Source organism: Rathayibacter sp. AY1H3, assembly GCF_002932015.1.
The window spans coordinates 1-49418 of record NZ_PSUU01000031.1; the positions used below are offsets into that span (position 1 = coordinate 1).

The window sequence follows — 49418 nt, forward strand, 5'->3', positions numbered from 1 at the left end:
CGCGCGGTTCCAGCGGATGCGCGGCAAGAGCGTCTTCTACCCGATGGGCTGGGACGACAACGGCCTGCCCACCGAGCGCCGCGTGCAGAACTACTACGGGCACCTCCTCACCGGCTACGCCAAGGACGTCTTCCCCCGCTTCGAGACCATGCGCGGACGGCAGGTGCACCGCCGCTTCGGCTGGGACACCCACGGCCTGCCCGCCGAGCTCGAGGCGGAGCGGCAGCTCGGCATCACCGACAAGTCCCAGATCGAGGAGATGGGCGTCGCGGCCTTCAACGCCGCCGCGAAGGAGTCGGTGCTGCGCTACACCGGGGAGTGGCAGGACTACGTCACCCGCCAGGCGCGCTGGGTCGACTTCGACGACGACTACAAGACGCTCGACCCCACCTTCATGGAGTCGGTGATCTGGGCGTTCAAGCAGCTCTACGACAAGGGCCTCGCCTACGAGGGCCACCGCGTGCTGCCGTACTGCTGGCGCGACCAGACGCCGCTCTCAAACCACGAGCTGCGGATGGACGACGACGTCTACAAGATGCGCCAGGACCAGACGGTCACCGTCACCTTCCCGCTGGTCGGCGAGACGGCGGAGGCGCTCCAGCTGACGGCGGTCCGCGCTCTCGCGTGGACGACGACGCCGTGGACGCTGCCGACGAACCTCGCGCTCGCCGTCGGGCCCGACATCGAGTACGCGGTCGTCCCCGCCGGCCCGAACGGCGCGGCCGACGGCAGGGGCGAGCCCGAGGAGCGCGAGCTCTCGGCCGAGTACCTGCTCGCCATCGACCAGGTCGGCGCCTACGCGAAGGACCTCGGCTATCCGGACGCGGAGTCGGCCCTGGCCGCCGTCTCGCGCACCCACCGGGGCTCCGAGCTCGAGGGGATCAGCTACGACCGCCTCTGGGACCACTACGCGGACACCGAGGCCTGGGGCACGCAGAACGCGTGGCGCATCCTCGTCGCCGACTACGTGACCACCAGCGAGGGCACCGGCATCGTGCACCAGGCGCCCGCCTACGGCGAGGACGACCAGAAGGTCTGCGAGGCGGCGGGCATCCCCGTCATCATCTCGGTCGACGACGGCGGCCGCTTCCTGCCGCAGATCAGCGAGGTCGCCGGCCTCCAGGTCTTCGACGCGAACAAGCCCCTCACGCAGCTCCTGCGCGCGGGCCACCGGCTTCTCCGCCAGGCGAGCTACGAGCACTCGTACCCGCACTGCTGGCGCTGCCGCAATCCGCTGATCTACAAGGCGGTCTCGAGCTGGTTCGTCCGCGTCACCGCGATCCGCGACCGCATGGAGGAGCTCAACCAGGAGATCACCTGGGTCCCCGAGAACGTCAAGGACGGCCAGTTCGGCAAGTGGCTCTCGGGCGCGCGCGACTGGTCCATCAGCCGCAACCGCTACTTCGGCTCGCCGATCCCGGTGTGGAAGAGCGACGACCCGGAGTACCCGCGGATCGACGTCTACGGCTCGCTGGACGAGCTGGAGCGCGACTTCGGCGTGCGCCCGGACGACCTGCACCGGCCGTTCATCGACGAGCTGACCCGCCCGAACCCCGACGACCCGACCGGGCGCTCGACGATGCGCCGGATCAGCGACGTCCTCGACGTCTGGTTCGACTCCGGATCGATGCCCTTCGCCCAGGTGCACTACCCGTTCGAGAACGCGGACTGGTTCGACACCCACAACCCGGCGGACTTCATCGTCGAGTACATCGGGCAGACACGCGGCTGGTTCTACACGCTGCACGTGCTCTCCACCGCGCTCTTCGACCGCCCGGCGTTCCGCAACGTGGTCAGCCACGGCATCGTGCTGGGCAACGACGGGCAGAAGATGTCCAAGTCGCTGCGCAACTACCCGGACGTGGCCGAGGTCTTCGACCGCGACGGCTCCGACGCCATGCGGTGGTTCCTGATGTCGAGCCCGGTCCTCCGGGGCGGCAACCTCGTCGTGACGGAGGAGGGCATCCGCGAGGGCGTCCGCCAGGTGCTGCTGCCGCTGTGGAGCACCTGGTACTTCTTCTCCCTCTACGCCAACGCCTCGGCGGGCGGCGGCTACGAGGCGACCAGGCGCACCGGCTCCGAGGACGTCCTCGACCGCTACCTGCTGGCCAAGACCCGCGATCTGGTCGAGACCGTGACCGGCCGGCTCGAGGCGCTGGACTCCACACTCGCGGCCGCCGCGCTCCGCGACTTCAGCGACGTGCTGACGAACTGGTACGTGCGCCGCTCCCGCGACCGCTTCTGGCAGGGCGTCGACGAGGACGGCCGCGGATCGGAGGCGTTCGACACGCTCTACACGGTCCTCGAGACCGTGTGCCGCGTCGCCGCCCCGCTCCTGCCTCTCGTCACGGAGCAGATCTGGCAGGGCCTGACCGGCGGCCGCAGCGTCCACCTCACCGACTGGCCGGAGGCGGACGAGTTCCCCGCCGACCCGGCGCTCGTGCACGCGATGGACGCGGACCGCGGCATCTCGTCCACCGCGCTCTCCCTCCGCAAGCAGGCCGGGCTCCGCGTCCGCCTGCCGCTCGCGCGCCTGACCGTGGTGGTCGCCGACGCCGCCGAGCTCGCGCCGTTCGAGGCGATCCTCCGCGACGAGCTGAACGTGAAGGAGGTGTCGCTGGTGCCGCTGGTCGACTCCAGCGCCACCGACTACGGCGTCACCTCCCGTCTCGCGGTCAACGCGCGCGCCGCCGGGCCCCGGCTCGGCAAGGGCGTGCAGACCGTGATCAGGGCCGCCAAGGCCGGCGACTGGAGCGAGACGGACGGCGTCGTCTCCGCCGGCGGCGTCGAGCTGGTCGAGGGCGAGTACGAGCTCACGCTCGAGGTCGGCGGCTCGGCCGGCGACGACCGCGCCATCGCCCTGCTCCCGCGCGGGGGCTTCGTGCTCCTCGACACGGCGACCACCCCCGAGCTCGAAGCGGAGGGGCTCGCCCGCGACCTCATCCGCGCGGTGCAGGACGCCCGCAAGGCGGCCGGGTTCGAGGTCAGCGACCGGATCGTCCTGGAGGTCGTGCTCGATGAGCCGAGCCTGCAGGCGCTCGAGCCGCACGCGCTCTGGATCGCGGAGGAGACCCTCGCGACCGGATGCGCGTTCACTCCGCTCACCACGGCTCTCGAGGGCGGCGAGGGCGCGATCGCCGTCGGCCCCGCGGGCACCGCCATCATCCGCGTCGAGAAGGTCGAGGCCGCCGATGTCTGATCCGTTCGAGCCGGACGACGCCGACCGCGCGGCCGCCGACGCCGTCTACGCCGCGCTGCTGGAGCGCCTGGGCGAGGCGAGCGTCCGCCCGCGCCTCGCTCCGACCCGGCGCGCCGTCGAGATCCTCGGCGACCCGCAGCGCGCCTACCCGGTGATCCAGATCGCCGGAACCAACGGCAAGACCTCGACCAGCCGGATGATCGAGAGCCTGCTGCGCGCCCACGGGCTGCGGGTGGGCCTGTTCACCAGTCCGCACCTCGAGCGCTTCAACGAGCGCATCGTCATCGACGGAGAGCCGATCTCGGACCGGAGCCTCGCCGACAACTGGCAGGACGTCGAGCCGTACCTGCGGATGACCGACGCCGAGCTGGCCGAGCAGGGCGAGGCGCCGCTGTCCTTCTTCGAGGCGATCACCGTCCTGGCCTACTCGGCCTTCGCCGACGCGCCGGTCGATGTGGCCGTCGTCGAGGTGGGGATGGGCGGCGAGTGGGACTCGACGAACGTCGCCGACGCGCAGGTCGCCGTCTTCACGCCGATCGCCCTCGACCACACCGACCGCCTCGGCTCGACGATCGAGGAGATCGCGCGCACCAAGTCGGGCATCGTCAAGCCGCTCGCCTCGGTGGTCTCCGCGAGGCAGGTCCCGGAGGCGGAGGCGGTGCTGCGGCACGCGGCCGAGGCCACCGAGTCGACGATCGTCGTCGAGGGGGCGGAGTTCGACGTCGAGTCGACGACCGTCGCCGTCGGCGGCCAGGTCGTCACCGTCCGGGGACTCGTCACCACGTACGAGCAGCTGCTGCTGCCGTTCTTCGGCGACCACCAGGCCGAGAACGCCGCCGTGGCCGTCGCCGCGGTCGAGACGTTCCTGGGAGGCGGGACGCAGGAGCTCACCGGCGACGTCCTCGACGAGGGCTTCGCCGCCGCGACCTCCCCGGGCCGCCTGCAGCTCGTCGGACTCGCTCCGCGCACCGTCGTCGACGCGGCGCACAACCCGCACGGTGCCGCGTCCCTCGCCGCCGCTCTCGGCCGCTACTTCGACTTCGACCGCGTGACGGCCGTCCTCGGCGTGCTGGCCGAGAAGGACGCCGAGGGGATCCTCCGGGAGCTCCGCCCCGTGGTGGACGAGCTGATCGTGACCACGGCGCCGAGCGATCGGGCGATGCCCGCCGAGGAGCTCGCCGCACTCGCCCGCACCGTGTTCCCGGAGGAGGCGGTCCGCGTCGCCGACGACCCGCTCGGTGCTCTCACGGCCGGTCGCGTCCTCGCGGCGCGCACCGACAAGGGCGCCCTGCTGGTCACGGGCTCGATCACCCTCGTCGGCCGCACGATCACCGCGGCCCGCGACGAGAACTGGCTGGGCGCGTGAGGGCCGGACGCCCGCGGCGCTCGCGGACCGTCCGGGAGAGCCTCGGCTCGATCGTGCTCGGCTTCGAGGCGGTCATCGTCTTCCTCGCCACCCTGGTGGCCTTCGGGCTGAAGGCGGCCGACCCCGTGGTCGTGCTGGTCGGGGGAGCGGTGGTCTGCCTCGCGCTCGTCGCCACTCTGGGCCTGCTGAACCGGCCGGTCGGCTTCCGCATCGGCTGGGTGCTCCAGTTCGTTATCGTGGCCTCGGGCCTGCTGGTCCCGATCATGTACGTGATCGGCGCCGCCTTCGTGGCGCTGTGGACGTACTGCATGGTGACCGGCACCCGCCTCGACGCTCAGACGCGCCGGGCGGCGGAGCCCACCGACCCCACCGAAGGAGACCGCTGAACCATGGCCACCCAGGAGACCCTCGTCCTCGTCAAGCCCGACGGCGTCGCCCGCAACCTCACCGGCGAGATCCTCCGCCGCATCGAGGCGAAGGGCTACTCCCTCGTCGACGTGAAGCTCGTCGAGGCCGACCGCGAGCTGCTCGCCGCCCACTACGCCGAGCACGAGGGCAAGCCCTTCTACGAGCCGCTCGTCGAGTTCATGGAGAGCGGCCCGATCGTCGCCCTGCGCATCGCGGGCGACCGCGTGATCGAGGGCTTCCGCGCCCTCGCCGGCACCACCGACCCGACCACGGCCGCTCCCGGCACCATCCGCGGCGACCTCGGCCGCGACTGGGGCCTCAAGGTCCAGCAGAACCTCGTGCACGGGTCCGACTCCGAGGAGCCGGCCGCGCGCGAGCTCGGCCTCTGGTTCGCCTGAGCCGCTCGGCCGCCTGCCTCTGACGACGTCCGTCAGAGGTAGGCGAGCACGTTCAGCCTCACCTGCGCGACCACCGCGATCAGCAGGTAGCAGAGCAGCGTGATGAACGGGACCCAGCCGTAGGCGGCACCGGCGAAGCGGCGCACCCCGGCGGGGACGGGGAACACGCCCTCACGGAGGTTGCGGAGCGTGACCAGCCAGAAGCCCGGGATGACGACGGCCCAGGTGAGCATGCACCAGGGGCAGAGGGTTCCGAGCGCGAAGACGCTCGTCGCGATGAGCCAGCCCACGAACACCAGGGCCAGCAGGAAGCCGACGTTGAAGGCCGCCCAGAACCACCGGTCGAACCGGGCGCCCGCGAGCAGGCCCAGCCCCACCACGATCGGCGCGATCCAGGCCGCCAGGCCGATGAGGGGGTTCGGGAAGCCGAAGACCGCGCCCTGCGCCGAGTTCAGGTTCGCACTGCACTGCACGAGCAGGCTGAAGTCGCAGCCGAGGCCCGCATCGGGGTTCTCGAGAGCGGCGAACTTGTCGTTCGTGAGGGCGAAGGCGGCGGTCCAGCCGATCACGCCGAGGACGATCAGCAGGACGGCGAAGAGGACGGGGCGCTGCTGCATGGGGGCGTCGCGCACCCCGGGATCGCTGGACACCGGGGGATTATGGCACGCGCCGGATCGGCGCCTCTGGGAATGCGTGCGATAATCGGAGCCGTCGGTCCGGGGGACCCCGCATCGACGCGAAGAAGGTTTACCGGGCGAGCACCGGGCCACAGGAGATCGACAGCGTTCCGCGAATGGACGCGCCGGATCTCCGCTCCGCCGGGAGTCGACCGCAGGTCGCACCGCGGAGGAGCGCGTGTCGGATAGTCAGTTCCGAGAGTGCAGCTGCAACCGGAGTCCCGCGCCACGAGCGCGACGGGACCGGGGGAGCGGAAGGATTCGCGGCGGGCCGAGGCCCCTCGCACGAGAGAAGCATCCGGGAAGACGACGCGGCGGACGACCCGGCCGAGGAGTGCACCAGGAATGGTGGAAGACAACAGTACGAGCGGATCCGATCCGGACCGCGACGGGCCCCGCAGCGGGGCCAGGAAGATCAGCCGCCTCTTCGGTGGCCGCCGGGCGAGCCGGCGGACCGAGTCGAGCGCGCCAGCGACAGGGGAGACGATCATCGACAGCAACGAGACCGACCAGACCGGAGCCGAGGGCACCGAGCTGCCCGAGACCGGGAGCGCCGCGGAGGCGGCCGAGCCGTCGACGTCGACGGGCGCGGTGTTCTTCAACGCCCTCCCGCAGACCCCGGGCGCCGACCAGGAGGAGCCGCGACGGCCCGCACTGCCGAGCCCGTCGCTGCTGTTCCAGGCGCCGGTCCTGCCCGACTACGTCGAGCTGGCTCCGCTGCCTCCCCGCGGTGCGCCGCTGGGCGTCCAGGAGGAGCGCGAGAGCCCGGCCGAGGAGCAGGGCTCCGTCCGCCGCCGCTCGCGCCGCCGCAGCGGCGAGAGCGAGAGGTCCGGCTCCGACGACCCCGAGAACACCGTCGTCCGGGTCCGCCAGCCGCGCGAGCAGCGCGAGGCCCGCGAGCCCGAGCTCATCACCGAGCCGCAGCGCATCAAGGGCTCGACCCGCCTCGAGGCCAAGAAGCAGCGCCGCCGCGACGGCCGCGACGCCGGCCGGCGCCGCACGGTCGTCACCGAGTCCGAGTTCCTCGCCCGCCGGGAGGCCGTCGACCGCGTCATGGTCGTCCGCTCGAAGGAGGACAGCATCCGCATCGGCGTGCTCGAGGACGGCGTCCTCGCCGAGCACTACGTCGCCCGCTCGCAGGAGGCGTCGCTCATCGGCAACGTCTACCTCGGCCGCGTGCAGAACGTCCTCCCGAGCATGGAGGCCGCCTTCGTCGACATCGGACGCGGGCGCAACGCCGTGCTCTACTCCGGCGAGGTCGACTGGGACGCCGCGAACAACGCCGGCGGCCCCCGCCGGATCGAGCTCGCGCTCAAGCCCGGCGACCGGGTCCTCGTCCAGGTCACGAAGGACCCCGTCGGCCACAAGGGCGCCCGTCTCACGAGCCAGATCTCGCTCCCCGGCCGCTACCTCGTCTACGTGCCCAACGGCTCGATGAACGGCATCTCGCGGAAGCTCCCGGACACCGAGCGCGCCCGCCTGAAGAAGATCCTCAAGGAGGTGCTGCCCGAGAACGTGGGCGTCATCGTCCGGACCGCGGCCGAGGGCGCCACGGAGGAGCAGCTGACCGTCGACGTCGAGCGCCTGACCGCGCAGTGGACGGCTCTCAGCGCGAAGGCCGCGACCGGGCAGGCTCCCGCTCTCCTGCACAGCGAGCCGGACCTGCTGATCAAGATCGTCCGCGACGTCTTCAACGAGGACTTCGAGAAGATGGTCATCGCCGGCGACGACGCCCGCGAGACCATCGAGCTCTACCTCAGCCAGGTCGCACCCGATCTGCTCGAGCGCGTCGAGGTCTACACGGGTGAGAAGGACGCGTTCGACGAGTTCCGCATCACGGAGCAGATCGAGAAGGCGCTGGAGCGCAAGGTGTGGCTGCCCAGCGGCGGCTCGCTCGTGATCGACCGCACCGAGGCGATGACGGTGGTCGACGTCAACACCGGCAAGTTCGTCGGCTCGGGCGGGAACCTCGAGGAGACGGTCACGAAGAACAACCTGGAGGCGGCCGAGGAGATCGTCCGCCAGCTGCGCCTGCGCGACATCGGCGGCATCATCGTCGTCGACTTCATCGACATGGTGCTCGAGTCCAACCGCGACCTCGTGCTCCGCCGCCTGGTCGAGTGCCTGAGCCGCGACCGGACGAAGCACCAGGTCGCCGAGGTCACCTCGCTCGGCCTCGTGCAGATGACCCGCAAGAAGTTGGGCCTGGGCCTGCTCGAGACCTTCAGTGAGAACTGCGAGATCTGCGCCGGACGCGGCGTCATCGTCCACCACGACCCCGTGCTCAAGCACCGGTCGACCGCCGCTCCGCAGCAGGAGCAGCGCCGCCGGGGCAAGGGCGGCGAGCAGCAGCCCGCCGCCTCCGGGCGCTCGAACGGCGGGCAGAACGGGCAGGGCGCGCCGGCGACCAAGCCGATCAGCACCCACGCCATCACGGACGACGCGAAGAACGCGCTCGCGCAGATCGCCGCCAGCACCATCCACCCCCAGGCCGTGCGCCAGGCGGCGGAGGAGGCGGCCGCGCTGGTCGAGGACGCCGCCGAGACCGTCGAGGCCATGGCGCCGGAGGAGTCCGCCACGGCACCCGAGGAGCAGCCGTCCGAGCCGAGCCGTCGCGGCGAGCGTCCCGCCCGGGGCGAGCGCCGTCGTCGCAGCCGCGACCGCGAGCCGCGCCAGGAGGCCGCCGAGACGGCGACCGTCGAGTCGGCTCCCGTCGAGACCCCGGTCGAGAAGGAGATCGAGCCGGCCGTTGCCGCGCCGATCCTCGACATCCCGATCGCGCCGGTCACGCCTCCGCGCCGCGTCCGCAGCGAGGTCGCCGAGCACCTGCTCGACTCCGTGCTCGACGCTCTGCCGGCCCCGAAGCAGCCCGGCCAGGGCCGTGCGAAGAGCCGTCGCGTCACGACGGCCGCGCTCACCGGAGTCGCGGTCATCCCCGAGCAGACCCCGCGCCGCGCCGACCAGTAGCGCGACCCGGTGTCAGGAGGGCCCGGTGCCCGGCGAGAGCCGGCGCCGGGCCCTCTCGGCGTCCCGGTCGCGCCCGCGGACGCGGAGCCCGCTCCGCCTCAGCCGCTCGACCAGCTCCCGCGCGCCGACGGGGACCGCGCCCGCCGCGACGAGCTCGTCGATCCGCCCCTCGGGCACGTCGTCGTGGTCCAGATCGACGCCGCGCTCGGGCACGCCGAGACGGCGCGCGAAGTCGTGGAGCTCCTCGAGCGAGACGTCGCTCACGAGGTGCGCCCACAGCCGGCCGTGCGCCGGCCAGCGCGCGGCGTCGACGAGGATGGCCATTCCCCGATCGTAGGCGGCGCGCCGTCCGTCCACGCGCCTCCTCCTCGACTATCGTGACGGGGTCGCCGGTCGGGTGGACACGGCTTCGCAGTCGTGTGCGTTTGACCGTGGAGCGCGGATCCCGTACTCTTGACCGTTGGTGTGGCGCGATCCATGTGCTCACGCAGATTTCCGTTGTCGCTCCGCCCCTCACGGGGCGCGGGCCGCGGTGCCGGTTCCCTCGTGTCGTGAGGAGACGGGTACGAACCGGAAGACCGGGGCTCAGCCCCGTCCCTACAAGCCCCGGACGAGGCCTCCGCTCCGTCCAGACGAGAAACAGGTACGAGAAGTGGTTTACGCAGTTGTGCGCGCCGGCGGTCGGCAGGAGAAGGTCGAGGTCGGCACCATCGTGACGATGGACCGCGTCAAGGCCGACGAGAACGGCACCGTGCAGCTTCCTGCCGTGCTGCTCGTCGACGGTGAGTCGATCACCTCGGACGCGGCGACCCTCGCGGGCGTCACCGTCACCGCCGAGGTGCTCGAGGACCTCCGTGGTCCGAAGATCATCATTCAGAAGTTCAAGAACAAGACCGGTTACAAGAAGCGCCAGGGGCACCGTCAGGACCTCACGCGCGTCAAGGTCACTGGCATCAAGTAGTCCTGCAAAGGAATTGAGCTGACCTGCGGAGCGAGCCATCGCCCTGCAGGGCAACAGCACGGGGCTGCGGCCCCCCGGTCTCGAGGAGATGAGAAATGGCACACAAGAAGGGCGCGAGCTCCACTCGCAACGGTCGCGACTCGAACGCGCAGCGTCTCGGCGTCAAGCGCTTCGGCGGCCAGGTCGTGAACGCGGGCGAGATCATCGTCCGCCAGCGCGGCACCCACTTCCACCCCGGCGCGAACGTCGGACGCGGTGGCGACGACACCCTGTTCGCCCTCTCGGCGGGCGCTGTCGAGTTCGGCAGCAAGGGCGGCCGCAAGGTCGTCAACATCGTGGCGGCCGCCCAGTAGGGTCGACCTCCTCGGCCGCACAGGCACAGGACGCAAGGGGCGGGCTTCGGCTCGCCCCTTGCGCGTTTACCGGGGCACAGCCCCCCGGCGCCGGCATCCCGGCGCCGCACGCACTCACGGACGGATTCACACCATGGTCACCTTCGTCGACAACGTCACGCTGCATATGCGTGCCGGCCACGGCGGCAACGGCTGCGTCTCCGTCCGTCGCGAGAAGTTCAAGCCGCTCGCCGGCCCCGACGGCGGCAACGGCGGGCACGGGGGCGACATCGTCCTCGTCGCCGACCCGCAGACGACGACGCTGCTCGCCTACCACCGCCACCCGCACCGCAGCTCCGAGAACGGCGGTCCCGGCATGGGCGACCACCGCGCGGGCGGGAACGGCGAGCTCATGGAGCTCCCCGTCCCGGTCGGCACGGTCGTCAAGTCGCCGGACGGCGACCAGCTGATCGACATGGACGAGCCCGGCCTCCGGTTCGTCATCGCTCCGGGCGGGCAGGGCGGGCTCGGCAACGCCTCGCTCGCCACCACGAAGCGCAAGGCGCCCGGCTTCGCGCTGCTCGGCACGCCGGGCTGGGAGGGCGACGTCGTCCTCGAGCTGAAGACCGTCGCGGACGTCGCGCTCGTCGGATTCCCCTCGGCGGGCAAGTCGAGCCTCGTCGCGGCGATCTCGGCGGCCAAGCCGAAGATCGCGGACTACCCGTTCACGACCCTCGCGCCCAACCTCGGCGTCGTGCAGGCGGGGGAGTCGCGCTTCACCGTCGCCGACGTGCCCGGTCTCATCGAGGGCGCGAGCGAGGGCAAGGGCCTGGGTCTGGAGTTCCTCCGCCACGTCGAGCGCTGCACCGCGCTCGTCCACGTGCTCGACTGCGCCACGCTCGAGCCCGGCCGCGACCCGCTGACCGACCTCGACATCATCCTCGGGGAGCTGGCGGCGTACCCCGTCGGCGACGGACAGGTGCCGCTGATCGAGAGGCCGCAGCTGATCGCGCTCAACAAGGTCGACGTGCCCGAGGCCCAGGAACTGGCCGACTTCGTCCGGGCCGACCTCGAGGGCCGCGGCTACCGCGTGTTCGAGATCTCGACGGTCAGCCACTCGGGACTCCGCCAGCTGACGTTCGCCCTCGCCGAGATCGTCGAGAAGCACCGCCTCGAGCTCGCCGCCGTGCCGCGGGTGGAGCGCATCACCATCCGCCCCCGCGCCGTGGACGAGAAGGACTTCGAGATCCGGGTCGAGGGTGGCTCGTACGGCAACGTGTACCGGGTCCTGGGCACCAAGCCCGTGCGCTGGGTCGCGCAGACCGACTTCACGAACGACGAGGCCGTCGGCTTCCTCGCCGACCGCCTGGCCAAGCTCGGAGTCGAGAACGGCCTGTTCTCGGCTGGAGCGGTCGCCGGCTCCACCGTCGTCATCGGCCCCGGCGACGGCGTCGTCTTCGACTGGGAGCCGACCCTCACCTCGACGGCCGAGCTCATCACCGCGCCCCGCGGAACGGACCTCCGCCTCGAGGACAACCGGCGCAAGACCCGCAACGAGCGTCGCGAGGACTACTTCGAGCGGATGGACGCCAAGGCCGAGGCCCGCGCGGAACTCGAGCGCGAGCGCCAGGGCGGCGTCTGGCGCGTCGCCGACGAGGGCGACGGCACGGAGGCCGGCGAGGAGAGCTGACTCCCGCCGCCGGGGTCGTCTGCCTCTACACTGGCCGGATGCCGCAGACAACCCCCGACAGCAGTGCGCTGACCGAGCGGTTCGCCGCTTCCCGCGTCGCGTCGCGCTCCCTCCGCAGTGCGACCACCGACCTCAAGAACCGGGCTCTGCTCGCCATCGCCGACGCGGTGCGCTCGAGCGCCGAGCGCGTCGTCCCGGCGAACGAGCTCGACCTCCAGCGGGGTCGCGAGAGCGGCATGAGCCCGGGCCTGCAGGACCGCCTCCGCCTCGATGCGGTGCGCCTGGGGTCCCTCGCCGACGCCGTCGTCGCGGTCGTCGGGCTCACCGATCCGGTCGGGCAGACGGTGCGGGGATCGAACCTGCCCAACGGCGCCTCCCTCACCCAGGTGCGGGTCCCGTTCGGCGTGGTTGGAGCGATCTACGAGGCGCGCCCGAACGTCACCATCGACATCGCGGCGCTCGCCCTCAAGAGCGGGAACGCCGTGATCCTGCGCGGAGGCACGGCCGCGGAGAACACGAACCGCGTCCTGGTGGAGCTGCTGCAGGAGGCCGTCGCCTCCGTGGGCCTGCCCGCCGAGCTGGTGCAGACGGTCGACGACCACGGCCGCGAGGGCGCGAAGGCCCTCATGCGAGCGCGCGGCTACGTCGACGTCCTGGTGCCGCGGGGGAGCGCGGGCCTCATCGAGTCGGTCGTGACGGAGTCGACGGTCCCCGTGATCGAGACGGGCGCCGGAGTCGTCCACGTCTTCCTCGACGCCAGTGCCGACGAGCGGTGGGCCGTGGACATCGTCCACAACGCCAAGGTGCAGCGTCCGAGCACCTGCAACGCCCTCGAGACCCTCCTCGTCCACCGCGACGCCGCCGAGCGCCTCCTCCCGCCCGTCCTCGGCCGGCTCGCGGAAGCGGGAGTGACCGTGCACGGCGACGAGCGCGTCGCGGCGCTCTGGCCCGACGCGGTGCCCGCCACCGATGAGGACTGGTCCGCGGAGTACTACTCGCTCGACGTCGCCGTCGCGATCGTCGACGACCTCGACGCCGCGATGGCCCACATCGACCGGTACTCCACCCACCACACCGAGTCGATCGTGACGAACGACCTCCGAAGCGCCGAGCGCTTCCTCGCCGAGGTCGACTCCGCGGTCGTGATGGTCAACGCCTCCACCCGCTTCACCGACGGCGGGGAGTTCGGGTTCGGCGCCGAGGTCGGCATCTCGACGCAGAAGCTGCACGCTCGGGGCCCCATGGGCCTTCCCGAGCTGACCAGCACGAAGTGGCTGCTGCGCGGCGCGGGAGAGGTCCGCGCCTAGCGCCCGGACCGGCGATCCGGCGTCGAGCGGCGTCCGGGTAGACTCGTCTGAGCCCCGCCGGGGCGACCACGACATCCAAGGAGCACTGCATGTCCCTCGCGACGACCGTCCTCGCCGAAGCAGCGGCCCACACGGAGCTGCCGTTCCCCCCGATCGTCTTCGGCCTGATCGCCGCCGTCGCCTTCACGGCCCTCGGCTTCGTCACCTGGAGCTACCGCGACGTGGCGAACCGCCACTCGCACAAGACCGGCGCCGGCTCGCACGACCAGCACGGTCACGGACACTAGGCGGGGAGCCCAGCGATCGTGACGTCCGCCGCGAGCGGAGGCCCGCGGCGTCCGCGCATCGGCGTGATGGGCGGCACCTTCGACCCGATCCACCACGGTCACCTGGTCGCCGCCTCCGAGGTGGCCCAGTCGTTCGACCTGGACGAGGTCGTCTTCGTGCCCACCGGCCAGCCGTGGCACAAGAAGACGGTGACCTCCGCCGAGCACCGGTACCTGATGACGGTGATCGCGACGGCGTCGAACCCGCGCTTCACCGTCAGCCGCGTCGACGTTGACCGGATCGGCACGACCTACACGATCGACACCCTGCGGGACATCCACGCCGCGCACCCCGACGCCGACCTGTTCTTCATCACCGCCGCGCACCCGGTCGCTCAGATCCTGAGCTGGAAGGACTACGACGAGCTGTGGGAGCTGGCCCACTTCGTCGCCGTCAGCCGGCCGGGGCACGTCCTCAACGTTTCGGGATTGCCGGCCCAGGACGTATCCTTGTTGGAGATTCCGGCACTGGCGATCTCCTCGACCGACTGTCGGAGCCGCGTCAACCGGGGTCATCCGGTCTGGTACCTGGTTCCCGACGGTGTCGTCCAGTACATCTCGAAGCACCACCTGTATCGGAGCACGTCATGACAGTTCAGCCCGAGGAGAAGCCGCTCACCCGGCGCGAGATCCGCGAGCGCGAGAGGCGCGAGGCCGGTGCGGCCACGACCGCCGCCGTTCCGACGACGTCCCGCCGGGCTGCCACCGCGACCGCCACCACCGCCGGCGACATGCCGGTGCTGACCCCCACCCAGGCCCTGCGGATCACCCCCGTCGAGCCGAGCCCCGCGAGCGAGCCCGACCTGCGCACCTCCTCGATGGAGATCGTCGCCACCGAGAACGCCACGGGCCGCCAGCTGACCCGTCGGGAGCTGCGCGCACTGCTGGCGCAGCAGCAGGCGGAGAAGGTCGCCGCCGCACCGGAGGCGGAGCCGCCCGCCGACGAGGAGCGGTCCGACGACGAGCGCTCCGACTACGTCGAGGCCGCCCTCGAGCGCGCCTCGGCGCTCCCGCCGACCGGGGCGGTCCCCGTGATCGAGGCGGCCGACGAGTCCCGTGATGCGGAGCCGGTGCCCGAGGGCGCAGCGGAGCAGGAGCCGGAGGGCGACGAGGACGTCGTCACCGAGGACGCCCCCGAGGCGTCCGAGGAGGAGGCGGACGAGTCCGCCACCGATGCGACCGCGGACGCCGACGCGGCCGAGGTGCACGAGGCCGAGATCGAGAGCTCCTCCTCCGACGACGAGACGCCGTCCGCGGACGCCTCCGACGAGCGGGACGCGGACGACGAGCAGCCGACGGCCGGCGAGCAGCCCGAGCAGCCGCACCTGAACACCGCGCTCTTCGCGTCGGTGGGCGGATCCCTCGACATCGCCGACGAGAAGGCCACCGAGATCACCGGGAGCTTCGAGCCGCCGATCGAGCACCTCGCCATCACCGAGGAACTCGACAGCAAGTCGAAGGAGGAGGTGGACGCCTCGTTCGACTCCCTCATCGCGAGCGGAGTCGCCGCCACCGGTGCCGTCACCACCACCAACGCGCTGATCCTGCCGACCACGGGCCCCGGCGCGACAGTCGGCACGGACACGGGGGAGATCCTCGTCACCGGCTCGTTCGACCTCCCGCGCAGCCTCGGCTCCACGGGCCAGCACCCGAACCTCTACGACTCGCCCGATGTGGACCGCTACGTCGACCGCATCGACCGCGAGCAGCCCGTCGGCGAGTCCGAGCCGGTCCGGGCGTCCAGCGCCGTCTCCACCCACGCCGCCGGCACCTCGATGATCGCGCCGCAGAAGCGCGCCGGCGTGAGCGTCCCGGTGGTCCTCGCGATCACCGCGGCCGTCCTGCTGGTCGGCGCGATCGCGCTGTTCATCGGCGGCTTCGTGCTCAACATCTTCTGATCTCCACCACCGACACTGAAGGCTTCATGACTGCGACCGATTCCGCCCGCGCCCTGCTCCAGCTCGCGGCCACCGCCGCCGACTCCAAGGGCGGTGAGGACCTCGTCGCCCTCGACGTCTCGGGGCCGCTGCCGCTGGTCGACATCTTCCTCCTCGCCACCGGCCGCTCCGAGCGCAACGTGGTCGCGATCGCGAACGAGGTGGAGGACCGCCTGAACGATTCCGGCGCCAAGCTGCTGCGCCGCGAGGGCCGTGCGGAGGGCCGCTGGATCCTCCTCGACTTCGGCGACCTCGTCGTGCACGTCTTCCACGAGGAGGACCGCATGTACTACTCGCTCGAGCGCCTCTGGAAGGACTGCCCAACGGTGCCGTTCACCCTCGAGCAGCCTGTCGCCGTCGAATCGTCGACGTCCTCGAACTGACGAACACGCCCGGCGACAGCGCTCGATTTCACTTCACGCGAATCGTGTTGTAGTTTATTCGAGTTGCTTCCGCCGGGCGGAGACAGCGAAAGACAGCACGAAGCAAGACAGAACACAACATGGGTCCGTGGCGCAGCTGGTAGCGCACCTGCATGGCATGCAGGGGGTCAGGGGTTCGAATCCCCTCGGATCCACCGAACAGGTCCGCACTCCTCCGGGAGTGCGGACCTTCGTCGTTCCCTGCGTTAGAGGGTCCGGCGCCGTCCTGTCCGGCGCCGTCCTGTCCGGCTCAGGCCGGCGCGGCCAGCCATGACCGTGCCCGTCCGGCCACCGGGTCCCCCTGCTGGTCACGCGCGGGTCGGCCCGACCGGCTCCACATGGCCGCCGCATCCGGCGAGGAATCCGGAGAGCTCGCCCCAGGCGTCCTCCCCGATCGTGGTGCCCGGGCGCCGTGCGAGATCGGCCCGAGCGTCCGTCAGCTCGTCGACTCCCGTCAGGATCCTCGTCCGTGCCGCTCCCGTGCCCTCCCATCCGGGCGCGTACGTCCTGACGTCGGGGTGGCTGTAGAGCACGGCCGTCTCGAACCACGGCGTGGGCAGACCGTTCAGGGCCAGGTGCTCCTTGAGCCGCGCGGCCTGGATCCGGACCTGCCGGGCGGGGACGTGCTGCTCGACATGCGTGCGCACCGTCCACCGCGACACCGTCCCCGGTGCGATCTGAACCGCGAAGGCCTCGGGCAGGGCGTCCTCGTCGAGGAGGACGCCGTAGGAGGGGTGGACGGTACCGGGTCGCACGCCGTCGAAGACGACCCCCTGCCAGTACTTGGCCTCGATGATGAGCGCGCCGTGCCGGGTGAGCAGCAGATGGTCGATCTGCGCGAGGAAGCGGCGCGTCGTGCGCGCGTCGACCGGTACGAAGACGACGTTCGTGGCGAGGACGCCGGACAGCCCCGCCGAGGCGCACGCCTCCCGGATCAGGGTGTGCGAGACGGCCTCGCTGCTCCAGGTCCTGGCGAGCGCGTCACGGGTCTGCTCGACCTCCTCCTGCGCCGTCTCGAGCTCGGTCCGACTGAGGTCGCGCTCGGCGTCGCGCGCGCGCGTCAGTGCCTTGAGCGCCGCCTCGTGGCTCCGGTCGCGCTCGGCGATCGTGCGCTGGTGCTCCTCCGTGGCCTCCTCCGCGGCCTGCTCCGCCGCCGCTCTCGCCGCAGTGCGCCGTCGGCGGCCGGCGACGACCGTGATGAGAAGGGCCAGGAGCAGGGCGGCCGCGACGGCCCAGGGGAGGTACTCGTTCATGGTCCCCAGGCAAGCACGGACCACCGACCGTGCGCCGCGACGGCTCCCGATCACGCCGCTCGGCGGACCGGTCGCGGTGCGCTCGCTCGTGCCCGGCCCGGACGTCTTCGTCGGCGTCCGCCTGCGCGCGCGGCGGAGACGCCGGCCCTGCGCCGGCCGATCGCGCAGGCGGAGCCCTACCGCCGCCTGGCGGACGCGATGCGCGACCAGCACGAGGTCCGGCTGACCGGCGTCGAGGGCACGCTGCTGGGCTTCGTCGGCCCGCAGCCGTTCCAGGGGATCAGCGTCGCCGGCCTGCACACGCACGTCGTCGACACCACCGGAGGGATCGGCGGCCACGTGCTCGCCGCCTCCGGAGTCGCGGGCCTGCTCGAGATCGAGCAGTACGGCGGCATCACCCTCCTCCTGCTGGAGTCGGACGACCACCCGCGAGCCGACCTGGACGCGGTGGCCGACGCCGGGATCCGCGCCGTGGAGACCGACCACCCGCCCTGAGCGGCCCTACCCTGGACGCATGCCTTCACTGCGCGACGTCCACGCCGTCATCGACCGTCTCTGGCCGGAGGCGGCCGCCGAGAGCTGGGACGCGCCCGGCCTGGTCACCGGCGACCCCGACGCCGCGGTGGAGCGGATCCTGCTCACGGTCGACGTGGTCTCCGACACCGTCGCGGAGGCCGTCGACGGCGGATACCAGCTCCTGGTCGCGCACCACCCGCTGCTGCTGCGCGGCGTCACCTCGATCGCCGAGGACGGCTACAAGGGCCGCCTGCTCGCGGACCTCGTCCGGGGCGGCTGCGCACTGATCTCGGCCCACACGAACGCCGACATCGTCGCGGACGGGGTCTCGGACGTGATCGCCACCCGCCTCGGCCTGACCGGCGCGACTCCGCTCGTCCCGGGCGCCGACCCGTCGGTCGGGCTCGGCCGAGTGGGCGACCTGCCCGAGGAGGTGACACTCGGACGCCTGGCCGGAGCCGTGGCCGAGCTCCTGCCGGCCACCGCAGGGGGAGTGCGGGCCGCGGGCGCCTACGAGACGCCCGTGCGCCGCGTGTCGCTCTGCGGGGGAGCGGGGGACTCGCTCCTGGACGCCCCCGCCGTCCGCACGAGCGACGTCTTCATCACCGCCGACCTCCGGCACCACCCGGCGTCCGAGGCGCGCGAGAAGGCCCTGCACGGCACCGGCCCCGCCCTCATCGACGTCTCGCACTGGGCGAGCGAGTGGCTGTGGCTCGACGTCGCCGCGACCGCGCTGCGGGAGGCCCTGCCCACGGTCACCGTCGAGGTGAGCGAGACCCGCACCGACCCGTGGGATTTCGCGATCGTGCACTGACCCGCCGCGGGCACGGGAGAATGGACGCGGCGCGCCCGTACTGCGCGCCGGGAACGAGGACCGCCACGTGAAAGCCAGCCCCGCACACCAGCGCGAACTCCTGACTCTGGCGAGTCTGGACACGAGGGGCGCGCAGCTGCGCCACGCCCTCGCGACGCTCCCGCAGATCGCGCGGATCCAGGCGATGCAGGCCCGCGACAACGAGACCCGCCGCTCCCTCGCCGAGCGCACAGGGCGCCTCGAGGACGTGCGCACCGAGCTCGGGCGCATCGAGTCCGACGTCAGCGTGGTCGAGAAGCGGCTCACCCGCGATCGCGACCGCCTGCAGACCGCCTCCGCGGCCAAGGACATCGCCGCGCTCGAGAGCGAGATCACCTCCCTCGTGAAGCGACGGGGAGACCTCGAGGACATCGAGCTGACGCTGATGGAGCGGATTGAGGGCATCGAGTCCGAGGTCGCCGCGGCTCAGGCCGAGCGCGACGAGGTCGTCGCCTCGCTCGGGACCCTCCCCGAGGAGCGCGACGCGCAGGCCGAGAAGCTCCGCGACAAGCAGGAGGCGCTCGCCCGGGACCGGGCGGACCTGGTGACGACCCTTCCGGAGGACCTGGTCGAGCTGTACGAGAAGCAGCGCGCCCGCTACGGAGTCGGCGCGGCCCTCCTCCGCGGGAAGGTGTCGGAGGGGAGCGGCGTGGCCCTCACCGAGTCGGACCTCTCCTGGATCCGCGCCTCCGCTCCCGACGAGGTCGTCCTCTGCCCCGACAGCGGCTGCATCCTGGTGCGCGGCGAGGAGTCCACCCTCGCCTGAGCCGTACACTGGACGGGCGAACGGGCCGGCAAGACGGTCGCGTCATCGCGGCGAGAGCCGTGGTGCCGAGGAACGTCCGGGCTCCGCAGAGCAGGGCGGTGGGCAACACCCACCCGGGGCGACCCGCGAGACAGTGCCACAGAGAACAGACCGCCGTCGGCTCCGGCCGGCGGTAAGGGTGAAACGGTGGTGTAAGAGACCACCAGGGGCCGGAGTGATCCGGTCCGCTCGGTAAACCTCGCCCGGAGCAAGGTCAGACAGAGGACGATGCGGCTGCTCGTCGGGTCCTCGGGTAGACCGCTGGAGGGTCACGGCGACGTGGCTCCGAGAGAGATGGCCGTCCAGCGCCCGCCGAGAGGCGCGGCGTGAACAGAACCCGGCGTATCAGCCGACCCCTTCGCCACGAGATGCCCCGCCCCGGCGGGGCATCTCGCGTCTCCGCCGGTCGCCGAGCTCGCGCTCCCGCCCGCAGGCAGCGCGACGGCCTGCCGTGGCGGTTCCGGGGTCTCGACACACCCTTGCGCGGCTACTCGTCAAGACTGGCGCAGTCCATCTCTCGCCCTGCCTCCTGCGGACGAAGCGGTGCAGCACGCCGTCCGGCAGGCGACGGTGCCGGAGGGCGGTCCTGAGACGCCGCTCCGCATCGACCCCGCGGACCAGCTGCCCCCGCCCCCGTCCTGGCTCACCGCGACCACTGAACCCTGAAAGTCTGATCACGTCCGTCCGCCGTGGCGCCACTCACCAGGCGAACCGGCGAAACGCGTGCCAGCGTTTCGCCGTAGCCGTCCGCACCCCGCTCCCCGGAACGCGTCACCTCCCGAGGCCGACCGCGCCTCGGCGGGCGGGGACCGCCGAGGAAAAAGACTCAGCCCCGCCCTGCGAGCGCGGCCGCGCCGAGGATGCCGGCGTTGTTGCGGAGCGCCGCCGGGATGATCGGGGTGCGCAGGTCGAGCAGCGGGAGGAACTCGTCGTGGTGCTTGGAGATGCCGCCGCCGACGATGAAGAGATCGGGCCAGAGCAGCGCCTCGAGGTGGGAGTAGTAGCGCTGCAGGCGCTTCGCCCAGTGCTTGTAGTCGAGGTCGTCGCGCTCCTTGGCGGCGAACGAGGCCTTCTTCTCGTAGTCGCCGCCGTGGATCTCGAGGTGGCCGAGCTCAGCGTTGGGGATGAGGATCCCGTCGTGGATCTGCGCCGTCCCGATGCCGGTGCCGAGGGTGGTCATGATGACCAGGCCCTCCTTGTCCTTCGCCGCTCCGAAGCGCGACTCGGCGTAGCCCGCCGCGTCGGCGTCGTTGACGAAGAAGATGTTCCTGCCGATCGCGTCCTCGAACAGCTTCTCGGCCTCGAGGCCGATCCACTCGTCCGACACGTTCGCCGCCGACATCGTCCGTCCGTGGACGACGACGGCGGGGAAGCAGATGCCGACCGGGGTGTCCGAGGGCAGGTCCGGGATCTTCTCGAGGATCTGCTGGACGGTGGCGACGATGTCCTTCGGCGTGCCTCCCGGGGGAGTGGCGAGCTTCATCCGGTCGCTGAGCAGGGTGCCCGCGGCCAGGTCCACCGAGGCCCCCTTGATGCCCGTTCCCCCGATGTCGATCCCGATGGCGGTCGCCGCAGCAGTCATAGCGGCCATGCTAGCGAAGGGCGGGGGTGCGGACCGACGCGGGCTGCGGCGTAGGATCGCGGCATGGCTGACGGCGACGCGAACTCCTGGTGGTACAACCTCAAGGCCGGCACGGTGGAGCAGGGATTCGTGTCCCCCTCCGTCGACCGGGTGGGACCCTTCTCCTCTCGCGAGGAGGCGGAGCACGCCCTCGAGCGGCTGCACGAGAACAGCCGCAAGTGGGCCGAGGAGGACGCCGCCGAGGACCGCTGACCGCGGCTACTCGTAGCTGTGCTCGGCGCCGGGGTAGGCGCCGGACTCCACGTCGTCCCGGTACGCGGTGACCGCTCCGGTGAGCACGCCGCGCAGATCCGCGTACTGCTTCACGAAGCGGGGGATGCGGCCGGTGGTGAATCCGGCGAAGTCCGTCCACACGAGCAGCTGTCCGTCGACGTGCGGTCCCGCTCCGACTCCGATCGTCGGGATGCGCAGCTCCTCCGTCACCTGATGTGCCGCGTCCGCGGGCACCATCTCGAGGACGACGGCGAACGCCCCGGCCTCCTGGACGGCGCGCGCGTCGGCGAGCAGCTGCTCGATGCCCTCGCCGCGCCCCTGGACCATGTGACCGCCGAGCCCGTGCTCGCTCTGCGGCGTGAAGCCGATGTGCGCCATCACGGGGATGCCCGCCTCGACGATGCGCCGGATCTGCTCGGCGGAGCGGACTCCGCCCTCGAGCTTCACCGCGTGCGCGTGCGTCTCCTTCATGAAGCGGAACGCCGTGTGCAGCGCGTCGTCGGCACCCGACTCGTAGGAGCCGAAGGGCATGTCGGCGACGACGAAGGCGCGCTCGACGGCTCCGGCGACGGCGCGCGCCAGCGGGATGAGCTCGTCGACGGTGACGGGCAGAGTGGTGTCGTAGCCGAGCACCGTGTTGCCGGCGGAGTCGCCCACGAGGAGGAAGTCGATCCCGGCGTCGTCGAAGATCTTCGCCGTGAGCTGGTCGTAGCTGGTCAGCCCGGTGATGCGGACACCGGAGTCCTTCGCGTTCTGGAAGTGGCGGGTTCGAACGCGTTTCACGGGCTGCGCTGACATGGGCGCCAGTCTACGGCGCGCCTCGGGCGCCCCGCGGGCCCCGGTCGGAGGCAGTAGCCTGAGGGTCGAAACAGGAGGGGTCTGGATGGACAAGCAACGGGACTTCGTTCTTCGCACCATTGAAGAGCGAGGGATCAAATTCGTTCGCCTCTGGTTCACCGACGTCGTCGGCACGCTGAAGTCGGTCGCGATCGCGCCGGCCGAGGTGGAGGGCGCGTTCGCGGAGGGGCTCGGCTTCGACGGCTCCGCTATCGAGGGCCTCACCCGCTCCTTCGAGGCCGACGTCCTCGCGCATCCGGACCCGTCGACCTTCCAGATCCTCCCGTGGCGCGGAGAGATCGACCCGACGGCGCGGATGTTCTGCGACATCACGACGCCCGACGGCCAGCCCGCCGTCGCCGACCCGCGCAACGTGCTCAAGCGCACGCTGGCGAAGGCGGCCGAGCGCGGGTTCACCTTCTACACGCACCCCGAGATCGAGTTCTACCTCCTCAAGTCGTCGTCCTTCGGCGCCGAGGGTCCGGAGCCGGTCGACTCCGCCGGGTACTTCGACAACGTCCCCGGAGGCACGGCGCACGACTTCCGCCGCCGCTCCGTGCGCATGCTGGAGGATCTGGGCATCTCGGTCGAGTTCAGCCACCACGAGGCGGGCCCCGGCCAGAACGAGATCGACCTCCGCTACGCGGACGCGCTCACCACGGCCGACAACATCATGACCTTCCGCACCGTGATCAAGGAGGTGGCGATCGAGCAGGGCGTCTACGCGACGTTCATGCCGAAGCCGCTCTCCGGGCACCCCGGCTCGGGCATGCACACGCATCTCTCGCTCTTCGAGGGCGACGTGAACGTGTTCTACGAGCAGGGCGCCCAGTACCAGCTCTCGAAGCTCGGCCGTCAGTTCATCGCGGGCCTGCTCAAGCACGCCCCCGAGATCACCGCCGTGACGAACCAGTTCGTCAACTCCTACAAGCGGCTCTGGGGCGGCGACGAGGCGCCCAGCTACGTCTCGTGGGGCCACAACAACCGGTCCGCCCTCGTGCGCGTTCCGCTCTACAAGCCGAACAAGGGGCAGTCCTCGCGCATCGAGTACCGGGCGCTGGACTCCGCGGCGAACCCCTACCTGGCGTACTCGCTGCTCCTGGCGGCCGGGCTCAAGGGCATCGAAGAGGGCTACGAGCTTCCGGCCGAGGCCGAGGACAACGTGTGGGCTCTCTCGGACGCGGAGCGCCGGGCGCTCGGCTACGGCGCCCTGCCCGCCAGCCTCGACCGCGCCATCTCGCTGATGGAGGAGTCCGAGCTCGTGGCCGAGACGCTGGGCGAGCAGGTGTTCAACTTCGTGCTGCTCAACAAGCGGAAGGACTGGGCCGAGTACCGCGCCCAGGTCACGCCGTACGAGCTGCGCAGCAACCTCGAGATGCTCTGACGCCTCGGCCATGCCCCGCGAACGCTCCCTCCGCGATGTCGCACGCCTCGGCTTCGCCGCGCTCGGCGAGACCGGGGCACGGCTGGCCGAGGCGGAGGAGCTGGCCGGGCGGCAGCTCGAGTCGGTGCTGCCCTCCTTCGCCCGGGTGGCGGACCCGGACGAGGCGCTGCTCGCTCTGATCGACCTGCTGCGGCGGCACCGCGACCGGATGGACGCGGTCCTCGCCGACGACGAGGCCCTGACCCGGCTGCTTCTGGTGGTGGGGGCCTCCTCCGGCCTCGCCGACTTCCTCCAGCGCCGGCCCGACGAGCTGGCCAGCGTGCTCGAGCCGGTGCGCACGCTCCCCGGGCGCGCCGAGATGAAGGCCGAGCTGCTCGAGTCGGTCGGCGCCGTCGACGGCTTCTCGTCGCTCCGGGAGGAGGCGGGCTGGACGGCGCTGCGCGTGCGGTACCGCCGCCTCCTCACCAGGATCGTCGTCCACGACCTGAGCCAAGCCGACCCCGTCGCGGCGATCGACCGGGCGACGACGGCGCTGGCCGACCTCGCCGGAGCCGCGCTGGAGGCGTCCCTCGCCGTGGCGCGGACCGAGCTGGTCGAGGGCACGGGCCCGGGCCGCTTCGGCCGGGACGAGGTCGCCGCCACCCGCTTCGCCGTCATCGGCATGGGTAAGGCGGGAGCGTCCGAGCTCAACTACCTCAGCGACGTCGACGTGATCTTCGTCGCCGAGGGCGACCCGGAGAAGGAGCTGACGAACGCCCGTGCGATCGACGTCGCCACCCGGCTCGCCGTGCTCCTCATGCGCGGGACCTCTGCGCTGGCGATGGAGCCGGAACTCTGGGAGGTCGACCCGAACCTGCGCCCGGCCGGCAAGCAGGCCGCGCTCGTGCGCACCCTCGAGTCGCACATCACCTACTACGACCGGTGGGCGAAGAGCTGGGAGTTCCAGGCGCTGCTCAAGGCGCGCCCGCTCGCCGGCGACCAGGAGCTGGGGCGGGCGTACGTCGACGCGGTCGCGCCCAAGGTCTGGTCGAGCGCCTCCCGCGAGAACTTCGTCGAGTCGGTGCAGCGTATGCGGGAGCGGGTCACCGAGAACATCCCGCAGAACGACGTCCACTACCAGATCAAGCTCGGGCCCGGCGGCCTGCGCGAACTCCTCGGCGGCGGAGCGGCCGATGTACCCGCGGTCGGCGAGGGCGCCCAGGGCGAGGAGAGTCCCGGGCATGCGGATCTCGTCGTCGGTCTGCCCGTGGACGAGCTGGAGCAGCTGCACCGTGAACTCGATGTCGCGCAGGCCGCCGGGCCCGAGCTTGATCTGGTAGTGGACGTCGTTCTGCGGGATGTTCTCGGTGACCCGCTCCCGCATACGCTGCACCGACTCGACGAAGTTCTCGCGGGAGGCGCTCGACCAGACCTTGGGCGCGACCGCGTCGACGTACGCCCGCCCCAGCTCCTGGTCGCCGGCGAGCGGGCGCGCCTTGAGCAGCGCCTGGAACTCCCAGCTCTTCGCCCACCGGTCGTAGTAGGTGATGTGCGACTCGAGGGTGCGCACGAGCGCGCCCTGCTTGCCCTCCGGGCGCAGGTTCGGGTCGACCTCCCAGAGTTCCGGCTCCATCGCCAGCGCAGAGGTCCCGCGCATGAGGAGCACGGCGAGCCGGGTGGCGACGTCGATCGCACGGGCGTTCGTCAGCTCCTTCTCCGGGTCGCCCTCGGCGACGAAGATCACGTCGACGTCGCTGAGGTAGTTGAGCTCGGACGCTCCCGCCTTACCCATGCCGATGACGGCGAAGCGGGTGGCGGCGACCTCGTCCCGGCCGAAGCGGCCCGGGCCCGTGCCCTCGACCAGCTCGGTCCGCGCCACGGCGAGGGACGCCTCCAGCGCGGCTCCGGCGAGGTCGGCCAGCGCCCTCGTCACCCGGTCGATCGCCGCGACGGGGTCGGCTTGGCTCAGGTCGTGGACGACGATCCTGGTGAGGAGGCGGCGGTACCGCACGCGCAGCGCCGTCCAGCCCGCCTCCTCCCGGAGCGACGAGAAGCCGTCGACGGCGCCGACCGACTCGAGCAGCTCGGCCTTCATCTCGGCGCGCCCGGGGAGCGTGCGCACCGGCTCGAGCACGCTGGCCAGCTCGTCGGGCCGGCGCTGGAGGAAGTCGGCGAGGCCGGAGGAGGCCCCCACCACCAGAAGCAGCCGGGTCAGGGCCTCGTCGTCGGCGAGGACCGCGTCCATCCGGTCGCGGTGCCGCCGCAGCAGGTCGATCAGAGCGAGCAGCGCCTCGTCCGGGTCCGCCACCCGGGCGAAGGAGGGCAGCACCGACTCGAGCTGCCGCCCGGCCAGCTCCTCCGCCTCGGCCAGCCGTGCCCCGGTCTCGCCGAGCGCGGCGAAGCCGAGGCGTGCGACATCGCGGAGGGAGCGTTCGCGGGGCATGGCCGAGGCGTCAGAGCATCTCGAGGTTGCTGCGCAGCTCGTACGGCGTGACCTGGGCGCGGTACTCGGCCCAGTCCTTCCGCTTGTTGAGCAGCACGAAGTTGAACACCTGCTCGCCCAGCGTCTCGGCCACGAGCTCGGACTCCTCCATCAGCGAGATGGCGCGGTCGAGGCTGGCGGGCAGGGCGCCGTAGCCGAGCGCCCGGCGCTCCGCGTCCGAGAGAGCCCACACGTTGTCCTCGGCCTCGGCCGGAAGCTCGTAGCCCTCTTCGATGCCCTTGAGCCCGGCCGCCAGGAGCAGCGAGTACGCCAGGTAGGGGTTCGCCGCGGAGTCCAGCGCCCGGTACTCGATGCGCGAGGACTGCCCCTTGTTCGGCTTGTAGAGCGGAACGCGCACGAGGGCGGACCGGTTGTTGTGGCCCCACGAGACGTAGCTGGGCGCCTCGTCGCCGCCCCAGAGCCGCTTGTAGGAGTTGACGAACTGGTTCGTCACGGCGGTGATCTCGGGGGCGTGCTTGAGCAGGCCCGCGATGAACTGACGGCCGAGCTTCGAGAGCTGGTACTGGGCGCCCTGCTCGTAGAACACGTTCACGTCGCCCTCGAAGAGCGAGAGATGCGTGTGCATGCCCGAGCCGGGGTGCCCGGAGAGCGGCTTCGGCATGAACGTCGCGTAGACGCCCTGCTCGATCGCCACCTCCTTGATCACGGTGCGGAAGGTCATGATGTTGTCGGCCGTGGTGAGCGCGTCCGCGTAGCGGAGGTCGATCTCGTTCTGGCCGGGGCCCGCCTCGTGGTGGCTGAACTCGACCGAGATGCCCAGATCCTCCAGCATGCGCACGGAGCGGCGGCGGAAGTCGTGCGCCGTGCCTCCGGGGACGTTGTCGAAGTACCCGGCGGAGTCGACCGGCTCCGGACCCTCGGCGCCGAAGGACGACGACTTGAGGAGGTAGAACTCGATCTCGGGGTGCGTGTAGAAGGTGAACCCGCGCTCGGCCGCCTTCGCCAGCGTGCGCTTGAGCACGTTGCGCGGGTCGGCGACGGCGGGCTGGCCGTCGGGCGTCGTGATGTCGCAGAACATCCGCGCCGTCGGGTCGATCTCTCCGCGCCACGGGAGGATCTGGAAGGTCGACGGGTCCGGATGCGCGAGGACGTCGGCCTCGAAGGAGCGGGTGAGGCCCTCGATAGCGGAGCCGTCGAAGCCGAGCCCCTCCGCGAACGCGCCCTCCACCTCGGCCGGCGCGATCGCGACCGACTTCAGCGTGCCGACGACGTCGGTGAACCAGAGGCGAACGAATTTGATCCCTCGCTCTTCAATGGTGCGAAGAACGAAGTCCCGTTGCTTGTCCATCCAGACCCCTCCTGTTTCGACCCTCAGGCTACTGCCTCCGACCGGGGCCCGCGGGGCGCCCGAGGCGCGCCGTAGACTGGCGCCCATGTCAGCGCAGCCCGTGAAACGCGTTCGAACCCGCCACTTCCAGAACGCGAAGGACTCCGGTGTCCGCATCACCGGGCTGACCAGCTACGACCAGCTCACGGCGAAGATCTTCGACGACGCCGGGATCGACTTCCTCCTCGTGGGCGACTCCGCCGGCAACACGGTGCTCGGCTACGACACCACTCTGCCCGTCACCGTCGACGAGCTCATCCCGCTGGCGCGCGCCGTCGCCGGAGCCGTCGAGCGCGCCTTCGTCGTCGCCGACATGCCCTTCGGCTCCTACGAGTCGGGTGCCGACGACGCGCTGCACACGGCGTTCCGCTTCATGAAGGAGACGCACGCGCACGCGGTGAAGCTCGAGGGCGGAGTCCGCTCCGCCGAGCAGATCCGGCGCATCGTCGAGGCGGGCATCCCCGTGATGGCGCACATCGGCTTCACGCCGCAGAGCGAGCACGGGCTCGGCGGTCACATGGTCCAGGGGCGCGGCGAGGGCATCGAGCAGCTGCTCGCCGACGCGCGCGCCGTCCAGGAGGCCGGGGCGTTCGCCGTCGTCCTCGAGATGGTGCCCGCGGACGCGGCACATCAGGTGACGGAGGAGCTGCGCATCCCGACGATCGGAGTCGGAGCGGGACCGCACGTCGACGGACAGCTGCTCGTGTGGACGGACTTCGCCGGATTCACCACCGGCCGCATCCCCCGCTTCGTGAAGCAGTACGCGGATCTGCGCGGCGTGCTCACCGGAGCGGTCACCGCGTACCGGGACGACGTGGAGTCCGGCGCCTACCCCGGCGCCGAGCACAGCTACGAGTAGCCGCGGTCAGCGGTCCTCGGCGGCGTCCTCCTCGGCCCACTTGCGGCTGTTCTCGTGCAGCCGCTCGAGGGCGTGCTCCGCCTCCTCGCGAGAGGAGAAGGGTCCCACCCGGTCGACGGAGGGGGACACGAATCCCTGCTCCACCGTGCCGGCCTTGAGGTTGTACCACCAGGAGTTCGCGTCGCCGTCAGCCATGCCGCGATCCTACGCCGCAGCCCGCGTCGGTCCGCACCCCCGCCCTTCGCTAGCATGGCCGCTATGACTGCTGCGGCGACCGCCATCGGGATCGACATCGGGGGAACGGGCATCAAGGGGGCCTCGGTGGACCTGGCCGCGGGCACCCTGCTCAGCGACCGGATGAAGCTCGCCACTCCCCCGGGAGGCACGCCGAAGGACATCGTCGCCACCGTCCAGCAGATCCTCGAGAAGATCCCGGACCTGCCCTCGGACACCCCGGTCGGCATCTGCTTCCCCGCCGTCGTCGTCCACGGACGGACGATGTCGGCGGCGAACGTGTCGGACGAGTGGATCGGCCTCGAGGCCGAGAAGCTGTTCGAGGACGCGATCGGCAGGAACATCTTCTTCGTCAACGACGCCGACGCGGCGGGCTACGCCGAGTCGCGCTTCGGAGCGGCGAAGGACAAGGAGGGCCTGGTCATCATGACCACCCTCGGCACCGGCATCGGGACGGCGCAGATCCACGACGGGATCCTCATCCCCAACGCTGAGCTCGGCCACCTCGAGATCCACGGCGGCGACTACGAGAAGAAGGCCTCGTTCGCCGCCAAGGAGCGCGACGACCTCGACTACAAGCACTGGGCGAAGCGCCTGCAGCGCTACTACTCCCACCTCGAGGCGCTGCTCTGGCCCGATCTCTTCATCGTCGGCGGCGGCATCTCCAAGCACCACGACGAGTTCCTCCCGCTGCTCGACCTGCGCACCCCGATCATCCCGGCGGCGCTCCGCAACAACGCCGGCATCCTCGGCGCGGCCGCGCTCGCAGGGCGGGGCTGAGTCTTTTTCCTCGGCGGTCCCCGCCCGCCGAGGCGCGGTCGGCCTCGGGAGGTGACGCGTTCCGGGGAGCGGGGTGCGGACGGCTACGGCGAAACGCTGGCACGCGTTTCGCCGGTTCGCCTGGTGAGTGGCGCCACGGCGGACGGACGTGATCAGACTTTCAGGGTTCAGTGGTCGCGGTGAGCCAGGACGGGGGCGGGGGCACCTGGTCCTCGGGGTCGATCCGCAGCGGCGTCTCAGGACCGCCCTCCGGCACCGTCGCCTGCCGGACGCCGTGCTGCACCGCTTCGTCCGCAGGAGGCAGCGCGAGAGATGGACTGCGCCAGTCTTGACGAGTAGCCGCGCAAGGGTGTGTCGAGACCCCGGAACCGCCACGGCAGGCCGTCGCGCTGCCTGCGGGCGGGAGCGCGAGCTCGGCGACCGGCGGAGACGCGAGATGCCCCGCCGGGGCGGGGCATCTCGTGGCGAAGGGGTCGGCTGATACGCCGGGTTCTGTTCACGCCGCGCCTCTCGGCGGGCGCTGGACGGCCATCTCTCTCGGAGCCACGTCGCCGTGACCCTCCAGCGGTCTACCCGAGGACCCGACGAGCAGCCGCATCGTCCTCTGTCTGACCTTGCTCCGGGCGAGGTTTACCGAGCGGACCGGATCACTCCGGCCCCTGGTGGTCTCTTACACCACCGTTTCACCCTTACCGCCGGCCGGAGCCGACGGCGGTCTGTTCTCTGTGGCACTGTCTCGCGGGTCGCCCCGGGTGGGTGTTGCCCACCGCCCTGCTCTGCGGAGCCCGGACGTTCCTCGGCACCACGGCTCTCGCCGCGATGACGCGACCGTCTTGCCGGCCCGTTCGCCCGTCCAGTGTACGGCTCAGGCGAGGGTGGACTCCTCGCCGCGCACCAGGATGCAGCCGCTGTCGGGGCAGAGGACGACCTCGTCGGGAGCGGAGGCGCGGATCCAGGAGAGGTCCGACTCGGTGAGGGCCACGCCGCTCCCCTCCGACACCTTCCCGCGGAGGAGGGCCGCGCCGACTCCGTAGCGGGCGCGCTGCTTCTCGTACAGCTCGACCAGGTCCTCCGGAAGGGTCGTCACCAGGTCCGCACGGTCCCGGGCGAGCGCCTCCTGCTTGTCGCGGAGCTTCTCGGCCTGCGCGTCGCGCTCCTCGGCGAGGGTCCCGAGCGAGGCGACGACCTCGTCGCGCTCGGCCTGAGCCGCGGCGACCTCGGACTCGATGCCCTCGATCCGCTCCATCAGCGTCAGCTCGATGTCCTCGAGGTCTCCCCGTCGCTTCACGAGGGAGGTGATCTCGCTCTCGAGCGCGGCGATGTCCTTGGCCGCGGAGGCGGTCTGCAGGCGGTCGCGATCGCGGGTGAGCCGCTTCTCGACCACGCTGACGTCGGACTCGATGCGCCCGAGCTCGGTGCGCACGTCCTCGAGGCGCCCTGTGCGCTCGGCGAGGGAGCGGCGGGTCTCGTTGTCGCGGGCCTGCATCGCCTGGATCCGCGCGATCTGCGGGAGCGTCGCGAGGGCGTGGCGCAGCTGCGCGCCCCTCGTGTCCAGACTCGCCAGAGTCAGGAGTTCGCGCTGGTGTGCGGGGCTGGCTTTCACGTGGCGGTCCTCGTTCCCGGCGCGCAGTACGGGCGCGCCGCGTCCATTCTCCCGTGCCCGCGGCGGGTCAGTGCACGATCGCGAAATCCCACGGGTCGGTGCGGGTCTCGCTCACCTCGACGGTGACCGTGGGCAGGGCCTCCCGCAGCGCGGTCGCGGCGACGTCGAGCCACAGCCACTCGCTCGCCCAGTGCGAGACGTCGATGAGGGCGGGGCCGGTGCCGTGCAGGGCCTTCTCGCGCGCCTCGGACGCCGGGTGGTGCCGGAGGTCGGCGGTGATGAAGACGTCGCTCGTGCGGACGGCGGGGGCGTCCAGGAGCGAGTCCCCCGCTCCCCCGCAGAGCGACACGCGGCGCACGGGCGTCTCGTAGGCGCCCGCGGCCCGCACTCCCCCTGCGGTGGCCGGCAGGAGCTCGGCCACGGCTCCGGCCAGGCGTCCGAGTGTCACCTCCTCGGGCAGGTCGCCCACTCGGCCGAGCCCGACCGACGGGTCGGCGCCCGGGACGAGCGGAGTCGCGCCGGTCAGGCCGAGGCGGGTGGCGATCACGTCCGAGACCCCGTCCGCGACGATGTCGGCGTTCGTGTGGGCCGAGATCAGTGCGCAGCCGCCCCGGACGAGGTCCGCGAGCAGGCGGCCCTTGTAGCCGTCCTCGGCGATCGAGGTGACGCCGCGCAGCAGCAGCGGGTGGTGCGCGACCAGGAGCTGGTATCCGCCGTCGACGGCCTCCGCGACGGTGTCGGAGACCACGTCGACCGTGAGCAGGATCCGCTCCACCGCGGCGTCGGGGTCGCCGGTGACCAGGCCGGGCGCGTCCCAGCTCTCGGCGGCCGCCTCCGGCCAGAGACGGTCGATGACGGCGTGGACGTCGCGCAGTGAGGGCATGCGTCCAGGGTAGGGCCGCTCAGGGCGGGTGGTCGGTCTCCACGGCGCGGATCCCGGCGTCGGCCACCGCGTCCAGGTCGGCTCGCGGGTGGTCGTCCGACTCCAGCAGGAGGAGGGTGATGCCGCCGTACTGCTCGATCTCGAGCAGGCCCGCGACTCCGGAGGCGGCGAGCACGTGGCCGCCGATCCCTCCGGTGGTGTCGACGACGTGCGTGTGCAGGCCGGCGACGCTGATCCCCTGGAACGGCTGCGGGCCGACGAAGCCCAGCAGCGTGCCCTCGACGCCGGTCAGCCGGACCTCGTGCTGGTCGCGCATCGCGTCCGCCAGGCGGCGGTAGGGCTCCGCCTGCGCGATCGGCCGGCGCAGGGCCGGCGTCTCCGCCGCGCGCGCAGGCGGACGCCGACGAAGACGTCCGGGCCGGGCACGAGCGAGCGCACCGCGACCGGTCCGCCGAGCGGCGTGATCGGGAGCCGTCGCGGCGCACGGTCGGTGGTCCGTGCTTGCCTGGGGACCATGAACGAGTACCTCCCCTGGGCCGTCGCGGCCGCCCTGCTCCTGGCCCTTCTCATCACGGTCGTCGCCGGCCGCCGACGGCGCACTGCGGCGAGAGCGGCGGCGGAGCAGGCCGCGGAGGAGGCCACGGAGGAGCACCAGCGCACGATCGCCGAGCGCGACCGGAGCCACGAGGCGGCGCTCAAGGCACTGACGCGCGCGCGCGACGCCGAGCGCGACCTCAGTCGGACCGAGCTCGAGACGGCGCAGGAGGAGGTCGAGCAGACCCGTGACGCGCTCGCCAGGACCTGGAGCAGCGAGGCCGTCTCGCACACCCTGATCCGGGAGGCGTGCGCCTCGGCGGGGCTGTCCGGCGTCCTCGCCACGAACGTCGTCTTCGTACCGGTCGACGCGCGCACGACGCGCCGCTTCCTCGCGCAGATCGACCATCTGCTGCTCACCCGGCACGGCGCGCTCATCATCGAGGCCAAGTACTGGCAGGGGGTCGTCTTCGACGGCGTGCGACCCGGTACCGTCCACCCCTCCTACGGCGTCCTCCTCGACGAGGACGCCCTGCCCGAGGCCTTCGCGGTTCAGATCGCACCGGGGACGGTGTCGCGGTGGACGGTGCGCACGCATGTCGAGCAGCACGTCCCCGCCCGGCAGGTCCGGATCCAGGCCGCGCGGCTCAAGGAGCACCTGGCCCTGAACGGTCTGCCCACGCCGTGGTTCGAGACGGCCGTGCTCTACAGCCACCCCGACGTCAGGACGTACGCGCCCGGATGGGAGGGCACGGGAGCGGCACGGACGAGGATCCTGACGGGAGTCGACGAGCTGACGGACGCTCGGGCCGATCTCGCACGGCGCCCGGGCACCACGATCGGGGAGGACGCCTGGGGCGAGCTCTCCGGATTCCTCGCCGGATGCGGCGGCCATGTGGAGCCGGTCGGGCCGACCCGCGCGTGACCAGCAGGGGGACCCGGTGGCCGGACGGGCACGGTCATGGCTGGCCGCGCCGGCCTGAGCCGGACAGGACGGCGCCGGACAGGACGGCGCCGGACCCTCTAACGCAGGGAACGACGAAGGTCCGCACTCCCGGAGGAGTGCGGACCTGTTCGGTGGATCCGAGGGGATTCGAACCCCTGACCCCCTGCATGCCATGCAGGTGCGCTACCAGCTGCGCCACGGACCCATGTTGTGTTCTGTCTTGCTTCGTGCTGTCTTTCGCTGTCTCCGCCCGGCGGAAGCAACTCGAATAAACTACAACACGATTCGCGTGAAGTGAAATCGAGCGCTGTCGCCGGGCGTGTTCGTCAGTTCGAGGACGTCGACGATTCGACGGCGACAGGCTGCTCGAGGGTGAACGGCACCGTTGGGCAGTCCTTCCAGAGGCGCTCGAGCGAGTAGTACATGCGGTCCTCCTCGTGGAAGACGTGCACGACGAGGTCGCCGAAGTCGAGGAGGATCCAGCGGCCCTCCGCACGGCCCTCGCGGCGCAGCAGCTTGGCGCCGGAATCGTTCAGGCGGTCCTCCACCTCGTTCGCGATCGCGACCACGTTGCGCTCGGAGCGGCCGGTGGCGAGGAGGAAGATGTCGACCAGCGGCAGCGGCCCCGAGACGTCGAGGGCGACGAGGTCCTCACCGCCCTTGGAGTCGGCGGCGGTGGCCGCGAGCTGGAGCAGGGCGCGGGCGGAATCGGTCGCAGTCATGAAGCCTTCAGTGTCGGTGGTGGAGATCAGAAGATGTTGAGCACGAAGCCGCCGATGAACAGCGCGATCGCGCCGACCAGCAGGACGGCCGCGGTGATCGCGAGGACCACCGGGACGCTCACGCCGGCGCGCTTCTGCGGCGCGATCATCGAGGTGCCGGCGGCGTGGGTGGAGACGGCGCTGGACGCCCGGACCGGCTCGGACTCGCCGACGGGCTGCTCGCGGTCGATGCGGTCGACGTAGCGGTCCACATCGGGCGAGTCGTAGAGGTTCGGGTGCTGGCCCGTGGAGCCGAGGCTGCGCGGGAGGTCGAACGAGCCGGTGACGAGGATCTCCCCCGTGTCCGTGCCGACTGTCGCGCCGGGGCCCGTGGTCGGCAGGATCAGCGCGTTGGTGGTGGTGACGGCACCGGTGGCGGCGACTCCGCTCGCGATGAGGGAGTCGAACGAGGCGTCCACCTCCTCCTTCGACTTGCTGTCGAGTTCCTCGGTGATGGCGAGGTGCTCGATCGGCGGCTCGAAGCTCCCGGTGATCTCGGTGGCCTTCTCGTCGGCGATGTCGAGGGATCCGCCCACCGACGCGAAGAGCGCGGTGTTCAGGTGCGGCTGCTCGGGCTGCTCGCCGGCCGTCGGCTGCTCGTCGTCCGCGTCCCGCTCGTCGGAGGCGTCCGCGGACGGCGTCTCGTCGTCGGAGGAGGAGCTCTCGATCTCGGCCTCGTGCACCTCGGCCGCGTCGGCGTCCGCGGTCGCATCGGTGGCGGACTCGTCCGCCTCCTCCTCGGACGCCTCGGGGGCGTCCTCGGTGACGACGTCCTCGTCGCCCTCCGGCTCCTGCTCCGCTGCGCCCTCGGGCACCGGCTCCGCATCACGGGACTCGTCGGCCGCCTCGATCACGGGGACCGCCCCGGTCGGCGGGAGCGCCGAGGCGCGCTCGAGGGCGGCCTCGACGTAGTCGGAGCGCTCGTCGTCGGACCGCTCCTCGTCGGCGGGCGGCTCCGCCTCCGGTGCGGCGGCGACCTTCTCCGCCTGCTGCTGCGCCAGCAGTGCGCGCAGCTCCCGACGGGTCAGCTGGCGGCCCGTGGCGTTCTCGGTGGCGACGATCTCCATCGAGGAGGTGCGCAGGTCGGGCTCGCTCGCGGGGCTCGGCTCGACGGGGGTGATCCGCAGGGCCTGGGTGGGGGTCAGCACCGGCATGTCGCCGGCGGTGGTGGCGGTCGCGGTGGCAGCCCGGCGGGACGTCGTCGGAACGGCGGCGGTCGTGGCCGCACCGGCCTCGCGCCTCTCGCGCTCGCGGATCTCGCGCCGGGTGAGCGGCTTCTCCTCGGGCTGAACTGTCATGACGTGCTCCGATACAGGTGGTGCTTCGAGATGTACTGGACGACACCGTCGGGAACCAGGTACCAGACCGGATGATCACGGTTGACGCCGCTCCGACAGCCGGTCGAGGAGATCGCCACTGCCGGAATCTCCAACAACGCTACGTCCTGAGCCGCCACTCCCTAAACCTTGAGTACGTACCCCGGCCGGCTGACGGCGACGAAGTGGGCCAGCTCCCACAGCTCGTCGTAGTCCTTCCAGCTCAGGATCTGAGCGACCGCGTCCGCGCCGGTGATGAAGAACAGCTCGGCGTCGGGGTGCGCGGCGTGGATGTCCCGCAGGGTGTCGATCGTGTAGGTCGTGCCGATCCGGTCAACGTCGACGCGGCTGACGGTGAAGCGCGGGTTCGACGCCGTCGCGATCACCGTCATCAGGTACCGGTGCTCGGCGGAGGTCACCGTCTTCTTGTGCCACGGCTGGCCGGTGGGCACGAAGACGACCTCGTCCAGGTCGAACGACTGGGCCACCTCGGAGGCGGCGACCAGGTGACCGTGGTGGATCGGGTCGAAGGTGCCGCCCATCACGCCGATGCGCGGACGCCGCGGGCCTCCGCTCGCGGCGGACGTCACGATCGCTGGGCTCCCCGCCTAGTGTCCGTGACCGTGCTGGTCGTGCGAGCCGGCGCCGGTCTTGTGCGAGTGGCGGTTCGCCACGTCGCGGTAGCTCCAGGTGACGAAGCCGAGGGCCGTGAAGGCGACGGCGGCGATCAGGCCGAAGACGATCGGGGGGAACGGCAGCTCCGTGTGGGCCGCTGCTTCGGCGAGGACGGTCGTCGCGAGGGACATGCAGTGCTCCTTGGATGTCGTGGTCGCCCCGGCGGGGCTCAGACGAGTCTACCCGGACGCCGCTCGACGCCGGATCGCCGGTCCGGGCGCTAGGCGCGGACCTCTCCCGCGCCGCGCAGCAGCCACTTCGTGCTGGTCAGCTCGGGAAGGCCCATGGGGCCCCGAGCGTGCAGCTTCTGCGTCGAGATGCCGACCTCGGCGCCGAACCCGAACTCCCCGCCGTCGGTGAAGCGGGTGGAGGCGTTGACCATCACGACCGCGGAGTCGACCTCGGCGAGGAAGCGCTCGGCGCTTCGGAGGTCGTTCGTCACGATCGACTCGGTGTGGTGGGTGGAGTACCGGTCGATGTGGGCCATCGCGGCGTCGAGGTCGTCGACGATCGCGACGGCGACGTCGAGCGAGTAGTACTCCGCGGACCAGTCCTCATCGGTGGCGGGCACCGCGTCGGGCCAGAGCGCCGCGACGCGCTCGTCGCCGTGCACGGTCACTCCCGCTTCCGCGAGCCGGCCGAGGACGGGCGGGAGGAGGCGCTCGGCGGCGTCGCGGTGGACGAGGAGGGTCTCGAGGGCGTTGCAGGTGCTCGGACGCTGCACCTTGGCGTTGTGGACGATGTCCACGGCCCACCGCTCGTCGGCACTGGCGTCGAGGAAGACGTGGACGACTCCGGCGCCCGTCTCGATCACGGGGACCGTCGACTCCGTCACGACCGACTCGATGAGGCCCGCGCTCCCCCGCGGCACCAGGACGTCGACGTAGCCGCGCGCTCGCATGAGGGCCTTCGCGCCCTCGCGGCCGTGGTCGTCGACCGTCTGCACCAGCTCGGCGGGCAGGCCCACGGAGGCGACGGCCTCCTGCAGCAGCTCCACCAGGACGCGGTTCGTGTTCTCCGCGGCCGTGCCTCCGCGCAGGATCACGGCGTTCCCGCTCTTGAGGGCGAGCGCCGCGATGTCGATGGTGACGTTCGGGCGCGCCTCGTAGATCGCTCCAACCACGCCGAACGGGACCCGCACCTGGGTGAGGGAGGCGCCGTTGGGCAGGTTCGATCCCCGCACCGTCTGCCCGACCGGATCGGTGAGCCCGACGACCGCGACGACGGCGTCGGCGAGGGACCCCAGGCGCACCGCATCGAGGCGGAGGCGGTCCTGCAGGCCCGGGCTCATGCCGCTCTCGCGACCCCGCTGGAGGTCGAGCTCGTTCGCCGGGACGACGCGCTCGGCGCTCGAGCGCACCGCGTCGGCGATGGCGAGCAGAGCCCGGTTCTTGAGGTCGGTGGTCGCACTGCGGAGGGAGCGCGACGCGACGCGGGAAGCGGCGAACCGCTCGGTCAGCGCACTGCTGTCGGGGGTTGTCTGCGGCATCCGGCCAGTGTAGAGGCAGACGACCCCGGCGGCGGGAGTCAGCTCTCCTCGCCGGCCTCCGTGCCGTCGCCCTCGTCGGCGACGCGCCAGACGCCGCCCTGGCGCTCGCGCTCGAGTTCCGCGCGGGCCTCGGCCTTGGCGTCCATCCGCTCGAAGTAGTCCTCGCGACGCTCGTTGCGGGTCTTGCGCCGGTTGTCCTCGAGGCGGAGGTCCGTTCCGCGGGGCGCGGTGATGCGCTCGGCCGTCGAGGTGAGGGTCGGCTCCCAGTCGAAGACGACGCCGTCGCCGGGGCCGATGACGACGGTGGAGCCGGCGACCGCTCCAGCCGAGAACAGGCCGTTCTCGACTCCGAGCTTGGCCAGGCGGTCGGCGAGGAAGCCGACGGCCTCGTCGTTCGTGAAGTCGGTCTGCGCGACCCAGCGCACGGGCTTGGTGCCCAGGACCCGGTACACGTTGCCGTACGAGCCACCCTCGACCCGGATCTCGAAGTCCTTCTCGTCCACGGCGCGGGGGCGGATGGTGATGCGCTCCACCCGCGGCACGGCGGCGAGCTCGAGGCGGTGCTTCTCGACGATCTCGGCGAGGGCGAACGTCAGCTGGCGGAGTCCCGAGTGGCTGACCGTCGAGATCTCGAACACGCGGTAGCCGCGGCCCTCGAGGTCGGCCCGGACGAAGTCGGCCAGTTCCTGGGCCTCGGGCACGTCGACCTTGTTGAGCGCGATCAGCTGCGGCCTCTCGATCAGCGGCACCTGTCCGTCGCCGACGGGGTACGCCGCCAGCTCCCCGAGGATGATGTCGAGGTCGGTCAGCGGGTCGCGGCCGGGCTCGAGCGTGGCGCAGTCGAGCACGTGGACGAGCGCGGTGCAGCGCTCGACGTGGCGGAGGAACTCCAGACCCAGGCCCTTGCCCTCGCTCGCGCCCTCGATGAGACCGGGCACGTCGGCGACGGTGAAGCGCGACTCCCCCGCCTGCACGACGCCGAGGTTGGGCGCGAGGGTCGTGAACGGGTAGTCCGCGATCTTCGGCTTGGCCGCCGAGATCGCCGCGACGAGGCTCGACTTGCCCGCCGAGGGGAATCCGACGAGCGCGACGTCCGCGACGGTCTTCAGCTCGAGGACGACGTCGCCCTCCCAGCCCGGCGTGCCGAGCAGCGCGAAGCCGGGCGCCTTGCGCTTCGTGGTGGCGAGCGAGGCGTTGCCGAGCCCGCCCTGCCCGCCCGGAGCGATGACGAACCGGAGGCCGGGCTCGTCCATGTCGATCAGCTGGTCGCCGTCCGGCGACTTGACGACCGTGCCGACCGGGACGGGGAGCTCCATGAGCTCGCCGTTCCCGCCCGCGCGGTGGTCGCCCATGCCGGGACCGCCGTTCTCGGAGCTGCGGTGCGGGTGGCGGTGGTAGGCGAGCAGCGTCGTCGTCTGCGGGTCGGCGACGAGGACGATGTCGCCCCCGTGCCCGCCGTTGCCGCCGTCGGGGCCGGCGAGCGGCTTGAACTTCTCGCGACGGACGGAGACGCAGCCGTTGCCGCCGTGGCCGGCACGCATATGCAGCGTGACGTTGTCGACGAAGGTGACCATGGTGTGAATCCGTCCGTGAGTGCGTGCGGCGCCGGGATGCCGGCGCCGGGGGGCTGTGCCCCGGTAAACGCGCAAGGGGCGAGCCGAAGCCCGCCCCTTGCGTCCTGTGCCTGTGCGGCCGAGGAGGTCGACCCTACTGGGCGGCCGCCACGATGTTGACGACCTTGCGGCCGCCCTTGCTGCCGAACTCGACAGCGCCCGCCGAGAGGGCGAACAGGGTGTCGTCGCCACCGCGTCCGACGTTCGCGCCGGGGTGGAAGTGGGTGCCGCGCTGGCGGACGATGATCTCGCCCGCGTTCACGACCTGGCCGCCGAAGCGCTTGACGCCGAGACGCTGCGCGTTCGAGTCGCGACCGTTGCGAGTGGAGCTCGCGCCCTTCTTCTGTGCCATTTCTCATCTCCTCGAGACCGGGGGGCCGCAGCCCCGTGCTGTTGCCCTGCAGGGCGATGGCTCGCTCCGCAGGTCAGCTCAATTCCTTTGCAGGACTACTTGATGCCAGTGACCTTGACGCGCGTGAGGTCCTGACGGTGCCCCTGGCGCTTCTTGTAACCGGTCTTGTTCTTGAACTTCTGAATGATGATCTTCGGACCACGGAGGTCCTCGAGCACCTCGGCGGTGACGGTGACGCCCGCGAGGGTCGCCGCGTCCGAGGTGATCGACTCACCGTCGACGAGCAGCACGGCAGGAAGCTGCACGGTGCCGTTCTCGTCGGCCTTGACGCGGTCCATCGTCACGATGGTGCCGACCTCGACCTTCTCCTGCCGACCGCCGGCGCGCACAACTGCGTAAACCACTTCTCGTACCTGTTTCTCGTCTGGACGGAGCGGAGGCCTCGTCCGGGGCTTGTAGGGACGGGGCTGAGCCCCGGTCTTCCGGTTCGTACCCGTCTCCTCACGACACGAGGGAACCGGCACCGCGGCCCGCGCCCCGTGAGGGGCGGAGCGACAACGGAAATCTGCGTGAGCACATGGATCGCGCCACACCAACGGTCAAGAGTACGGGATCCGCGCTCCACGGTCAAACGCACACGACTGCGAAGCCGTGTCCACCCGACCGGCGACCCCGTCACGATAGTCGAGGAGGAGGCGCGTGGACGGACGGCGCGCCGCCTACGATCGGGGAATGGCCATCCTCGTCGACGCCGCGCGCTGGCCGGCGCACGGCCGGCTGTGGGCGCACCTCGTGAGCGACGTCTCGCTCGAGGAGCTCCACGACTTCGCGCGCCGTCTCGGCGTGCCCGAGCGCGGCTTCGACCTGGACCACTACGACGTGCCCGACGAGCGGATCGACGAGCTCGTCGCCGCGGGCGCGGTCCCCGTCGGCGCGCGGGAGCTGGTCGAGCGGCTGAGGCGGAGCGGGCTCCGCGTCCGCGGGCGCGACCGGGACGCCGAGAGGGCCCGGCGCCGGCTCTCGCCGGGCACCGGGCCCTCCTGACACCGGGTCGCGCTACTGGTCGGCGCGGCGCGGGGTCTGCTCGGGGATGACCGCGACTCCGGTGAGCGCGGCCGTCGTGACGCGACGGCTCTTCGCACGGCCCTGGCCGGGCTGCTTCGGGGCCCGCAGAGCGTCGAGCACGTAGTCGAGCAGGTGCTCGGCGACCTCGCTGCGGACGCGGCGCGGACGCGTGACCGACGCGATCAGGATGTCGATGCTCGGCGCGGCAACGGCCCGCTCGATCTCCTTCTCGACCGGGGTCTCGACGGGAGCCGACTCGACGGTCGCCGTCTCGGCGGCCTCCTGGCGCGGCTCGCGGTCGCGGCTGCGACGACGGCGCTCGCCCCGGGCGGGACGCTCGCCGCGACGGCTCGGCTCGGACGGCTGCTCCTCGGGTGCCGTGGCGGACTCCTCCGGCGCCATGGCCTCGACGGTCTCGGCGGCGTCCTCGACCAGCGCGGCCGCCTCCTCCGCCGCCTGGCGCACGGCCTGGGGGTGGATGGTGCTGGCGGCGATCTGCGCGAGCGCGTTCTTCGCGTCGTCCGTGATGGCGTGGGTGCTGATCGGCTTGGTCGCCGGCGCGCCCTGCCCGTTCTGCCCGCCGTTCGAGCGCCCGGAGGCGGCGGGCTGCTGCTCGCCGCCCTTGCCCCGGCGGCGCTGCTCCTGCTGCGGAGCGGCGGTCGACCGGTGCTTGAGCACGGGGTCGTGGTGGACGATGACGCCGCGTCCGGCGCAGATCTCGCAGTTCTCACTGAAGGTCTCGAGCAGGCCCAGGCCCAACTTCTTGCGGGTCATCTGCACGAGGCCGAGCGAGGTGACCTCGGCGACCTGGTGCTTCGTCCGGTCGCGGCTCAGGCACTCGACCAGGCGGCGGAGCACGAGGTCGCGGTTGGACTCGAGCACCATGTCGATGAAGTCGACGACGATGATGCCGCCGATGTCGCGCAGGCGCAGCTGGCGGACGATCTCCTCGGCCGCCTCCAGGTTGTTCTTCGTGACCGTCTCCTCGAGGTTCCCGCCCGAGCCGACGAACTTGCCGGTGTTGACGTCGACCACCGTCATCGCCTCGGTGCGGTCGATCACGAGCGAGCCGCCGCTGGGCAGCCACACCTTGCGCTCCAGCGCCTTCTCGATCTGCTCCGTGATGCGGAACTCGTCGAACGCGTCCTTCTCACCCGTGTAGACCTCGACGCGCTCGAGCAGATCGGGTGCGACCTGGCTGAGGTAGAGCTCGATGGTCTCGCGGGCGTCGTCGCCGGCGATGACCATCTTCTCGAAGTCCTCGTTGAAGACGTCGCGGACGATCTTGATCAGCAGGTCCGGCTCGCTGTGCAGGAGAGCGGGAGCCTGCCCGGTCGCGGCCTTCGCGCTGAGAGCCGTCCACTGCGCGGTCAGGCGCTCGACGTCGACGGTCAGCTGCTCCTCCGTGGCGCCCTCGGCCGCGGTCCGGACGATGACGCCCACGTTCTCGGGCAGCACCTCCTTGAGGATCTTCTTCAGGCGGGCGCGCTCGGTGTCCGGGAGCTTCCGCGAGATGCCGTTCATCGAGCCGTTGGGCACGTAGACGAGGTAGCGGCCGGGGAGCGAGATCTGGCTCGTGAGACGGGCGCCCTTGTGGCCGACGGGGTCCTTCGTGACCTGGACGAGGACCCGGTCGCCGGGCTTGAGCGCGAGCTCGATCCGGCGGGGGCCGCCGGCGTTGTTCGCGGCGTCCCAGTCGACCTCGCCGGAGTAGAGCACGGCGTTGCGCCCGCGTCCGATGTCGACGAAGGCGGCCTCCATGCTCGGGAGGACGTTCTGCACGCGGCCGAGGTAGACGTTGCCGATGAGCGACGCCTCCTGCGAGCGGGCGACGTAGTGCTCGGCGAGGACGCCGTCCTCGAGCACGCCGATGCGGATGCTGTCCTCCTTCGAGCGGACGACCATGACGCGGTCGACGGCCTCCCGGCGGGCGAGGAACTCGGACTCGGTGACGACCGTGCGGCGCCGGCCGGCGTCGCGGCCGTCGCGGCGGCGCTGCTTCTTGGCCTCGAGGCGGGTCGAGCCCTTGATGCGCTGCGGCTCGGTGATGAGCTCGGGCTCGCGGGCCTCGCGCTGCTCGCGCGGCTGGCGGACCCGGACGACGGTGTTCTCGGGGTCGTCGGAGCCGGACCTCTCGCTCTCGCCGCTGCGGCGGCGCGAGCGGCGGCGGACGGAGCCCTGCTCCTCGGCCGGGCTCTCGCGCTCCTCCTGGACGCCCAGCGGCGCACCGCGGGGAGGCAGCGGAGCCAGCTCGACGTAGTCGGGCAGGACCGGCGCCTGGAACAGCAGCGACGGGCTCGGCAGTGCGGGCCGTCGCGGCTCCTCCTGGTCGGCGCCCGGGGTCTGCGGGAGGGCGTTGAAGAACACCGCGCCCGTCGACGTCGACGGCTCGGCCGCCTCCGCGGCGCTCCCGGTCTCGGGCAGCTCGGTGCCCTCGGCTCCGGTCTGGTCGGTCTCGTTGCTGTCGATGATCGTCTCCCCTGTCGCTGGCGCGCTCGACTCGGTCCGCCGGCTCGCCCGGCGGCCACCGAAGAGGCGGCTGATCTTCCTGGCCCCGCTGCGGGGCCCGTCGCGGTCCGGATCGGATCCGCTCGTACTGTTGTCTTCCACCATTCCTGGTGCACTCCTCGGCCGGGTCGTCCGCCGCGTCGTCTTCCCGGATGCTTCTCTCGTGCGAGGGGCCTCGGCCCGCCGCGAATCCTTCCGCTCCCCCGGTCCCGTCGCGCTCGTGGCGCGGGACTCCGGTTGCAGCTGCACTCTCGGAACTGACTATCCGACACGCGCTCCTCCGCGGTGCGACCTGCGGTCGACTCCCGGCGGAGCGGAGATCCGGCGCGTCCATTCGCGGAACGCTGTCGATCTCCTGTGGCCCGGTGCTCGCCCGGTAAACCTTCTTCGCGTCGATGCGGGGTCCCCCGGACCGACGGCTCCGATTATCGCACGCATTCCCAGAGGCGCCGATCCGGCGCGTGCCATAATCCCCCGGTGTCCAGCGATCCCGGGGTGCGCGACGCCCCCATGCAGCAGCGCCCCGTCCTCTTCGCCGTCCTGCTGATCGTCCTCGGCGTGATCGGCTGGACCGCCGCCTTCGCCCTCACGAACGACAAGTTCGCCGCTCTCGAGAACCCCGATGCGGGCCTCGGCTGCGACTTCAGCCTGCTCGTGCAGTGCAGTGCGAACCTGAACTCGGCGCAGGGCGCGGTCTTCGGCTTCCCGAACCCCCTCATCGGCCTGGCGGCCTGGATCGCGCCGATCGTGGTGGGGCTGGGCCTGCTCGCGGGCGCCCGGTTCGACCGGTGGTTCTGGGCGGCCTTCAACGTCGGCTTCCTGCTGGCCCTGGTGTTCGTGGGCTGGCTCATCGCGACGAGCGTCTTCGCGCTCGGAACCCTCTGCCCCTGGTGCATGCTCACCTGGGCCGTCGTCATCCCGGGCTTCTGGCTGGTCACGCTCCGCAACCTCCGTGAGGGCGTGTTCCCCGTCCCCGCCGGGGTGCGCCGCTTCGCCGGTGCCGCCTACGGCTGGGTCCCGTTCATCACGCTGCTCTGCTACCTGCTGATCGCGGTGGTCGCGCAGGTGAGGCTGAACGTGCTCGCCTACCTCTGACGGACGTCGTCAGAGGCAGGCGGCCGAGCGGCTCAGGCGAACCAGAGGCCGAGCTCGCGCGCGGCCGACTCCTCGGAGTCGGACCCGTGCACGAGGTTCTGCTGGACCTTGAGGCCCCAGTCGCGGCCGAGGTCGCCGCGGATGGTGCCGGGAGCGGCCGTGGTCGGGTCGGTGGTGCCGGCGAGGGCGCGGAAGCCCTCGATCACGCGGTCGCCCGCGATGCGCAGGGCGACGATCGGGCCGCTCTCCATGAACTCGACGAGCGGCTCGTAGAAGGGCTTGCCCTCGTGCTCGGCGTAGTGGGCGGCGAGCAGCTCGCGGTCGGCCTCGACGAGCTTCACGTCGACGAGGGAGTAGCCCTTCGCCTCGATGCGGCGGAGGATCTCGCCGGTGAGGTTGCGGGCGACGCCGTCGGGCTTGACGAGGACGAGGGTCTCCTGGGTGGCCATGGTTCAGCGGTCTCCTTCGGTGGGGTCGGTGGGCTCCGCCGCCCGGCGCGTCTGAGCGTCGAGGCGGGTGCCGGTCACCATGCAGTACGTCCACAGCGCCACGAAGGCGGCGCCGATCACGTACATGATCGGGACCAGCAGGCCCGAGGCCACGATAACGAACTGGAGCACCCAGCCGATGCGGAAGCCGACCGGCCGGTTCAGCAGGCCCAGAGTGGCGACGAGCGCGAGGCAGACCACCGCTCCCCCGACCAGCACGACCACGGGGTCGGCCGCCTTCAGCCCGAAGGCCACCAGGGTGGCGAGGAAGACGATGACCGCCTCGAAGCCGAGCACGATCGAGCCGAGGCTCTCCCGGACGGTCCGCGAGCGCCGCGGGCGTCCGGCCCTCACGCGCCCAGCCAGTTCTCGTCGCGGGCCGCGGTGATCGTGCGGCCGACGAGGGTGATCGAGCCCGTGACCAGCAGGGCGCCCTTGTCGGTGCGCGCCGCGAGGACGCGACCGGCCGTGAGAGCACCGAGCGGGTCGTCGGCGACGCGGACCGCCTCCTCCGGGAACACGGTGCGGGCGAGTGCGGCGAGCTCCTCGGCGGGCATCGCCCGATCGCTCGGCGCCGTGGTCACGATCAGCTCGTCCACCACGGGGCGGAGCTCCCGGAGGATCCCCTCGGCGTCCTTCTCGGCCAGCACGCCGAGGACGGCCGTCACGCGGTCGAAGTCGAAGTAGCGGCCGAGAGCGGCGGCGAGGGACGCGGCACCGTGCGGGTTGTGCGCCGCGTCGACGACGGTGCGCGGAGCGAGTCCGACGAGCTGCAGGCGGCCCGGGGAGGTCGCGGCGGCGAAGCCCTCGTCGAGGACGTCGCCGGTGAGCTCCTGCGTCCCGCCTCCCAGGAACGTCTCGACCGCGGCGACGGCCACGGCGGCGTTCTCGGCCTGGTGGTCGCCGAAGAACGGCAGCAGCAGCTGCTCGTACGTGGTGACGAGTCCCCGGACGGTGACGACCTGGCCGCCGACGGCGACGGTCGTCGACTCGACGTCGAACTCCGCCCCCTCGACGACGATCGTCGACTCGGTGGCCTCGGCCGCGTGCCGCAGCACCGCCTCCGCCTCCGGGACCTGCCTCGCGGTGACCACCGAGGCGAGCGGCTTGACGATGCCCGACTTGGTGCGCGCGATCTCCTCGGTCGTCGAGCCGAGGCGGTTGGTGTGGTCGAGGGCGATCGGGGTGAAGACGGCGACCTGCGCGTCGGCGACGTTCGTCGAGTCCCACTCGCCGCCCATCCCCACCTCGACGACGGCCACATCGACCGGCGCGTCGGCGAAGGCCGAGTAGGCCAGGACGGTGATCGCCTCGAAGAAGGACAGCGGCGCCTCGCCCTGCTCGGCCAGCTCGGCGTCGGTCATCCGCAGGTACGGCTCGACGTCCTGCCAGTTGTCGGCGAGGCTCCGGTCCGAGATCGGCTCTCCGTCGATGACGATGCGCTCGTTGAAGCGCTCGAGGTGCGGACTGGTGAACAGGCCCACCCGCAGCCCGTGGGCGCGCAGCAGGCTCTCGATCATCCGGCTGGTCGAGGTCTTGCCGTTGGTTCCGGCGATCTGGATCACCGGGTAGGCGCGCTGCGGGTCGCCGAGGATCTCGACGGCGCGCCGGGTCGGAGCGAGGCGCGGGCGGACGCTCGCCTCGCCCAGGCGCTCCAGCAGCGCGGCGTAGACGGCGTCGGCGGCCGCGCGGTCGGCGTCGTCCGGCTCGAACGGATCAGACATCGGCGGCCTCGACCTTCTCGACGCGGATGATGGCGGTGCCCGCGGGGCCGACGGCGATCGCGCCCTCGCCGCCCTCGAGAGCCGTGGTGAGCGGAGTGAACGCGCATCCGGTCGCGAGGGTCTCCTCCGCGATCCAGAGCGCGTGCGGCTCGAGCGCCTGCAGGCTCGGCTCATCGAGCACGACCTCCAGGACGATCCGGTCGCTGACCTCGAACCCGGCCGCCTTGCGGGCGTCCTGCACCGCGCGGATGAGGTCGCGGGCGAGCCCCTCCGCTTCGAGCTCGGGGGTGGTCGCCGTGTCGAGGAGCACGAAGCCCCCGCGCGGGAGCAGGGCGATGGCGCGGTCGTCGCCGGCCGAGCCGCCGACCTCGAGCGTGAGCTCGTACTCGCCCTCGACCAGCTCGACGCCGCCGGCGGAGACGACGCCGTCCGTCTCGCTCCAGTCGCCGGCCTTGGCGGCCCTGATCACGGTCTGCCCGCCCTTGCCGAGCCGGGGCCCGGCGGCGCGCGCGTTGACCGCGAGACGGGAGGTGACGCCGTAGTCGGTGGCGCTGGAGTCGACCAGCGGCACCAGCGACACCTCCTTCACGTTCAGCTCGTCGCGGAGGATCGCCTCGAACGGCGCGAGCTCGGCGGCGTCGGCGACCACCACGGTCAGGCGCGCGAGCGGCAGGCGGACGCGGAGCCCGGCCTGCTTGCGGAGGGAGAGCGCGGTGGACGAGATGCCGCGGACCGCGTCCATCGCGTGCACGAGCGCCGGGTCGGCGGGGAACTCGTCCGCCTCCGGCCAGTCGGTGAGGTGGACGCTGCGGCCGCCGGTCAGGCCCTGCCAGATCTGCTCCGTGACGAGAGGCAGGAGCGGGGCGGCGACGCGGCACACGGTCTCGAGGACCGTGTAGAGCGTGTCGAACGCCTCCGATCCGCGGCCGTCCTCGTCGACGCCCTGCCAGAAGCGGTCGCGGGAGCGGCGCACGTACCAGTTCGTCAGCACGTCGCTGAAGTCGCGGAGCGCGGCGGCCGCGAGTGTGGAGTCCAGCGCCTCGAGCCGGCCGGTCACGGTCTCGACCAGATCGCGGGTCTTGGCCAGCAGGTAGCGGTCGAGGACGTCCTCGGAGCCGGTGCGCCTGGTCGCCTCGTAGCCGCCGCCCGCCGAGGCGTTGGCGTAGAGGGAGAAGAAGTACCAGGTGCTCCACAGCGGCAGCAGCACCTGGCGGACGCCCTCGCGGATGCCCTCCTCCGTCACGACGAGGTTGCCGCCCCGGAGGACCGGGCTCGACATCAGGAACCACCGCATGGCGTCGGAGCCGTCGCGGTCGAAGACCTCGGCCACGTCCGGGTAGTTGCGCAGCGACTTGGACAAGTTCTGCCCGTCGTTGCCAAGCACGATGCCTTGGCTGACAACTTTACGGAACGCCGGGCGGTCGAAGAGCGCGGAGGAGAGCACGTGCAGCGTGTAGAACCAGCCGCGTGTCTGCCCGATGTACTCGACGATGAAGTCCGCCGGGTTGTGGGTGTCGAACCAGTCCGCGTTCTCGAACGGGTAGTGCACCTGGGCGAAGGGCATCGATCCGGAGTCGAACCAGACGTCGAGGACGTCGCTGATCCGGCGCATCGTCGAGCGCCCGGTCGGGTCGTCGGGGTTCGGGCGGGTCAGCTCGTCGATGAACGGCCGGTGCAGGTCGTCCGGGCGCACGCCGAAGTCGCGCTCCAGCTCGTCCAGCGAGCCGTAGACGTCGATCCGCGGGTACTCCGGGTCGTCGCTCTTCCACACCGGGATCGGCGAGCCGAAGTAGCGGTTGCGGCTGATGGACCAGTCGCGCGCGCCCGAGAGCCACTTGCCGAACTGGCCGTCCTTGACGTTCTCGGGGACCCAGGTGATCTCCTGGTTGAGCTCCTCCATGCGGTCGCGGATCGCGGTGACGCGGACGAACCAGCTCGAGACCGCCTTGTAGATCAGCGGATTGCGGCAGCGCCAGCAGTGCGGGTACGAGTGCTCGTAGCTCGCCTGGCGGAGAAGCCGGTGGCCCGCGCGCAGGAGCTGCGTGAGGGGCTTGTTCGCGTCGAAGACCTGGAGGCCGGCGACCTCGCTGATCTGCGGCAGGAAGCGGCCGCCGTCGTCGACCGAGATGATGACGGGGATGCCCGCCGCCTCGCAGACCTTCTGGTCGTCCTCGCCGTAGGCGGGCGCCTGGTGCACGATGCCGGTGCCCTCGCTGGTGGTCACGTAGTCGGCGACGAGGATGCGCCACGCGTTCTGCGTGCCCCAGGCCTCGGTGTCCGCGTAGTGGTCCCAGAGGCGGTCGTAGCTGATCCCCTCGAGCTCGGAGCCCCGGTGGGTGCGCGAGACGGCGGCCAGGGCCGACTCCGCGTCCGGATAGCCGAGGTCCTTCGCGTAGGCGCCGACCTGGTCGATGGCGAGCAGGTACTCGGCCGAGAGCTCGCGCTCCTCGGGCTCGCCCCTGCCGTCGGCCGCGCCGTTCGGGCCGGCGGGGACGACCGCGTACTCGATGTCGGGCCCGACGGCGAGCGCGAGGTTCGTCGGCAGCGTCCACGGCGTCGTCGTCCACGCGAGAGCGCGGACCGCCGTCAGCTGGAGCGCCTCCGCCGTCTCGCCGACCAGCGGGAAGGTGACGGTGACCGTCTGGTCCTGGCGCATCTTGTAGACGTCGTCGTCCATCCGCAGCTCGTGGTTTGAGAGCGGCGTCTGGTCGCGCCAGCAGTACGGCAGCACGCGGTGGCCCTCGTAGGCGAGGCCCTTGTCGTAGAGCTGCTTGAACGCCCAGATCACCGACTCCATGAAGGTGGGGTCGAGCGTCTTGTAGTCGTCGTCGAAGTCGACCCAGCGCGCCTGGCGGGTGACGTAGTCCTGCCACTCCCCGGTGTAGCGCAGCACCGACTCCTTCGCGGCGGCGTTGAAGGCCGCGACGCCCATCTCCTCGATCTGGGACTTGTCGGTGATGCCGAGCTGCCGCTCCGCCTCGAGCTCGGCGGGCAGGCCGTGGGTGTCCCAGCCGAAGCGGCGGTGCACCTGCCGTCCGCGCATGGTCTCGAAGCGGGGGAAGACGTCCTTGGCGTAGCCGGTGAGGAGGTGCCCGTAGTAGTTCTGCACGCGGCGCTCGGTGGGCAGGCCGTTGTCGTCCCAGCCCATCGGGTAGAAGACGCTCTTGCCGCGCATCCGCTGGAACCGCGCG

45 protein-coding genes, 2 tRNA genes, 2 other RNA genes and 3 pseudogenes are annotated in these 49418 nt (G+C 71.6%); 26 read left to right on the plus strand and 26 right to left on the minus strand.

Annotated elements, in window-relative coordinates:
• The 4 genes from ileS (C5C33_RS12405) to ndk (C5C33_RS12420) all read left to right on the plus strand — a co-directional run.
• On the plus strand, positions 1-3199 hold a 3199-nt coding region (ileS, locus tag C5C33_RS12405; RefSeq protein WP_104261255.1), incomplete at its 5' end, for an isoleucine--tRNA ligase.
• Positions 3192-4565, plus strand: coding sequence for a folylpolyglutamate synthase/dihydrofolate synthase family protein (locus C5C33_RS12410; RefSeq protein ID WP_104261256.1), 1374 nt, complete (start codon positions 3192-3194; stop codon positions 4563-4565). The genes ileS (C5C33_RS12405) and C5C33_RS12410, both read left to right, overlap by 8 nt.
• Positions 4562-4951 (plus strand): DUF4233 domain-containing protein, encoded by a 390-nt coding sequence (locus C5C33_RS12415; RefSeq protein ID WP_104262805.1) that lies wholly within the window; start codon positions 4562-4564, stop codon positions 4949-4951. Before C5C33_RS12410 ends, C5C33_RS12415 begins: the two co-directional genes overlap by 4 nt.
• Positions 4952-4954: 3 nt before the next feature.
• On the plus strand, positions 4955-5371 hold the full coding sequence (gene ndk / locus C5C33_RS12420; protein WP_104261257.1) for a nucleoside-diphosphate kinase: 417 nt from the start codon (positions 4955-4957) through the stop codon (positions 5369-5371).
• 32 nt (positions 5372-5403) lie between these two features.
• On the opposite strand, the gene C5C33_RS12425 is transcribed toward ndk (C5C33_RS12420), so the two are convergent.
• A complete protein-coding gene (locus tag C5C33_RS12425; RefSeq protein WP_374953826.1) occupies positions 5404-6021 on the minus strand; it encodes a vitamin K epoxide reductase family protein in 618 nt (205 codons plus the stop codon).
• A 372-nt stretch (positions 6022-6393) separates the two neighbouring features.
• Here C5C33_RS12425 and C5C33_RS12430 point away from each other — a divergent pair, with 372 nt between their 5' ends.
• On the plus strand, positions 6394-9015 hold the full coding sequence (locus C5C33_RS12430; RefSeq protein WP_104261258.1) for an Rne/Rng family ribonuclease: 2622 nt from the start codon (positions 6394-6396) through the stop codon (positions 9013-9015).
• Positions 9016-9027: 12 nt separating this feature from the next.
• On the opposite strand, the gene C5C33_RS12435 is transcribed toward C5C33_RS12430, so the two are convergent.
• Positions 9028-9339 carry a DUF4031 domain-containing protein gene (locus C5C33_RS12435; RefSeq protein WP_104261259.1) on the minus strand — a complete coding sequence of 104 codons (312 nt, stop codon included), beginning with the start codon at positions 9337-9339 and terminating at the stop codon, positions 9028-9030.
• Between the two features lie 328 nt (positions 9340-9667).
• Here C5C33_RS12435 and rplU (C5C33_RS12440) point away from each other — a divergent pair, with 328 nt between their 5' ends.
• The 9 genes from rplU (C5C33_RS12440) to C5C33_RS12480 all read left to right on the plus strand — a co-directional run bounded on the left by rplU (C5C33_RS12440) (position 9668) and on the right by C5C33_RS12480 (position 16145).
• Positions 9668-9976, plus strand: a complete 309-nt coding sequence (gene rplU, locus C5C33_RS12440; protein WP_104223682.1) for a 50S ribosomal protein L21 — start codon at positions 9668-9670, stop codon at positions 9974-9976.
• Positions 9977-10071: 95 nt separating this feature from the next.
• A complete protein-coding gene (gene rpmA / locus C5C33_RS12445; protein WP_068209107.1) occupies positions 10072-10329 on the plus strand; it encodes a 50S ribosomal protein L27 in 258 nt (85 codons plus the stop codon).
• Between the two features lie 133 nt (positions 10330-10462).
• A complete protein-coding gene (gene obgE / locus C5C33_RS12450) occupies positions 10463-11998 on the plus strand; it encodes a GTPase ObgE (RefSeq protein ID WP_104261260.1) in 1536 nt (511 codons plus the stop codon).
• A gap of 38 nt (positions 11999-12036) precedes the next feature.
• A complete protein-coding gene (locus C5C33_RS12455; RefSeq protein WP_104261261.1) occupies positions 12037-13305 on the plus strand; it encodes a glutamate-5-semialdehyde dehydrogenase in 1269 nt (422 codons plus the stop codon).
• Positions 13306-13394: 89 nt separating this feature from the next.
• Entirely contained in the window at positions 13395-13592 is a 198-nt protein-coding gene (locus tag C5C33_RS12460) for a hypothetical protein (protein ID WP_104223679.1), read from the plus strand.
• Between the two features lie 18 nt (positions 13593-13610).
• Positions 13611-14222, plus strand: a complete 612-nt coding sequence (nadD, locus tag C5C33_RS12465) for a nicotinate-nucleotide adenylyltransferase (protein WP_104261262.1) — start codon at positions 13611-13613, stop codon at positions 14220-14222.
• Positions 14219-15529: a hypothetical protein gene (locus tag C5C33_RS12470; RefSeq protein ID WP_104261263.1), complete on the plus strand. Its 1311-nt coding sequence runs from the start codon at positions 14219-14221 to the stop codon at positions 15527-15529. Before nadD (C5C33_RS12465) ends, C5C33_RS12470 begins: the two co-directional genes overlap by 4 nt.
• Before the next feature lie 26 nt (positions 15530-15555).
• Entirely contained in the window at positions 15556-15951 is a 396-nt protein-coding gene (rsfS, locus tag C5C33_RS12475) for a ribosome silencing factor (protein WP_104247265.1), read from the plus strand.
• Between the two features lie 121 nt (positions 15952-16072).
• Positions 16073-16145, plus strand: a tRNA-Ala gene (locus C5C33_RS12480).
• 153 nt (positions 16146-16298) lie between these two features.
• Here C5C33_RS12480 and C5C33_RS12485 read toward each other — a convergent pair.
• Positions 16299-17243 carry a nuclease-related domain-containing protein gene (locus tag C5C33_RS12485; RefSeq protein WP_181136244.1) on the minus strand — a complete coding sequence of 315 codons (945 nt, stop codon included), beginning with the start codon at positions 17241-17243 and terminating at the stop codon, positions 16299-16301.
• Positions 17244-17402: 159 nt separating this feature from the next.
• Between C5C33_RS12485 and C5C33_RS18585 the strand changes: the two genes are divergently transcribed.
• From C5C33_RS18585 to rnpB (C5C33_RS12500), 4 genes are all read left to right on the plus strand, one after another.
• Complete coding sequence (locus tag C5C33_RS18585; protein WP_258069236.1) at positions 17403-17738, plus strand: acetolactate decarboxylase; 336 nt, start codon at positions 17403-17405, stop codon at positions 17736-17738.
• Positions 17739-17757: 19 nt separating this feature from the next.
• Entirely contained in the window at positions 17758-18573 is an 816-nt protein-coding gene (locus C5C33_RS12490) for a Nif3-like dinuclear metal center hexameric protein (protein WP_104261265.1), read from the plus strand.
• A 67-nt stretch (positions 18574-18640) separates the two neighbouring features.
• Complete coding sequence (locus C5C33_RS12495) at positions 18641-19378, plus strand: zinc ribbon domain-containing protein (protein WP_104261266.1); 738 nt, start codon at positions 18641-18643, stop codon at positions 19376-19378.
• Positions 19379-19399: 21 nt separating this feature from the next.
• Positions 19400-19778: RNase P RNA component class A (gene rnpB, locus C5C33_RS12500), an RNA gene on the plus strand.
• 465 nt (positions 19779-20243) lie between these two features.
• Here rnpB (C5C33_RS12500) and ppgK (C5C33_RS12505) read toward each other — a convergent pair.
• Positions 20244-20999, minus strand: a complete 756-nt coding sequence (gene ppgK / locus C5C33_RS12505; RefSeq protein ID WP_104239180.1) for a polyphosphate--glucose phosphotransferase — start codon at positions 20997-20999, stop codon at positions 20244-20246.
• A 63-nt stretch (positions 21000-21062) separates the two neighbouring features.
• On the opposite strand from ppgK (C5C33_RS12505), the gene C5C33_RS12510 reads away from it, so the two are divergent.
• Positions 21063-21251 carry an SPOR domain-containing protein gene (locus C5C33_RS12510; protein ID WP_104223671.1) on the plus strand — a complete coding sequence of 63 codons (189 nt, stop codon included), beginning with the start codon at positions 21063-21065 and terminating at the stop codon, positions 21249-21251.
• 6 nt (positions 21252-21257) lie between these two features.
• On the opposite strand, the gene panB (C5C33_RS12515) is transcribed toward C5C33_RS12510, so the two are convergent.
• A complete protein-coding gene (gene panB, locus C5C33_RS12515) occupies positions 21258-22070 on the minus strand; it encodes a 3-methyl-2-oxobutanoate hydroxymethyltransferase (RefSeq protein ID WP_104247262.1) in 813 nt (270 codons plus the stop codon).
• Between the two features lie 85 nt (positions 22071-22155).
• Here panB (C5C33_RS12515) and C5C33_RS12520 point away from each other — a divergent pair, with 85 nt between their 5' ends.
• Both C5C33_RS12520 and C5C33_RS19020 read left to right on the plus strand, forming a co-directional pair.
• Positions 22156-23493 (plus strand): glutamine synthetase family protein, encoded by a 1338-nt coding sequence (locus C5C33_RS12520; RefSeq protein ID WP_068253236.1) that lies wholly within the window; start codon positions 22156-22158, stop codon positions 23491-23493.
• A 208-nt stretch (positions 23494-23701) separates the two neighbouring features.
• Positions 23702-24427, plus strand: a pseudogene (locus tag C5C33_RS19020) (bifunctional glutamine-synthetase adenylyltransferase/deadenyltransferase); the annotation flags it as partial.
• Positions 24428-24691: 264 nt separating this feature from the next.
• Here C5C33_RS19020 and C5C33_RS19025 read toward each other — a convergent pair.
• Both C5C33_RS19025 and C5C33_RS12530 read right to left on the minus strand, forming a co-directional pair.
• Positions 24692-25915 (minus strand): annotated as a pseudogene (locus C5C33_RS19025) (bifunctional glutamine-synthetase adenylyltransferase/deadenyltransferase); the annotation flags it as partial.
• A gap of 10 nt (positions 25916-25925) precedes the next feature.
• Entirely contained in the window at positions 25926-27263 is a 1338-nt protein-coding gene (locus C5C33_RS12530; RefSeq protein WP_068253236.1) for a glutamine synthetase family protein, read from the minus strand.
• 85 nt (positions 27264-27348) lie between these two features.
• Between C5C33_RS12530 and panB (C5C33_RS12535) the strand changes: the two genes are divergently transcribed.
• Positions 27349-28161: a 3-methyl-2-oxobutanoate hydroxymethyltransferase gene (panB, locus tag C5C33_RS12535; protein ID WP_104247262.1), complete on the plus strand. Its 813-nt coding sequence runs from the start codon at positions 27349-27351 to the stop codon at positions 28159-28161.
• Positions 28162-28167: 6 nt separating this feature from the next.
• Here the strand turns inward: panB (C5C33_RS12535) and C5C33_RS12540 are convergent, their stop codons facing one another.
• Positions 28168-28356: an SPOR domain-containing protein gene (locus C5C33_RS12540; protein WP_104223671.1), complete on the minus strand. Its 189-nt coding sequence runs from the start codon at positions 28354-28356 to the stop codon at positions 28168-28170.
• A gap of 63 nt (positions 28357-28419) precedes the next feature.
• Between C5C33_RS12540 and ppgK (C5C33_RS12545) the strand changes: the two genes are divergently transcribed.
• Entirely contained in the window at positions 28420-29175 is a 756-nt protein-coding gene (gene ppgK, locus C5C33_RS12545; protein WP_104239180.1) for a polyphosphate--glucose phosphotransferase, read from the plus strand.
• A gap of 465 nt (positions 29176-29640) precedes the next feature.
• Here ppgK (C5C33_RS12545) and rnpB (C5C33_RS12550) read toward each other — a convergent pair.
• From rnpB (C5C33_RS12550) to C5C33_RS19030, 4 genes are all read right to left on the minus strand, one after another.
• Positions 29641-30019: RNase P RNA component class A (rnpB, locus tag C5C33_RS12550), an RNA gene on the minus strand.
• A gap of 21 nt (positions 30020-30040) precedes the next feature.
• On the minus strand, positions 30041-30778 hold the full coding sequence (locus C5C33_RS12555; protein WP_104226713.1) for a zinc ribbon domain-containing protein: 738 nt from the start codon (positions 30776-30778) through the stop codon (positions 30041-30043).
• A 67-nt stretch (positions 30779-30845) separates the two neighbouring features.
• On the minus strand, positions 30846-31661 hold the full coding sequence (locus C5C33_RS12560; RefSeq protein WP_104261265.1) for a Nif3-like dinuclear metal center hexameric protein: 816 nt from the start codon (positions 31659-31661) through the stop codon (positions 30846-30848).
• A gap of 19 nt (positions 31662-31680) precedes the next feature.
• Entirely contained in the window at positions 31681-32286 is a 606-nt protein-coding gene (locus tag C5C33_RS19030) for an acetolactate decarboxylase (RefSeq protein ID WP_258069237.1), read from the minus strand.
• Here C5C33_RS19030 and C5C33_RS12565 point away from each other — a divergent pair.
• A complete protein-coding gene (locus C5C33_RS12565; RefSeq protein WP_181136244.1) occupies positions 32176-33120 on the plus strand; it encodes a nuclease-related domain-containing protein in 945 nt (314 codons plus the stop codon). The two genes, C5C33_RS19030 and C5C33_RS12565, sit on opposite strands and share 111 nt — an antisense overlap.
• 153 nt (positions 33121-33273) lie before the next feature.
• Here the strand turns inward: C5C33_RS12565 and C5C33_RS12570 are convergent.
• The 9 genes and pseudogenes from C5C33_RS12570 to rplU (C5C33_RS12610) all read right to left on the minus strand — a co-directional run bounded on the left by C5C33_RS12570 (position 33274) and on the right by rplU (C5C33_RS12610) (position 39751).
• Positions 33274-33346, minus strand: a tRNA-Ala gene (locus C5C33_RS12570).
• A 121-nt stretch (positions 33347-33467) separates the two neighbouring features.
• On the minus strand, positions 33468-33863 hold the full coding sequence (rsfS, locus tag C5C33_RS12575; RefSeq protein ID WP_104247265.1) for a ribosome silencing factor: 396 nt from the start codon (positions 33861-33863) through the stop codon (positions 33468-33470).
• Positions 33864-33889: 26 nt separating this feature from the next.
• Positions 33890-35200 carry a hypothetical protein gene (locus C5C33_RS12580; protein ID WP_104261263.1) on the minus strand — a complete coding sequence of 437 codons (1311 nt, stop codon included), beginning with the start codon at positions 35198-35200 and terminating at the stop codon, positions 33890-33892.
• Positions 35197-35808: pseudogene (gene nadD / locus C5C33_RS12585) on the minus strand (nicotinate-nucleotide adenylyltransferase). The gene C5C33_RS12580 and the pseudogene nadD (C5C33_RS12585) overlap by 4 nt, the downstream one beginning before the upstream one ends.
• An 18-nt stretch (positions 35809-35826) precedes the next feature.
• Positions 35827-36024: a hypothetical protein gene (locus tag C5C33_RS12590; protein WP_104223679.1), complete on the minus strand. Its 198-nt coding sequence runs from the start codon at positions 36022-36024 to the stop codon at positions 35827-35829.
• Positions 36025-36113: 89 nt separating this feature from the next.
• Entirely contained in the window at positions 36114-37382 is a 1269-nt protein-coding gene (locus C5C33_RS12595; protein WP_104261261.1) for a glutamate-5-semialdehyde dehydrogenase, read from the minus strand.
• A 38-nt stretch (positions 37383-37420) separates the two neighbouring features.
• The gene (gene obgE / locus C5C33_RS12600; RefSeq protein ID WP_104261268.1) at positions 37421-38956 is read right to left on the minus strand and encodes a GTPase ObgE; all 1536 of its coding nucleotides are present in this window, start codon (positions 38954-38956) and stop codon (positions 37421-37423) included.
• A gap of 133 nt (positions 38957-39089) precedes the next feature.
• Complete coding sequence (rpmA, locus tag C5C33_RS12605; RefSeq protein WP_104261269.1) at positions 39090-39347, minus strand: 50S ribosomal protein L27; 258 nt, start codon at positions 39345-39347, stop codon at positions 39090-39092.
• Positions 39348-39442: 95 nt separating this feature from the next.
• Complete coding sequence (rplU, locus tag C5C33_RS12610) at positions 39443-39751, minus strand: 50S ribosomal protein L21 (protein WP_104223682.1); 309 nt, start codon at positions 39749-39751, stop codon at positions 39443-39445.
• Positions 39752-40079: 328 nt separating this feature from the next.
• Between rplU (C5C33_RS12610) and C5C33_RS12615 the strand changes: the two genes are divergently transcribed.
• Positions 40080-40391: a DUF4031 domain-containing protein gene (locus C5C33_RS12615; RefSeq protein ID WP_104254915.1), complete on the plus strand. Its 312-nt coding sequence runs from the start codon at positions 40080-40082 to the stop codon at positions 40389-40391.
• Between the two features lie 12 nt (positions 40392-40403).
• Here C5C33_RS12615 and C5C33_RS12620 read toward each other — a convergent pair whose 3' ends face one another.
• The gene (locus tag C5C33_RS12620) at positions 40404-43025 is read right to left on the minus strand and encodes an Rne/Rng family ribonuclease (RefSeq protein ID WP_104261270.1); all 2622 of its coding nucleotides are present in this window, start codon (positions 43023-43025) and stop codon (positions 40404-40406) included.
• A gap of 372 nt (positions 43026-43397) precedes the next feature.
• On the opposite strand from C5C33_RS12620, the gene C5C33_RS12625 reads away from it, so the two are divergent.
• Positions 43398-44015 carry a vitamin K epoxide reductase family protein gene (locus tag C5C33_RS12625; protein ID WP_374953826.1) on the plus strand — a complete coding sequence of 206 codons (618 nt, stop codon included), beginning with the start codon at positions 43398-43400 and terminating at the stop codon, positions 44013-44015.
• 32 nt (positions 44016-44047) lie between these two features.
• Here the strand turns inward: C5C33_RS12625 and ndk (C5C33_RS12630) are convergent, their stop codons facing one another.
• The 4 genes from ndk (C5C33_RS12630) to ileS (C5C33_RS12645) all read right to left on the minus strand — a co-directional run.
• Entirely contained in the window at positions 44048-44464 is a 417-nt protein-coding gene (gene ndk, locus C5C33_RS12630; RefSeq protein ID WP_104223686.1) for a nucleoside-diphosphate kinase, read from the minus strand.
• Positions 44465-44467: 3 nt separating this feature from the next.
• Positions 44468-44857, minus strand: coding sequence for a DUF4233 domain-containing protein (locus C5C33_RS12635; protein ID WP_104262805.1), 390 nt, complete (start codon positions 44855-44857; stop codon positions 44468-44470).
• Positions 44854-46227: a folylpolyglutamate synthase/dihydrofolate synthase family protein gene (locus tag C5C33_RS12640; protein ID WP_104261271.1), complete on the minus strand. Its 1374-nt coding sequence runs from the start codon at positions 46225-46227 to the stop codon at positions 44854-44856. Before C5C33_RS12640 ends, C5C33_RS12635 begins: the two co-directional genes overlap by 4 nt.
• On the minus strand, positions 46220-49418 hold a 3199-nt coding region (gene ileS, locus C5C33_RS12645; RefSeq protein ID WP_104261273.1), incomplete at its 5' end, for an isoleucine--tRNA ligase. The genes ileS (C5C33_RS12645) and C5C33_RS12640, both read right to left, overlap by 8 nt.

What these genes read in the sequence shown, in the direction of transcription:
- C5C33_RS12615 (WP_104254915.1), top strand. Translation starts at nt 40,080, where the DNA reads ATGGCCATCCTCGTCGACGCCGCGCGCTGGCCGGCGCACGGCCGGCTG.
- rpmA (WP_104261269.1), bottom strand. Translation starts at nt 39,347, where the DNA reads ATGGCACAGAAGAAGGGCGCGAGCTCCACTCGCAACGGTCGCGACTCG.
- ndk (WP_104223686.1), bottom strand. Translation starts at nt 44,464, where the DNA reads ATGGCCACCCAGGAGACCCTCGTCCTCGTCAAGCCCGACGGCGTCGCC.
- C5C33_RS12510 (WP_104223671.1), top strand. Translation starts at nt 21,063, where the DNA reads ATGGCTGACGGCGACGCGAACTCCTGGTGGTACAACCTCAAGGCCGGC.
- C5C33_RS12640 (WP_104261271.1), bottom strand. Translation starts at nt 46,227, where the DNA reads ATGTCTGATCCGTTCGAGCCGGACGACGCCGACCGCGCGGCCGCCGAC.
- C5C33_RS12560 (WP_104261265.1), bottom strand. Translation starts at nt 31,661, where the DNA reads ATGCCCTCACTGCGCGACGTCCACGCCGTCATCGACCGTCTCTGGCCG.
- C5C33_RS12470 (WP_104261263.1), top strand. Translation starts at nt 14,219, where the DNA reads ATGACAGTTCAGCCCGAGGAGAAGCCGCTCACCCGGCGCGAGATCCGC.
- C5C33_RS12430 (WP_104261258.1), top strand. Translation starts at nt 6,394, where the DNA reads ATGGTGGAAGACAACAGTACGAGCGGATCCGATCCGGACCGCGACGGG.
- obgE (WP_104261268.1), bottom strand. Translation starts at nt 38,956, where the DNA reads ATGGTCACCTTCGTCGACAACGTCACGCTGCATATGCGTGCCGGCCAC.
- C5C33_RS12460 (WP_104223679.1), top strand. Translation starts at nt 13,395, where the DNA reads ATGTCCCTCGCGACGACCGTCCTCGCCGAAGCAGCGGCCCACACGGAG.
- C5C33_RS12490 (WP_104261265.1), top strand. Translation starts at nt 17,758, where the DNA reads ATGCCTTCACTGCGCGACGTCCACGCCGTCATCGACCGTCTCTGGCCG.
- rpmA (WP_068209107.1), top strand. Translation starts at nt 10,072, where the DNA reads ATGGCACACAAGAAGGGCGCGAGCTCCACTCGCAACGGTCGCGACTCG.
- C5C33_RS12595 (WP_104261261.1), bottom strand. Translation starts at nt 37,382, where the DNA reads ATGCCGCAGACAACCCCCGACAGCAGTGCGCTGACCGAGCGGTTCGCC.
- obgE (WP_104261260.1), top strand. Translation starts at nt 10,463, where the DNA reads ATGGTCACCTTCGTCGACAACGTCACGCTGCATATGCGTGCCGGCCAC.
- ppgK (WP_104239180.1), bottom strand. Translation starts at nt 20,999, where the DNA reads ATGACTGCTGCGGCGACCGCCATCGGGATCGACATCGGGGGAACGGGC.
- C5C33_RS12485 (WP_181136244.1), bottom strand. Translation starts at nt 17,243, where the DNA reads ATGAACGAGTACCTCCCCTGGGCCGTCGCGGCCGCCCTGCTCCTGGCC.
- C5C33_RS12435 (WP_104261259.1), bottom strand. Translation starts at nt 9,339, where the DNA reads ATGGCCATCCTCGTCGACGCCGCGCGCTGGCCGGCGCACGGCCGGCTG.
- rsfS (WP_104247265.1), bottom strand. Translation starts at nt 33,863, where the DNA reads ATGACTGCGACCGATTCCGCCCGCGCCCTGCTCCAGCTCGCGGCCACC.
- C5C33_RS12580 (WP_104261263.1), bottom strand. Translation starts at nt 35,200, where the DNA reads ATGACAGTTCAGCCCGAGGAGAAGCCGCTCACCCGGCGCGAGATCCGC.
- rsfS (WP_104247265.1), top strand. Translation starts at nt 15,556, where the DNA reads ATGACTGCGACCGATTCCGCCCGCGCCCTGCTCCAGCTCGCGGCCACC.
- C5C33_RS12455 (WP_104261261.1), top strand. Translation starts at nt 12,037, where the DNA reads ATGCCGCAGACAACCCCCGACAGCAGTGCGCTGACCGAGCGGTTCGCC.
- C5C33_RS12620 (WP_104261270.1), bottom strand. Translation starts at nt 43,025, where the DNA reads ATGGTGGAAGACAACAGTACGAGCGGATCCGATCCGGACCGCGACGGG.
- panB (WP_104247262.1), top strand. Translation starts at nt 27,349, where the DNA reads ATGTCAGCGCAGCCCGTGAAACGCGTTCGAACCCGCCACTTCCAGAAC.
- C5C33_RS12540 (WP_104223671.1), bottom strand. Translation starts at nt 28,356, where the DNA reads ATGGCTGACGGCGACGCGAACTCCTGGTGGTACAACCTCAAGGCCGGC.
- ppgK (WP_104239180.1), top strand. Translation starts at nt 28,420, where the DNA reads ATGACTGCTGCGGCGACCGCCATCGGGATCGACATCGGGGGAACGGGC.
- C5C33_RS12520 (WP_068253236.1), top strand. Translation starts at nt 22,156, where the DNA reads ATGGACAAGCAACGGGACTTCGTTCTTCGCACCATTGAAGAGCGAGGG.
- C5C33_RS12530 (WP_068253236.1), bottom strand. Translation starts at nt 27,263, where the DNA reads ATGGACAAGCAACGGGACTTCGTTCTTCGCACCATTGAAGAGCGAGGG.
- C5C33_RS12410 (WP_104261256.1), top strand. Translation starts at nt 3,192, where the DNA reads ATGTCTGATCCGTTCGAGCCGGACGACGCCGACCGCGCGGCCGCCGAC.
- panB (WP_104247262.1), bottom strand. Translation starts at nt 22,070, where the DNA reads ATGTCAGCGCAGCCCGTGAAACGCGTTCGAACCCGCCACTTCCAGAAC.
- ndk (WP_104261257.1), top strand. Translation starts at nt 4,955, where the DNA reads ATGGCCACCCAGGAGACCCTCGTCCTCGTCAAGCCCGACGGCGTCGCC.
- C5C33_RS12565 (WP_181136244.1), top strand. Translation starts at nt 32,176, where the DNA reads ATGAACGAGTACCTCCCCTGGGCCGTCGCGGCCGCCCTGCTCCTGGCC.
- C5C33_RS12590 (WP_104223679.1), bottom strand. Translation starts at nt 36,024, where the DNA reads ATGTCCCTCGCGACGACCGTCCTCGCCGAAGCAGCGGCCCACACGGAG.